Origin of the sequence: Ventosimonas gracilis, from assembly GCF_001580025.1 — a bacterium.
Classification (GTDB): domain Bacteria; phylum Pseudomonadota; class Gammaproteobacteria; order Pseudomonadales; family Pseudomonadaceae; genus Ventosimonas; species Ventosimonas gracilis.
In genome coordinates, this window is the sequence record NZ_LSZO01000166.1 from 1 (window position 1) to 56553 (window position 56553).

56 protein-coding genes and 1 pseudogene (1 of these 57 only partly in view) are annotated in these 56553 nt (G+C 54.4%); 29 read left to right on the top strand and 28 right to left on the bottom strand.

From position 1 onward, the window contains the following. Positions 1-46: 46 nt before the first annotated feature. From AXE65_RS08235 to purM, 8 genes are all read right to left on the bottom strand, one after another. Positions 47-358: a type II toxin-antitoxin system VapC family toxin gene (locus AXE65_RS08235; protein WP_204376541.1), complete on the bottom strand. Its 312-nt coding sequence runs from the start codon at positions 356-358 to the stop codon at positions 47-49. A gap of 121 nt (positions 359-479) precedes the next feature. Then, positions 480-725, bottom strand: a complete 246-nt coding sequence (locus tag AXE65_RS08240; protein WP_068390741.1) for a type II toxin-antitoxin system Phd/YefM family antitoxin — start codon at positions 723-725, stop codon at positions 480-482. Between the two features lie 84 nt (positions 726-809). Beyond that, positions 810-1349, bottom strand: a complete 540-nt coding sequence (locus AXE65_RS08245; RefSeq protein ID WP_068390744.1) for a DUF2058 domain-containing protein — start codon at positions 1347-1349, stop codon at positions 810-812. A gap of 9 nt (positions 1350-1358) precedes the next feature. Then, positions 1359-1745, bottom strand: coding sequence for a MazG nucleotide pyrophosphohydrolase domain-containing protein (locus AXE65_RS08250; protein WP_068390749.1), 387 nt, complete (start codon positions 1743-1745; stop codon positions 1359-1361). Beyond that, positions 1738-3984, bottom strand: coding sequence for a GTP diphosphokinase (gene relA, locus AXE65_RS08255; protein WP_068390751.1), 2247 nt, complete (start codon positions 3982-3984; stop codon positions 1738-1740). Before relA ends, AXE65_RS08250 begins: the two co-directional genes overlap by 8 nt. 153 nt (positions 3985-4137) lie before the next feature. Beyond that, the gene (locus AXE65_RS08260) at positions 4138-4866 is read right to left on the bottom strand and encodes a DUF3108 domain-containing protein (RefSeq protein ID WP_068390954.1); all 729 of its coding nucleotides are present in this window, start codon (positions 4864-4866) and stop codon (positions 4138-4140) included. Positions 4867-4884: 18 nt separating this feature from the next. After that, positions 4885-5523 (bottom strand): phosphoribosylglycinamide formyltransferase, encoded by a 639-nt coding sequence (gene purN, locus AXE65_RS08265; protein ID WP_068390753.1) that lies wholly within the window; start codon positions 5521-5523, stop codon positions 4885-4887. A 2-nt stretch (positions 5524-5525) separates the two neighbouring features. After that, positions 5526-6587, bottom strand: coding sequence for a phosphoribosylformylglycinamidine cyclo-ligase (purM, locus tag AXE65_RS08270; RefSeq protein ID WP_068390956.1), 1062 nt, complete (start codon positions 6585-6587; stop codon positions 5526-5528). Between the two features lie 162 nt (positions 6588-6749). Here purM and AXE65_RS08275 point away from each other — a divergent pair, with 162 nt between their 5' ends. The 10 genes from AXE65_RS08275 (at position 6750) to AXE65_RS08320 (ending at position 17959) form a co-directional block, all read left to right on the top strand. Beyond that, positions 6750-7394: a helix-turn-helix domain-containing protein gene (locus tag AXE65_RS08275; protein WP_068390755.1), complete on the top strand. Its 645-nt coding sequence runs from the start codon at positions 6750-6752 to the stop codon at positions 7392-7394. Between the two features lie 17 nt (positions 7395-7411). Then, entirely contained in the window at positions 7412-8482 is a 1071-nt protein-coding gene (locus tag AXE65_RS08280) for an extracellular solute-binding protein (protein ID WP_068390757.1), read from the top strand. Between the two features lie 20 nt (positions 8483-8502). Then, complete coding sequence (locus AXE65_RS08285; RefSeq protein ID WP_068390759.1) at positions 8503-9573, top strand: extracellular solute-binding protein; 1071 nt, start codon at positions 8503-8505, stop codon at positions 9571-9573. Positions 9574-9586: 13 nt separating this feature from the next. Next, entirely contained in the window at positions 9587-10648 is a 1062-nt protein-coding gene (locus AXE65_RS08290) for an extracellular solute-binding protein (protein ID WP_079214105.1), read from the top strand. 85 nt (positions 10649-10733) lie between these two features. After that, complete coding sequence (locus AXE65_RS08295; protein WP_068390765.1) at positions 10734-12203, top strand: purine-cytosine permease family protein; 1470 nt, start codon at positions 10734-10736, stop codon at positions 12201-12203. 31 nt (positions 12204-12234) lie between these two features. Further along, on the top strand, positions 12235-13752 hold the full coding sequence (locus AXE65_RS08300; RefSeq protein WP_068390958.1) for an aldehyde dehydrogenase family protein: 1518 nt from the start codon (positions 12235-12237) through the stop codon (positions 13750-13752). Between the two features lie 19 nt (positions 13753-13771). Next, the gene (locus AXE65_RS08305) at positions 13772-14659 is read left to right on the top strand and encodes an ABC transporter permease (RefSeq protein WP_153015427.1); all 888 of its coding nucleotides are present in this window, start codon (positions 13772-13774) and stop codon (positions 14657-14659) included. Positions 14660-14661: 2 nt separating this feature from the next. Beyond that, positions 14662-15444, top strand: a complete 783-nt coding sequence (locus AXE65_RS08310) for an ABC transporter permease (protein WP_068390774.1) — start codon at positions 14662-14664, stop codon at positions 15442-15444. Positions 15445-15447: 3 nt separating this feature from the next. After that, positions 15448-16554 (top strand): ABC transporter ATP-binding protein, encoded by a 1107-nt coding sequence (locus AXE65_RS08315; RefSeq protein ID WP_153015428.1) that lies wholly within the window; start codon positions 15448-15450, stop codon positions 16552-16554. A gap of 10 nt (positions 16555-16564) precedes the next feature. After that, complete coding sequence (locus AXE65_RS08320; RefSeq protein WP_068390778.1) at positions 16565-17959, top strand: NAD(P)/FAD-dependent oxidoreductase; 1395 nt, start codon at positions 16565-16567, stop codon at positions 17957-17959. Positions 17960-18079: 120 nt separating this feature from the next. Here the strand turns inward: AXE65_RS08320 and groL are convergent, their stop codons facing one another. The 3 genes from groL to AXE65_RS08335 form a co-directional block, all read right to left on the bottom strand. Continuing rightward, the gene (groL, locus tag AXE65_RS08325; RefSeq protein ID WP_068390780.1) at positions 18080-19723 is read right to left on the bottom strand and encodes a chaperonin GroEL; all 1644 of its coding nucleotides are present in this window, start codon (positions 19721-19723) and stop codon (positions 18080-18082) included. Between the two features lie 31 nt (positions 19724-19754). Continuing rightward, positions 19755-20048: a co-chaperone GroES gene (locus AXE65_RS08330; protein WP_068390782.1), complete on the bottom strand. Its 294-nt coding sequence runs from the start codon at positions 20046-20048 to the stop codon at positions 19755-19757. A 135-nt stretch (positions 20049-20183) separates the two neighbouring features. Beyond that, positions 20184-20612: an FxsA family protein gene (locus AXE65_RS08335; protein ID WP_068390785.1), complete on the bottom strand. Its 429-nt coding sequence runs from the start codon at positions 20610-20612 to the stop codon at positions 20184-20186. A gap of 62 nt (positions 20613-20674) precedes the next feature. On the opposite strand from AXE65_RS08335, the gene AXE65_RS08340 reads away from it, so the two are divergent. From AXE65_RS08340 to AXE65_RS08350, 3 genes are all read left to right on the top strand, one after another. Continuing rightward, positions 20675-20992 (top strand): MGMT family protein, encoded by a 318-nt coding sequence (locus AXE65_RS08340; RefSeq protein WP_239685054.1) that lies wholly within the window; start codon positions 20675-20677, stop codon positions 20990-20992. Positions 20993-21055: 63 nt separating this feature from the next. Then, entirely contained in the window at positions 21056-22576 is a 1521-nt protein-coding gene (locus tag AXE65_RS08345) for an AmpG family muropeptide MFS transporter (protein ID WP_068390788.1), read from the top strand. A 121-nt stretch (positions 22577-22697) separates the two neighbouring features. Continuing rightward, positions 22698-23417 carry a GNAT family N-acetyltransferase gene (locus AXE65_RS08350; protein ID WP_068390793.1) on the top strand — a complete coding sequence of 240 codons (720 nt, stop codon included), beginning with the start codon at positions 22698-22700 and terminating at the stop codon, positions 23415-23417. Between the two features lie 24 nt (positions 23418-23441). Here AXE65_RS08350 and galE read toward each other — a convergent pair whose 3' ends face one another. Continuing rightward, positions 23442-24443, bottom strand: a complete 1002-nt coding sequence (galE, locus tag AXE65_RS08355; RefSeq protein WP_068390796.1) for a UDP-glucose 4-epimerase GalE — start codon at positions 24441-24443, stop codon at positions 23442-23444. Between the two features lie 120 nt (positions 24444-24563). On the opposite strand from galE, the gene AXE65_RS13350 reads away from it, so the two are divergent. From AXE65_RS13350 to AXE65_RS08370, 4 genes are all read left to right on the top strand, one after another. Continuing rightward, positions 24564-24680, top strand: coding sequence for an antitoxin MazE-like protein (locus AXE65_RS13350; RefSeq protein ID WP_153015429.1), 117 nt, complete (start codon positions 24564-24566; stop codon positions 24678-24680). A gap of 159 nt (positions 24681-24839) precedes the next feature. Next, a complete protein-coding gene (locus AXE65_RS08360) occupies positions 24840-25466 on the top strand; it encodes a lysophospholipid acyltransferase family protein (protein ID WP_068390799.1) in 627 nt (208 codons plus the stop codon). Between the two features lies 1 nt (position 25467). Beyond that, positions 25468-26406, top strand: coding sequence for a phosphatidate cytidylyltransferase (locus AXE65_RS08365; RefSeq protein WP_068390801.1), 939 nt, complete (start codon positions 25468-25470; stop codon positions 26404-26406). A gap of 53 nt (positions 26407-26459) precedes the next feature. Continuing rightward, positions 26460-28682 (top strand): DNA internalization-related competence protein ComEC/Rec2, encoded by a 2223-nt coding sequence (locus AXE65_RS08370; protein WP_068390804.1) that lies wholly within the window; start codon positions 26460-26462, stop codon positions 28680-28682. Position 28683: 1 nt separating this feature from the next. Here the strand turns inward: AXE65_RS08370 and AXE65_RS08375 are convergent, their stop codons facing one another. The 8 genes from AXE65_RS08375 to AXE65_RS08410 form a co-directional block, all read right to left on the bottom strand. Then, positions 28684-30186 carry a M81 family metallopeptidase gene (locus tag AXE65_RS08375; protein ID WP_068390807.1) on the bottom strand — a complete coding sequence of 501 codons (1503 nt, stop codon included), beginning with the start codon at positions 30184-30186 and terminating at the stop codon, positions 28684-28686. A gap of 11 nt (positions 30187-30197) precedes the next feature. Beyond that, positions 30198-30815 (bottom strand): ANTAR domain-containing response regulator, encoded by a 618-nt coding sequence (locus AXE65_RS08380; protein WP_068390811.1) that lies wholly within the window; start codon positions 30813-30815, stop codon positions 30198-30200. Positions 30816-30820: 5 nt separating this feature from the next. Further along, positions 30821-31966: a transporter substrate-binding domain-containing protein gene (locus AXE65_RS08385; RefSeq protein WP_068390814.1), complete on the bottom strand. Its 1146-nt coding sequence runs from the start codon at positions 31964-31966 to the stop codon at positions 30821-30823. Between the two features lie 3 nt (positions 31967-31969). Continuing rightward, entirely contained in the window at positions 31970-32677 is a 708-nt protein-coding gene (locus tag AXE65_RS08390) for an ABC transporter ATP-binding protein (RefSeq protein ID WP_068390817.1), read from the bottom strand. After that, positions 32670-34439 carry a branched-chain amino acid ABC transporter ATP-binding protein/permease gene (locus AXE65_RS08395; RefSeq protein WP_068390820.1) on the bottom strand — a complete coding sequence of 590 codons (1770 nt, stop codon included), beginning with the start codon at positions 34437-34439 and terminating at the stop codon, positions 32670-32672. Before AXE65_RS08395 ends, AXE65_RS08390 begins: the two co-directional genes overlap by 8 nt. Then, positions 34436-35263 (bottom strand): branched-chain amino acid ABC transporter permease, encoded by an 828-nt coding sequence (locus tag AXE65_RS08400; protein ID WP_068390823.1) that lies wholly within the window; start codon positions 35261-35263, stop codon positions 34436-34438. The genes AXE65_RS08395 and AXE65_RS08400 overlap by 4 nt, the downstream gene beginning before the upstream one ends. A gap of 85 nt (positions 35264-35348) precedes the next feature. Continuing rightward, the gene (locus AXE65_RS08405) at positions 35349-36521 is read right to left on the bottom strand and encodes a substrate-binding protein (protein ID WP_068390825.1); all 1173 of its coding nucleotides are present in this window, start codon (positions 36519-36521) and stop codon (positions 35349-35351) included. Positions 36522-36570: 49 nt separating this feature from the next. Next, entirely contained in the window at positions 36571-37419 is an 849-nt protein-coding gene (locus tag AXE65_RS08410; protein WP_068390960.1) for a nitrilase family protein, read from the bottom strand. A 360-nt stretch (positions 37420-37779) separates the two neighbouring features. Here AXE65_RS08410 and AXE65_RS08415 point away from each other — a divergent pair, with 360 nt between their 5' ends. Next, positions 37780-38721, top strand: coding sequence for a patatin-like phospholipase family protein (locus AXE65_RS08415; protein ID WP_068390827.1), 942 nt, complete (start codon positions 37780-37782; stop codon positions 38719-38721). Between the two features lie 298 nt (positions 38722-39019). Here the strand turns inward: AXE65_RS08415 and AXE65_RS14310 are convergent, their stop codons facing one another. Further along, positions 39020-39145, bottom strand: a complete 126-nt coding sequence (locus AXE65_RS14310) for a hypothetical protein (protein WP_275574868.1) — start codon at positions 39143-39145, stop codon at positions 39020-39022. Positions 39146-39167: 22 nt separating this feature from the next. Between AXE65_RS14310 and AXE65_RS08420 the strand changes: the two genes are divergently transcribed. Next, a complete protein-coding gene (locus AXE65_RS08420; RefSeq protein ID WP_153015430.1) occupies positions 39168-40433 on the top strand; it encodes an RNA-guided endonuclease InsQ/TnpB family protein in 1266 nt (421 codons plus the stop codon). On the opposite strand, the gene AXE65_RS08425 is transcribed toward AXE65_RS08420, so the two are convergent. Together AXE65_RS08425 and AXE65_RS08430 are read right to left on the bottom strand one after the other, a co-directional pair. Then, complete coding sequence (locus AXE65_RS08425; RefSeq protein ID WP_068390829.1) at positions 40407-41204, bottom strand: TatD family hydrolase; 798 nt, start codon at positions 41202-41204, stop codon at positions 40407-40409. The genes AXE65_RS08420 and AXE65_RS08425 overlap by 27 nt on opposite strands. Before the next feature lie 11 nt (positions 41205-41215). Then, entirely contained in the window at positions 41216-41569 is a 354-nt protein-coding gene (locus AXE65_RS08430; protein WP_068390961.1) for a PilZ domain-containing protein, read from the bottom strand. A 105-nt stretch (positions 41570-41674) separates the two neighbouring features. Between AXE65_RS08430 and tsaD the strand changes: the two genes are divergently transcribed. From tsaD to folK, 3 genes are read left to right on the top strand one after another with little or no spacing between them, the layout of a single operon-like run. Next, positions 41675-42715: a tRNA (adenosine(37)-N6)-threonylcarbamoyltransferase complex transferase subunit TsaD gene (gene tsaD, locus AXE65_RS08435; RefSeq protein ID WP_068390831.1), complete on the top strand. Its 1041-nt coding sequence runs from the start codon at positions 41675-41677 to the stop codon at positions 42713-42715. Next, positions 42708-43064, top strand: coding sequence for a dihydroneopterin aldolase (gene folB, locus AXE65_RS08440; RefSeq protein WP_068390833.1), 357 nt, complete (start codon positions 42708-42710; stop codon positions 43062-43064). The genes tsaD and folB overlap by 8 nt, the downstream gene beginning before the upstream one ends. Further along, the gene (gene folK / locus AXE65_RS08445; protein ID WP_239685055.1) at positions 43057-43575 is read left to right on the top strand and encodes a 2-amino-4-hydroxy-6-hydroxymethyldihydropteridine diphosphokinase; all 519 of its coding nucleotides are present in this window, start codon (positions 43057-43059) and stop codon (positions 43573-43575) included. Before folB ends, folK begins: the two co-directional genes overlap by 8 nt. A gap of 194 nt (positions 43576-43769) precedes the next feature. Here folK and AXE65_RS08450 read toward each other — a convergent pair whose 3' ends face one another. The 3 genes from AXE65_RS08450 to AXE65_RS08460 form a co-directional block, all read right to left on the bottom strand. Further along, positions 43770-44300: an NAD(P)H-dependent oxidoreductase gene (locus AXE65_RS08450; RefSeq protein ID WP_079214113.1), complete on the bottom strand. Its 531-nt coding sequence runs from the start codon at positions 44298-44300 to the stop codon at positions 43770-43772. A gap of 46 nt (positions 44301-44346) precedes the next feature. After that, positions 44347-45684, bottom strand: a complete 1338-nt coding sequence (locus tag AXE65_RS08455) for an NAD(P)/FAD-dependent oxidoreductase (protein WP_204376542.1) — start codon at positions 45682-45684, stop codon at positions 44347-44349. Positions 45685-46192: 508 nt separating this feature from the next. After that, the gene (locus AXE65_RS08460) at positions 46193-46801 is read right to left on the bottom strand and encodes a helix-turn-helix domain-containing protein (protein ID WP_068390840.1); all 609 of its coding nucleotides are present in this window, start codon (positions 46799-46801) and stop codon (positions 46193-46195) included. Between the two features lie 127 nt (positions 46802-46928). Between AXE65_RS08460 and AXE65_RS13580 the strand changes: the two are divergent. Next, positions 46929-47094: pseudogene (locus AXE65_RS13580) on the top strand (IS5/IS1182 family transposase); the annotation flags it as partial. 76 nt (positions 47095-47170) lie between these two features. Beyond that, positions 47171-48613: a PucR family transcriptional regulator gene (locus tag AXE65_RS08465; RefSeq protein ID WP_068390843.1), complete on the top strand. Its 1443-nt coding sequence runs from the start codon at positions 47171-47173 to the stop codon at positions 48611-48613. A gap of 188 nt (positions 48614-48801) precedes the next feature. Here AXE65_RS08465 and AXE65_RS08470 read toward each other — a convergent pair whose 3' ends face one another. Next, positions 48802-49152 carry a cupin domain-containing protein gene (locus tag AXE65_RS08470; protein ID WP_068390844.1) on the bottom strand — a complete coding sequence of 117 codons (351 nt, stop codon included), beginning with the start codon at positions 49150-49152 and terminating at the stop codon, positions 48802-48804. A gap of 15 nt (positions 49153-49167) precedes the next feature. Next, positions 49168-50550, bottom strand: coding sequence for an NAD(P)/FAD-dependent oxidoreductase (locus AXE65_RS08475; protein ID WP_079214107.1), 1383 nt, complete (start codon positions 50548-50550; stop codon positions 49168-49170). Positions 50551-51062: 512 nt separating this feature from the next. Between AXE65_RS08475 and AXE65_RS08480 the strand changes: the two genes are divergently transcribed. From AXE65_RS08480 to AXE65_RS08500, 5 genes are all read left to right on the top strand, one after another. Beyond that, positions 51063-53303, top strand: a complete 2241-nt coding sequence (locus tag AXE65_RS08480; RefSeq protein ID WP_068390848.1) for an Orn/Lys/Arg family decarboxylase — start codon at positions 51063-51065, stop codon at positions 53301-53303. Positions 53304-53476: 173 nt separating this feature from the next. Then, entirely contained in the window at positions 53477-54247 is a 771-nt protein-coding gene (gene fabI / locus AXE65_RS08485; protein WP_153015432.1) for an enoyl-ACP reductase FabI, read from the top strand. A gap of 9 nt (positions 54248-54256) precedes the next feature. Further along, positions 54257-55195 carry a bifunctional enoyl-CoA hydratase/phosphate acetyltransferase gene (locus tag AXE65_RS08490; RefSeq protein ID WP_079214108.1) on the top strand — a complete coding sequence of 313 codons (939 nt, stop codon included), beginning with the start codon at positions 54257-54259 and terminating at the stop codon, positions 55193-55195. 135 nt (positions 55196-55330) lie between these two features. Beyond that, positions 55331-56143, top strand: a complete 813-nt coding sequence (locus tag AXE65_RS08495; protein WP_068390858.1) for a crotonase/enoyl-CoA hydratase family protein — start codon at positions 55331-55333, stop codon at positions 56141-56143. Between the two features lie 41 nt (positions 56144-56184). Beyond that, a protein-coding gene (locus AXE65_RS08500) for a FimL-related protein (protein WP_068390861.1) crosses the window boundary here: on the top strand, positions 56185-56553 show its 5' portion. Its footprint extends 1293 nt past the window's final position; 369 of the gene's 1662 nt are visible here — the first part of the coding sequence; the start codon lies at positions 56185-56187; its stop codon lies off the right edge, out of view.

The window sequence follows — 56553 nt, forward strand, 5'->3', positions numbered from 1 at the left end:
TGATGATCGTGAGCACGACCATCGGATTGCCGTTTACATTTCATGCCTATATTATATATAAAAATGACTTTACTTTGTGAAAACTTAGTACAAGCAGTAGCGGACAAGGATATTTTGCAATCCGTGTATCGGCCGTTATCAAGGTAATACCTTCAGTAACTGCTTGCGCCAAAAGCAATCGGTCAAAAGGGTCTTTATGGATATTTGGCAAGGACTCAATCGATGCAACATGTTCGATAAGAATAGCTATTTCGATATAGCCGTCATCCAATAAACCACGCCAAAATAGTCTCGGTTCAATTTTAAAGTCTTCACGGCCTAAGCCGTTTTTAATAACTATTTGATAACCATTTCCCACAAACTAGCCATGCTAAAAAACAGTCCATTTTCCGCTTCACCCATCAACTGTTTCGCTTTAATAGGCAAAAACCGCGAGCCTTGAGCCGCCCAAAGCAACAAGTGGGTATCCACAAGAAACTTCACTGCGCACCATCAAATAGATGGGTAATAACCTCTTCGCCCATGCGGTCAAAGTCGTCTGGCACACGGATTTTATCTTCCATAAAACCAAAGCGTTTAATTTTTACAGGCTCCGGCGCATCAATGGCGATCACTTTGACCAAGGGTTTGCCTGCTTTGGCAATAATAAAAGGCTCTCCGCCACAGGCTTTATCCACCAATTTTGACAGGTGCGTTTTGGCGGTATGAATGTTGTAACTTTGCATAACGGCTTGCTTGACTAGATTTAACAGACTTGGTCTATTTTGCACCTACAGTCTGCGCAACCGCTTTTCGCCAGATGCGCCGCTTTACCACATTAAATCATCCGGTATTTGATAGGCGGCATAGGGGTCACCTTCTTCAGGGGCGGCTCCAGAAGGCTGGTTTAGTAGTATGACGCGGCCTTTATCGCGCTCGACGATTTTGAGTGCGGCTTCTCTTGGGATGATTTCGTAACTGCCGCCGTTGCGGACGATGGCGAGCTGGCCGCGGCTGAGTTTGTCGCGCACGGCGGGGTTTACTGCAATGCGTTTGACTTTTTTATGGTCAACAAAGTTGTAGTAATCGTCGCCGGTTAATTTGGGCAGGCGGCTGTGTTCTATCAGTTGTTTGATTTGCGCCGCTTGTGCTTTTTGCTGGGCTTTTTCTTGTTGTATACGATTTAACTCCAAATCACGCGCGGCTTTTTCGGCTTGTGCTTGTTTGGCGGCGGCGTTTTTTTCAAAAACCTCTTGCTGGCCTTTTTCGACCAGGTGTTTTTGTTTTTTTTGCTGTTTTTCAGCTTGTTTGGCCTGTTTTTGATTAACCAGACCGGCCTTTAATAATTGCTCACGCAGGGATAATGCCATGTTTTTACCTTAAATTTCAGTAGAGTGTTTTTCTTGGCTCTTGGCCTTAAGCCAGAGCCTTTGCAAAGTATCCAGTGAGTATCTTTTAGCGGGTTCACTGTGGGTTAAGTGTTTTTCAATAAAGCCAAAGCGGCGCTTGAATTTATCATTGGCACTATGCAGTGCACTTTCGCTATTGAGCTGTAAGTGTCTTGCGAGATTGACCAAGGTAAATAACAGATCGCCTAATTCTTCAGCTTGATTGGCGCGGTCGTTTTTATCGATGGCTTCTCGCAGTTCGGCCAGTTCTTCAAAGACTTTATCTAGCACAGCCCCACTATCTGGCCAGTCAAAGCCAAGATTTGCCGCCTGTTGTTGCAGGCGTTCGGCGGTTTTAAAACTATCTACCCTATCCACCGCGCTGCCTTCTCGCTTCGATGATATTGGGAAGCTGGGCAATGCGCGAAAGCAACCTGCCGAGCGCATCAAGACTGGGTACTTCCAGCGTCAACGCCATAGTGGCGGTGCCGTCGCTGCTGCTGGTTTGGGTGTTTAAGCCCAGCACGTTGATTTTTTCATTCAGCAGGATTTGGCTGATGTCGCGTATCAGCCCGGTGCGGTCAAAGGCGCGTATCAGAATATCGACCGGCCAAGTTTTTGCCGGTGCCCGCCCCCAATCCACCGCGATAATGCGCTGCGGCTCGCGTTCGGCCAGTTGCAAAAGCTCCGGGCAGTCTTGGCGGTGGATGCTGACCCCGCGCCCTTGGGTGATATAGCCGATGATGGCGTCGCCAGGCAGTGACTGGCAGCAACCGGCCATTTGCGTCAATAAATTACCAACGCCTTCGATATGGATGTCACTTTCGCGGATGTTTTTGGCGGGCGCGGCTTTCTTGCTGCCGAGCAGTTCCAGCTGCGCCGTGCGGCGCGGTTCCAGCAGTTGCTGGGCAAGAGTTAACAGATGATTAAGGCGCAAATCACCTGCACCTAAGGCTGCAAATAAATCCTCGGCGGTTTTTAGATTGGCTTTACCGGCGAGTTTGTCCCAATCCGGTTTGGGTAGCGCCAGACGCACCAGTTCACGTTCCAACAAGGCTTTACCGGCGGCAACATTTTGTTCGCGTGCTTGTAATTTAAACCAGTGGACGATTTTGGCACGGGCGCGCGCGGTCGCCACATAGCCGAGGTTGGGATTAAGCCAGTCTCGGCTGGGCGTGCCTTGTTTGGTGGTGATGATTTCCACCTGCTCGCCGGTTTGCAGGCAGTAGTTAAGCGGCACGATGCGTCCGCCGACTTTTGCGCCACGACAACGGTGGCCGATTTCGGTATGCACGCGGTAGGCAAAATCGAGCGGCGTTGCCCCTTGTGGCAGGTCGATGGCGTGTCCGTTGGGAGTAAATACATAGACACGGTCTTGCTCAATATCGAGTCGAAGTTGCCCGGCCAGTCCGCCGATGTCACCCAGTTCCTCATGCCATTCAATGACTTGGCGCAGCCAGGCCATTTTTTCTTCGTAATGGCTCAGCGCGGCGCTTTTGACATCGGTGCCTTTGTAGCGCCAGTGGGCGCATACGCCAAGTTCTGCTTCTTCGTGCATGGCGTGGGTGCGCACCTGCACTTCCAGCACTTTACCTTGCGGGCCGATCACTGCTGTGTGCAATGAGCGGTAGCCGTTTTCCTTGGGGCTGGTGATGTAGTCGTCAAACTCGCGCGGAATGTGCCGCCACAGCCCATGCACTATGCCAAGGGCGCTGTAGCAGTCGCTCACCTCTGGCACCAGCACGCGCAGTGCACGCACGTCATAAATCTGGCTGAACGGCAGTCCTTTGCGCTGCATTTTTCGCCAAATCGAATAAATATGCTTGGCGCGTCCGCTGATATGCGCCTTGATGCCGACCGCTTCCAGCGCCGCGCTCAGCTCTGCCATGACCGCCTTGATAAAACCTTCTCGGTCGAGCCGCCTTTCATCCAATAATCTTGCGATTTTTTTGTATTGCAGCGGCTCCAGATAGCGAAACGACAGGTCTTCCAGTTCCCATTTAAGCTGGCCTATCCCTAGCCGATGGGCGAGTGGCGCGTAAATGTCGAACACTTCCCGCGCTACGCGCTGGCAGCGCTCTTCGCTGGCTTCTTTGAGCGAACGGATGGCGACGGTGCGTTCGGCGAGCTTGATCAGCGCCACACGCACGTCATCGACCATCGCCACCAGCATTTTGCGCAGCGTATCGACTTGCGACTCCGCGCCCGGCACGGCAGGGCCTTGCGGATTGATACTGGTGCTAATCGCCGCCATGCGCAGTACGCCTTCAACCAGCTTGGTCACTACCGCGCCAAAGCACTGCTGCACTTCATCCAAACGGGCTTTGCCCTCGCGTACCGCGCGGTAGACCAAGGCCGCCATCAGCGAGTCGTCATCCAGCTTGAGGTCGGCGAGGATTTCGGCAATTTCAAGGCCGGTCTGAAAACACGAGCTGTGCTCGCCCCAGCCGCTTTGAGTTTGACCCTTTCTGCCATCGGCCTGCTGCGCAAAGGCGCAAGCCTTTTCCAGCGCTGCGCGGGAAGCGTTGGGCGCGAGCGTCTGCAACTGCCCCAGCCAGCTTTCCAAGTTAATGCTGCCGTCGGTATTGGCCGGCTGCTGTGCGCGAACCTGAACCATTAAAACCGTCCAACCCCGCTATGGTTTTCCCCTAGCCCGCTGGAAAGAAAGACGAGGGAGCGAGCGCAGATACTGTTTGATGTCATTTTCTTTTTCTCCCTTCCCTCTCCCTCCAGTGGGAGGGGAGTAAAAGTGTGCAAGCTCAATCAGTGACTAAATCTCGCCGCCTTTGACCGCGCGCTCCCCTACCCTGCCTTGCTTAAGCATGATTTGGTAAGCCTTGCCGTCTTTTTCTACCTGCTCCAGGCGCACCAGTAAAAAGTCCCAGTTTTTGGCGAACCACAGGCGCGTTTGTCGGCTGTTTTCGCCTTCCTCGCGCACGCGCTCGACCTTAATCGCGGCAATCGACCCTACTTCGGTTTTTACCTGCTCTTCGCCCAGCACACGAAAACTTAAAGTTTCTATTTCGTCGCCATCGATAATCGGATAACTCATGGTTTTTTTGCCCGCCGCAACGTCTTGTTGCAGCGCGATTTGGTAGGTTGACTTATCCAGCACGCCTTTCACTAAAGACAACGCAACCGACTTGCCACGATGACTGCCGCTGATTTGCTTTTTTGTCCAATCAAAGGACAACCGGGTTTCGCGGGTTTTACCCAAAGCACTGCGGTTAAAGTCGTAATTGAGCGGAACGGGCTGCCCGTTTTGCAGGCGAAATTGGCTGCTTTCGTTGATGGATGCAATCAGCATGGAAGCGGAAAATTCCAGTTGCCACAGGCCGTTTTCATCTTTAACCAATGAACGGCTGGCGCTGCCACCTATTGGCATTTGGCTGGCATCGGCGGTATAGCTCGCCGAAAACGGCTGTAATTCAGCGGCCCAAGCGCCGCCCTGTAATAAAAGTAATAAAAAAGCTAAAACAACCACCATCGAGCGCATCAGCAATCCCTTTCTTAAGCGTTACAGTACACGGCCTTGTGGCGGCAAAACTTCGCCATCGAGCAGCACTTGCTGCCCATCCAACTTAAGACGGCCTTCAGCAAACCAGCGGACGACTTGCGGGTAAATGCGATGTTCTTGCCGCAAAACCCGTGCCGCCAAAACTTCGGCCGTATCACCGGCTTCAACGGGCACTTTAGCCTGTGCAATCAGCGGGCCGCCGTCCAAGGCTTCACTGACAAAATGCACCGAACAGCCGTGTTCACTATCACCCGCCTCCAATACCCGCTGATGGGTATGCAGCCCCTTGTAAGCGGGCAGCAACGATGGATGGATATTGAGCAAACGACCTTGGTAATGACGGACAAAATCCGCCGTCAGCACACGCATAAAACCGGCGAGTACCAACAAATCCGGCGAGTGGTTATCGATACGACCACGCAGAGCGTTTTCAAAGGTTTCGCGCTCAGCAAAGGCGCTGTGGTCTACCCATTCATTGGCAATGCCAGCGACCCTGGCGCGTTCAAGACCGCCTGCATCCCGACGATTAGCCAGCACGGCGACAATTTGCGCCGGACTTTGCGGCTTTTGGCAGTCATCCATCAGCGCCTGTAAATTGCTGCCATTGCCTGAAATCAGCACCACCACACGGCAAGTCATCATTAGCTCCCGAAGCCATCGAGCAACACTTGTTCGCCGCCCTGCGCCTTTTCAATCCTGCCTAAAATCCAAGGCTGCTCGCCGCTTTGACGCAGATGGTCAAGGGCGATTGGTGCCTTATCGGCCGCCACACAAATCACCATACCCAGGCCACAGTTGAGCACGCGGTACATTTCCCGCGCATCAATATTGCCCTGCTCTTGCAGCCAATCGAACAGCGCCGGACGTTGCCAACTGGCCAAATCAATCCGCGCACAAACGCCATCCGGCAGCACGCGCGGCAGGTTATCCAAAATGCCGCCACCGGTAATATGCGCCATTGCCTTGACCGCGCCGCTTTCGCGTATCAGTTTAAGCAGCGGTTTGGCGTAGATGCGTGTGGGTTCGAGCAATAAATCCGCCAGCGACTTGCCGCCAATTTGCGTGTGCTCAAGGTTGCAATTAACACGTTCGAGGATTTTGCGAATCAGCGAATAGCCGTTGGAGTGCGCACCGGACGACGGCAACGCCAGCAGCACATCCCCGGCTGCGACCGTGCTGCCGTCGATAATGTGCTCTTTTTCCACCACGCCCACGCAGAAACCGGCCAAATCGTAATCATCGGCCTGATACATGCCGGGCATTTCGGCGGTTTCCCCGCCCACCAGCGCACAACCGGCCAATTCGCAGCCCTTGCCGATACCGGCAATCACCCGCGCGGCAACCTCTACATCGAGCTTGCCGCTGGCGTAATAATCGAGGAAAAAGAGAGGCTCCGCGCCGCAAACAATCAGGTCATTGATGCACATGGCGACCAAATCCTGACCAATGCCATCGTGCCGATTCAGTTGCAATGCAAGGCGCAGTTTGGTGCCCACGCCATCGGTGCCGGAAACCAGCACCGGCTTTTTATAGCCTGGTGGAATTTCACAAAGCGCCGCAAAACCGCCCAGGCTGCCCAAAACCTCAGCCCTTGCCGTGCGTTTGGCTACGCCCTTAATCCGCTCAACCAGCGCCTCACCCGCGTCAATATCGACACCGGCATCTTTATAACTGATGGAACTATTGGCAGAGGGCGTACTCATGGACCTTCTCAAAGCGGCAAAGAAAGTGCGCAATTTTAGCAGATAGCATCGCGGCGACTTACAAAAAGCGTTACCGATAAAAATCGGCAAAAACGCCCTTGCAAAATCGGCTTTCACTTAATAGGCTGTTAAGTCATACGCACAACAACCTGTAATGCGGGCATGAATAACGATAACAGCAACCAATTGCAGCCAGTTAACGACAACACCAGCGACGCACAGCGCCTGCTCGCCGCCTCCAGCCGGATTAAGCGTTTTCGTGAAGCCAGACGCATGAGCCTGCGCGTACTCGGCGAAAAAAGCGGCACTAGCGCCAGTTTTATCAGTCAACTGGAACGCGGCCTGTGCGGTGCCAACGCCAGCACGCTGATTCGCATAGCCGATGCGCTTTCCATCCGTTTTTCCGACCTGTTCGAGCAAGTCGCACCCAGCTTGCACCGCGTATTAACCCCCGATAAACGCCCGCTACTGCCGACCGCCAGCGGCTGCCGCAAAATGCTGCTATCGCAACGCCCAATTCACGAAATAGAAGTCTATATCGGCGAATTTGAACCGGGCGGCTCTACCGGCGAGCAGCCCTACACCCACGGACAGGCGCATGAAATGCTGCTAGTACTGTCCGGCGAGATTGAACACTGGCTAGGTGATGAGCACTTTTATCTTAAAACCGGCGACTGCATGGAATACTCCACGGCAACCGCCCACAAAACCGCCAACACCAGCCAAGCCCGCGCCGAAGTCCTCTGGATTATCGCCCCGCCGACCAGCGCGGCAGCAGAACTTGACCACTACCGCCCAGCGCTCTAACAACAAGGGAAAAACCCATGAACCTCATCAGCAAAACAATAATCACCACACTCAGCACAATAGCGCTGACAAGCACCGCCTTGGCACAGGACAAACCCATTGCAGGGGAAGTCGCCCAAGGCTCATTAACAGGCAAAACGCTAACCTTCGCCGGTTACGGCGGCCTGCAACAAGACGCACAACAAGCCGCACTCCAAGGCTTTGCTGAAACATCCGGCGCTCGGCTGTTATTTGACGGACCGGTTGAAATTGCCAAAATCCAGGCACAGGTTAACTCCGGCAATATCCATTGGGATGTGGTCAGCACCGCCGATTTAATGCCGTGGGTTTATTGCGGCAAACTGTTCCAAAAACTTGATTACAGCAAAATTGATACTTCAAAGCATAGCGGCGAAGTCTATCCCTGTGGCGTGCCCGGTAATAACTATGCTTCGCTACTGATGTATAAAAATTCAAGCTACCCCAATAATCCGCCGAAAAATTGGCAGGATTTTTTTGATACCGAAAACTTCCCCGGCATTCGCGCCATTGACGGTACCGGCGAGCCTTCCGGCATGTTAATTGAACAAGCCATTATTGCCGCCGGTGGTTCGGTTCAAAACATGACCATTGCCGATATTGATTTGGGTATCAATAAAATCCGTGAACTTGGCGCAGATACCATCTTCTGGAAAACCGGCAACGAAGCCCAGCAACTGGTCGAAGCCGGTGAAGTCGATATGCTGATGATATGGGGTGGCCGCGCCATGAGTGCAACACGCAATGGCGCGGATTACACCCCGGTTTGGCAAGACTGGTTTATGGGTATGGATCAACTGGTTATTCCTATCGGTGCCAAAGACCCGGACGCATCCCATGCACTGATTAACTATTGGCTGGGTAAACAACCCAATGAAATCTATACGCAAATTATGGGACATACGCCTGTCAATAAAGACGCACAGCCCAAAGTGGATGAAATTACCGCCGCCTTTATGATGACCAGTGAACAACGCCAGCGCCAGCGTTATCATTGGAATACGGCCTTTTGGGTAGAACACTTTGAAGTATCCGCTGAAAAATGGGCAGAGCTTTTAGTGGGATATTAAACAATAAAAGGACTATCGACATGTTAAATAAAATAATAACTGGCTGTTTGTTTACCACGGCATTGCTGAGCGCACACTGTATTCAAGCTTCCCCGGTTGCCGGTGAAACTGCCGCGGGTTCACTTAAAGACAAAACCCTGACCTTTGCCTCCTACGGCGGTATTTATCAATCCGGTCAAATGAACGCACTAAAAGCCTTTGCTGAACAATCCGGCGTGCGCCTGATAGGTGATGGGCCGGTAGAACTTGCCAAGATTGCCGCGCAAGTAAAATCCGGCAATATCACTTGGGATGTCGTGATTACCCCGGACTTTCCAGCCTATGTGCATTGCGGCACACTGTTTGAAAAACTCGATTTCAATAAAATCGACATCAGCCATTTGCCCTCACCGGAACAAGTCGGCCCGTGCAGTGTGCCGGGCAATAATTACGGCAATATCCTGATGTACAAAACCAGCCGCTACAAAGATAACCCACCGAAAAACTGGCAGGACTTTTTTGACACTAAAAACTTCCCCGGCATTCGTGCTTTGGACGGCAACGGCGATCCGGTCGGTGGCATTATTGAACAAGCCATACTGGCCGCCGGAGGCTCGGTTAAAAACATGACCGCCGCCGATATTAAGTTGGGATTAAATAAAATCCGCAGTTTAGGGACAGATACCATCTTTTGGAAAACCGGAGCTGAATCCCAGCAACTGGCCGAATCCGGTGAAGTGGATATGCTGATGATGTGGACCGGGCGCACCATGACCGCCATTAAAAATGGCGCGGACTTCACCCCAGTCTGGCAAGACTGGCTAATTGCCATGGATCAGCTTGCCATTCCGCTTGGCGTTAAAGACAGCGAAGCCGCACACGCATTGATTAACGCCTATCTTGGCAAAAACGCACAGGAAGTTTTTAGTGAAGAAACGTCCTACACGCCTTTACATGATGAGGCCAAACCCAAGGTCGATAGCTTGACCGCCTCTTTTATGACGCATAATCCCGAACGACTCAAACAAGGCTATCAACAAAATATCGCCTTTTGGGTTAAGCATTTTGACAATGCAGCCCAGCAATGGGCAGAACTGTTAAGTGGCTACTAAATAAGGAAAGAAAATGAACAAAACAATCACAGCAACGCTTATGAGCACTTTGCTGATGACATCAGCACTTGCGCAGCAACCCGTCGCCGGAACAGTAGCCCCAGGCTCACTTAAAGGCAAAACCCTAACCTTTACGTCTTACGGCGGTATTTTCCAGGACGGACAGCTTGCCGCACTCAAAGGCTTTGTCGAACAATCCGGCGTACGCTTGTTATCCGACGGCCCTACAGAACTGGCCAAGCTACAAGCGCAAATCAACTCCAAAAATGTCACTTGGGATGTGGTTGATACCGGCGACCTTGCCCCTTATGTACACTGCGGCACACTGTTTCAAAAACTGGATTTATCCAAACTCGATACCTCCCATATTCCAGCCGGACAAGTTGGGCCGTGCAGTGTACCGGCCATGAACTACGCACTGATGTTTCTTTATAAAAATAACACCTACAAAAACAATCCACCCAAAGATTGGCGGGATTTTTTCGATACCAAAAAATTTCCCGGCGTTCGTGGTATTGAAAACAGCGGCGAGCCGGTCGGCTCTTTAATAGAACAAGCCATACTGGCCGCCGGTGGTTCGGCGCAAAATTTAACCCCTGCCGATATTGCCGTAGGCATTAATAAAATTCGTAGCTTAGGGCCAGATACCATCTTCTGGAAAACCGGTGCCGAGTCGCAGCAACTGGCCGAATCCGGCGAAGCCGACATGATCATGATGTGGAGTGGCCGCGCGATGGCCGCCGTTAAAAACGGCGCAGACTATACCCCGGTATGGCAAGACTGGCTGGTTGTAATGGACCAAATGACTATCCCGGTCGGCGTAAAAGACCCCGACGCGGCTTATGCGCTGCTTAATTACTATCTCGGCAAAGAAGCTCAAGAAATCATGGCCGAACAAACCTCCTACAGCCCCATTCATACCGATGCCAAACCCAAGGTCGATGAAATAACCGCCGCTTTTATGACCAATACCCCAGAGCGTATCGCACAAAGCTATCAATGGAATGTTCAGTTCTGGGCAGACAATTACCCATTGGCCGCTGAACAATGGACGGAATTGGTTTCCGGGCATTAACCGTAAATAACATAAGTTTTGGGGGAAAATAACAGCAGTACATAATCCAAATTATTGTGCACGTTTTCGTAGGGAGAAAATAACAATGGCAGCAAGTAGCGAAAAAAGCACGGGGCATAAAACAACAAAGCACAGTGACCGTGCGCTTGTTATCGAAGCGCGCTCCATTGATTATGTACCGCTGTCCGAACGTCATGGCAGGCTGCTTGACCAAGTAACCATTTGGTTTCCCGGTGGTGCGCAATTGCTAAGCCTTGCTACCGGTGCCATTGGCATCGGTTTGGGGCTTAACCTTGCGTGGACTTTAATCGGCCTTTTAATAGGCACCATTCTTGGCACATTGCCCTGCGCCGCCCATGCCACTCAAGGGCCTACCCTTGGTTTGCCACAAATGGTGCAAAGCAGGCCGCAATTTGGCCGTCTTGGTGCACTGTTTATCTGGCTGATGGCGATAATGGTTTATTGGGGCTATATCGTCTTGGGCGTTAATTTATTGGGTGCTACTGCCGAACATTTACAATTGGCGAGTTTTACCCCATCAGGCATTATTGTCGGTTTTCTTTGCATAGTGCTCGCGGCTTTTGGTTATCGCTGGCTGCACGCCGCGCAGCGTTATACCGCGATAATCATGTTGGTCATCCTCGCCATTTTTGCATTGGGCATTGTTTTTATCAGTGGACTTCCCGCAGAACAAATCCAGCTTTCAGGCACCTTTATTTTTACCCCGTTTTTGATGGTGGTCGTTGCTTCCTTGGCCTATCAACTGACTTGGGCATTTTTTGTATCCGACTATTCCAGATATATGCCAGCGGATACCAGCAGCAAATCCATTATATTTTGCACAGCCTCTGGTTTAGGCGTTGGCGTATTTTCCTATATGGCGGTAGGCGCAGTAGGTGCGGCGCTTTTCCCGCAGCAAGATATTTTAACGGCGCTACACAACTCCGGTGATTTAATTATTTCAGGCTTTGGTGCATTTCTATTGATAGGCGGTGCTATTGGGCTTTTAACATTAAGCGCCATGTGTGTTTATGGCGGCGCTTTAACCCTGATAACCGCGGCAGACAGCATTACCACTTTGTCATTGACACGCGCCCTGCGCATCAAAGCCGTGCTTGCCATTGGCATTAGCGCGACCATTGCCGGAGTGCTGCTGCCCAATGATTTTATCGAAACCACCTTTTATACCGTACTTACCGTGCTCGCCTACTTAATGGGACCTTGGACATCGGTCAACCTGGTTGATTATTTTATTGTACGCAAAGGCCGTTATTCAGTGATGGAAATCTTTAATCCAAACGGCATGTATGGCAATTGGAATTGGCGCGGCATAATGGCTTATCTGATTGCCTTTATCTCGATGCTGCCATTTATGTATTTACCTTTCTGGCAAGGACCCGTCGCGCAGTATCTTGACGGCATCGATTTTGCTTTCTTTGTTGGCATTCCAGTCGGTGCAATCGCTTACTGGATTTTCTGCCGCAGCCTTGATTTAAAAGCCGAGCTGGCATTGATTGCAAGCGCAGACAAAAATTTGGAAAGCAGTACCCAATAAACTAAAAAGCAAACAACAAGAGGAAAATACCATGTCACTTTCAGCGGAACTGTCCAAACTATCTGGCATGCTTTATTTAGGCGGACAGTATTTAAAATCAGAGGCCACAGTACATCTTGATGTCATTGATCCAGCCACCGAAGACAGGATTGGCGAAATTGCCGATACGCCAGAGACGGAAATCGAGCAAGTCATTACGCTTGCCAATTTAGCGCAAAAAACATGGCATGCCAAAGATTCGCGCAGCCGCGCAACTCTGCTACATGAAATTGCCGCACGTATCCGACGGGACAAAACCCTTTATGCTTGGTTTATTACCCGTGAAGAAGGTAAACCTTTTAAAGAATCGGTCGATGAAGTTTCCTGGTGCGCAACTGCACTGGATTACTATGCTGAAATTGCACGTCATGAAGCGGGGAAAATAGCAGGCAGCACAGTGCCCGGACAATTTCATTTTATGGTCAAAGAACCCTTGGGCACTGTGGTGATTATTCTGCCGTTTAATTTCCCGCTGGTACTACTCTGTTGGGAATTAGCCGCAGCAATAGCCGCAGGTAATTCGGTTATTGTCAAACCGCATGAACAAACCAGCATCACTACGCTTAAATTTATGGAAGTATTGGCCGATCTTCCGGATGGATTAGTGCAGGTTGTTACCGGCGGACCGCGAGTAGCTCAGCATTTGGTTAAAAGTAAAGATACCCACTGCGTGGCTTATACCGGCTCAATACCCATTGCCCAGGAGATTATGAAATCCTGCGCCGAGCGTTTAAAACCTGCACTTATCGAAGCATCCGGCAACGACCCTTTTATTATTATGCCTTCAGCTCCGCTGGATATTGCTGTGCGTGGAGCCGCTTTTGCGGCTTACCTTAACTGCGGTCAAGTATGCACCGCCGCCGAACGATTTTATGTGCATGAAAGCATTCATGATGAATTTGTCAATCGCTTACTGCTAGAAACTGAAAAATTGCGCATAGGCAACGGACTGCACAATGTGGATATTGGCCCAATGGCAACCAACAGGCAGCGCGAACGTTTTGAGGCATTGCTTGCCCGCGCCAAAGCACAAGGCGCTACTTTTATTTGCGGTGGCAAGCGCCCAACCGAACCCAAACAAGGCTGGTTTGTACAGCCGACGATATTAACGGATGTTGCCGCGGACAGCGAAATTATTACCCATGAAGCCTTCGGTCCGGTTGCGCCTATCTGCCGCGTTAAAAATTTTGATGAAGCGCTGGAACTTGCCAATAACAGTGAGTTTGGCCTTGGTGCCAATCTATATTCCTGTGATATGCAAGAAACCATGCAAGCCGTTTCCGCCATCCAATCCGGTATTCTGTGGATTAACGCGCCACTGCTTGATAATGATGCCCTGCCCTTTGGCGGTCGCAAACTTTCCGGCATTGGCAGGCAATTGGGCGCAGAAGGATTGGCGCAATTTCAAACTGCAAAATTTGTTATGCTCGACCCTGGTGCATCATCACAGGATTTTTGGTGGTTCCCTTATAGCCAAACAGAAAGCTATGACCCAACAAAAATCAAGTAGCTTTTATTGTTCAGATAAAATGAATAAATTACCTATGCCCGCTATTGAAAAACCACAATCCCCGTTATCCGCCTGGCTGCGTATTATTTATAGCTCGCCTTGGCTTGCAGTATTGCCCGCACTGTTGCTTTTGGCCGCTGTGCTTGGCTGGCCTTTATTAACCTTGCTGATACGCAGTTTTGCCGAGCCGCACTGGGGATTGCAAAATTATCAGTGGTTTTTTAATGCCAAGGTCAATCTTGCTGTGCTTTCACGCACTTTTAGTATTTCCGCCTGGGTTGCGTTAATTTGTGTACTCGCCGCTTATCCTTATGCCTGGATGATGACGGCAGTCAGCTCGCGCATGCGGCTTGTATTGATTCTTTGTGTGCTTATTCCCTTTTGGGTAAGCGGTGTGGTACGCACTTTAGCTTGGGTGATTTTATTGCAGGATTCGGGGGTTATCAACTCGCTATTACGCGCCAGCGGGTTTGCTTCAATAAAGCTTATCCGCACACAACTGGGTGTTGTGATTGGCATGGCGCAAATATTATTGCCCTTTATGATTTTGCCGCTGTATTCGGTAATGCGCGGCATTGATTTGCGTTTGGTGCAAGCCGCGCGCAGTTTGGGTGCGCCGCCGTGGAAGGCTTTTTTACAAGTGTATTTACCGCTGTCACTGCCCGGGGTTTATGCCGGGGTTATTTTGGTTTTCATTCTCTCGCTGGGTTTTTATATTACTCCGGCATTATTGGGCGGGCCGCGCAGTACCATGTTATCGACCTTGATACAAACCCAAGTGCTGTCACTGCTTAATTGGGGGCGTGGCGGTGCAATGGGTGCGGTATTGTTGGTCGCTACCTTTATTTTGCTCGCACTGGTTGCGCCTTTAATGCGCCAGCGACACAAGCAAGTGGCGAGGGATTAAACATGTCGCGCAGCACACGGGTTTTTCTTGGTCTATTTTGTTTACTGCTGATTATTTGGCTGCTCGCGCCCACTTTGGTGGTGTTGCCGATGTCTTTTAATGAGAAAAAATCCCTGGCCTTTCCGCCATCCGGTTTTTCTTGGCAGTGGTATATCAACTTTTTTTCCAATCCACAGTGGCTGGACAGCTTTTTTAATTCGCTGAAAGTGGCGCTGCTGACGGCAATCACCGCGACCCTTATGGGTACATTGGCGGCATTTGCCATTGACCGTATGCGCGGCAAAACGGGCGGGATTTTACGCGCTATTTTATTAACACCAATGATAGTGCCAGGCGTGGTATTGGCAATTGGTATTTATGCGGTTTATCTCGACCGGCAATTGGTAGGTACTTTACCAGGGTTTGTTCTGGCACACAGCATGCTCGCCATTCCTTTTGTATTGATTGCCGTATCTGCCAGCCTTGAAGTATTCGACAAACGTTTGCTGACAGCGGCGCAAAGTCTTGGTGCGAGTCGTTTGCGTGCTTTTTTTACCATTACATTGCCGCTGATTTTACCTGGCTTGTTGTCTGCTCTGTTATTTGCTTTTGTGACTTCATTCGATGAAATTATCGTTGCTCTGTTTATTACCAGCCCTTATCTAAAAACGCTGCCGGTGCAGATATTTACCAGTCTCTCGCGTGATGCTGACCCTACGGTTGCGGCAGTAGGCTCCATGCTATTTATTTTGACGACGTTATTAATTAGCGCCGGTCTGTTACTGGGCATAAAGAGGAAACGATAATTGATGACTGAAACCCATCGCGGCGCGGCTATTGCCATTAGCCAAACCAGTAAACGTTACGCCGATTTTGTTGCATTGGATGCTATCGACCTTGATATTAAAGCGGGCGAATTTATGACGCTGCTCGGCCCGTCCGGTTCGGGCAAAACCACCACTTTAAATCTCATTGCCGGTTTTACCGAACCGGATGGCGGCAGATTAACCATTGGCGGGCAAAATGTATTGGGACTACCCGCCCATAAACGGGGTATTGGCGTGGTGTTTCAACACTATGCGCTGTTTCCGCATATGACAGTCGCTCGCAATGTCGCCTATCCATTAAAACTGCGCAGCATGCGCAAAAGCGAGCGTGAAAGCCGTGTGGCGCGGGCGCTTGCGATGGTCAAAATGACTGACTTTGCCCATCGCTACCCCAGCGAATTATCCGGCGGCCAACAACAGCGTGTGGCACTCGCCCGCGCCTTGGTCTTTGACCCGCCATTGCTGCTCATGGATGAGCCGCTCGGTGCACTGGATAAAAAACTGCGCGAGTGGCTGCAACTGGAGATTAAACGTATCCACCGCGAACTGGGTACGACCTTTGTTTATGTCACTCACGACCAAGAAGAAGCGCTGGTATTGTCTGACCGTATTGCGGTGTTTAATCAAGGCCGTATTGAACAGATTGGCACGGGTCGTGAACTCTATGAGACACCAAAAACCTTGTTTGTCGGGCGTTTTATGGGTGAATCCAGCGTACTGCGCGGCGCTTTTAGCGTAGCCAATGGTAAAACCACGCTAAGCATTGGCGAGCAGCAAGTTACTGTTCCCGGCGTGCTGGCAGGCAAGCAAAAGCCGGTATTACTGCTCAGACCGGAAAAACTGCGCCTTTTACATCGGCATGAAACCGCACCGGCAAACTGCAATGTGCTCGATGGACAGATTGTCGAATGCATCTATTTAGGCTCCGGCGCTAAATATGAAGTACGGCTAAAAGACGACAGCATCGCCATTGTGCGCAGCAGCGAAGAAGGCGACTTTGCACGTGGTGACAAGGTACAAATCGCCTTTGCCGCCGAAGACGCGCGGCTGCTCGCTGATGACGAACGTGCCGAAATGACCTTGACCTGAGGAATACCCTATGCCCATAGCCGCTAAAACCAATGGTGATGTTTCGTTCTGGTACGCCGACTATGGTGGTTTGCCTGCTTATCGCGCTCCTTTGGCTAAAGATGAGACAGCGGATGTGTGTATTGTTGGCGCGGGATTTACCGGGCTGTGGACAGCTTATTACCTGAAAAAAGCCAATCCGCAATTGCGCATTGTGGTACTGGAAAAAGAATTTGCCGGATTTGGCGCATCCGGTCGCAATGGCGGCTGGCTGTCCGGCGGCTTTGAATGGTCGCGCGAGCGTTATCTGAAAAATGCCTCGCGCGACAAGGTCATTGCCTTGCAGCAAGCCATGGCGGTGACGGTCGATGAAGTGATTGCCGTATGCGAAGCCGAGGGCATTGATGCCGATATTTTGCGCGTGGATAACCTGATGCTTGCCACCAACCCCGCGCAGCTTAGCCGCGCCAAGAGCGAATACGACAAGCTGCTGGCTTGGGATACGCCGCCCGAGCAGCTCTGTTGGCTTGATGCCGAGCAAATGCGTGAACGTATCGCCATTGACAAGGTGCAAGGTGGTTTTGCCCGCCAAGGCAAGGCACGGGTGCAGCCGGCCAAGCTGGTACGCGGCTTGGCCGAAGCGGTCCTGCGCCTTGGCGTATTCATTTACGAACAAACGCCAGTCATCGCTATCGATAAAGGCCGCGTCAGCACGACGCGCGGCACAGTGCAGGCCGAGGCCATTATCCGCGCGACCGAAGGCTTTACTGCGGGTCTTCGCGGGCATAAACGTCTGTGGTTGCCGATGAACAGCGCCATTATCGTCACCGAACCCTTGCCGGATGCGCTCTGGCAGGAGATTGGCTGGCAAGGCTGCGAGCTGCTCGGTGATATGGCGCACGCCTACTGCTACGCGCAGCGCACCCGCGAAGGGCGGATTGCGATGGGCGGGCGCGGCGTGCCTTACCGTTTTGGCTCGCGTACTGATGATGGCGGAAAGACGCAACAGGCGACCATCGACCAATTGCACGCCATTTTGACCAAGCTGCTGCCGCAGACGAATCGGCTCAAAATTGACCATGCCTGGTGCGGCGTGTTGGGCGTGCCGCGTGACTGGTGCACCTCGGTCGGTTTTGACCGGCAAAGCGGTATCGGCTGGGCGGGCGGCTATGTAGGCTTGGGTGTTTCTACCTCTAACCTTGCCGGACGCACGCTCTGCGATTTAGTGTTGCGCCGTGATACCGAGCTTGCGCGTATGCCTTGGGTGGATCGCCAAGTGCGCAAGTGGGAGCCGGAACCGCTGCGCTGGCTGGGCGTGCATTCGATGTATCAGCTTTACCGCTGGGCCGATCAACGCGAACAGGCGCAAGTGATTCAGCAAACCTCTAAACTCGCGGCTTTGGCCAATCGATTGACCGGGCGCTAGGGCAGCTTTTCGATACCCTCCCCTCTCCCACAAGTGTGAGTGGAGAGAAGTGACCAGTATTGTTTTTCTCCAATAAAAAGCCCCGCACTAAGCGGGGCTTTTTTACAGCAGGGGCGTGGATTACATCATACCGCCCATGCCGCCCATTCCACCCATGTCGGGCATGGCAGGCGCGGCGGCTTTGTCTTCCGGTGCGTCGGCAATCATGGCTTCGGTAGTAATCATCAGACCACCGATGGAAGCTGCCGCTTGCAGCGCGGAGCGGGTGACTTTGGCCGGATCCAAAATACCCATGGCAATCATGTCGCCGTATTCGCCGGTTGCCGCGTTAAAGCCAAAGTTGCCGGAGCCTTGTTTGACTTTATCGACCACGACCGAAGGCTCGTCGCCTGCGTTGGCCACAATCTGGCGCAGCGGCGCTTCAACAGCGCGGCGCAGCAGGGTGATGCCTACGTTTTGCTCGGCGTTGTCACCTTTGAGGTCAGCAATGGCTTGCAGCGCACGAATCAGCGCCACACCGCCGCCAGGCACTACGCCTTCTTCTACCGCAGCACGGGTGGCGTGCAGGGCATCTTCAACGCGGGCTTTTTTCTCTTTCATCTCGACTTCGGTCGCCGCACCGACTTTGATAACGGCAACACCGCCGGCGAGTTTCGCCAGACGCTCTTGCAGTTTTTCGCGGTCGTAGTCGGAGGTGGTTTCCTCAATCTGCGCACGGATTTGCTTAACACGCGCTTCGATGTCTTCCTGCTTGCCAGCACCGTCGATGATGGTGGAGTTTTCTTTGCTCAGCACCACGCGCTTGGCGTTACCCAAGTGCTCAAGGGTTGCACCTTCGAGCGACAGGCCCACTTCTTCAGAAATCACCGTACCGCCGGTTAAGGTTGCGATGTCTTGCAGCATGGCTTTACGACGGTCGCCAAAGCCCGGGGCTTTGACCGCAGCGATTTTGACGATACCGCGCATGTTGTTGACCACCAAGGTTGCCAGCGCTTCGCCTTCTACGTCTTCAGCAATCAAGAGCAGCGGGCGACCGGCTTTAGCAACGGCTTCCAGCACGGGCAGCAGTTCGCGGATGTTGGAGACTTTTTTGTCTACCAGCAAGATGGCCGGATTGTCCAGCTCAGCCACCATGGTGTCCGGCTTGTTGATGAAGTAGGGGGAGAGATAACCGCGGTCGAACTGCATGCCTTCTACTACGGACAGTTCGTTGTCGAGGCCGGAACCTTCTTCAACGGTAATCACGCCTTCTTTGCCGACTTTTTCCATCGCCTCGGCAATGATTTGGCCGATGGAATCATCCGAGTTGGCGGAAATGGTGCCGACCTGGGTGATGGCTTTGCTGTCCGCGCAAGGACGGGACAGTTCTTTAAGCTGGGCAACGATGGCAACGGTCGCTTTATCGATACCGCGTTTCAAGTCCATCGGGTTCATGCCAGCGGCCACGGCTTTCAAGCCTTCGCCGACAATGGCTTGCGCCAGCACGGTTGCGGTGGTGGTGCCGTCACCGGCAGCATCGTTGGCTTTGGAGGCCACATCTTTAACGAGCTGTGCGCCCATGTTTTCGAACTTGTCTTTAAGTTCGATTTCTTTGGCGACGGTCACGCCGTCTTTGGTGATGTTCGGTGCGCCGAAGGATTTATCCAGCACCACATTGCGGCCTTTCGGGCCCAGGGTCGCTTTAACGGCATCGGCCAGTACGTTGACACCAACCAGCATTTTGCGGCGAGCGGAATCGCCAAATTTGACTTCTTTAGCAGCCATGTCTTATTTCCTTAAAAAGGGGTGGAAAAAATCAGCCTTCGATAACGGCGAGCAGTTCGCTCTCGCCCATTACCAGCAGTTCTTCATCGTCAACTTTGATGGTGTTGCTGCCCGAGTAAGGGCCAAACACGACCTTGTCACCGACCTTGACGGCCAGCGGGCGCACTTCGCCGTTGTCCAGCACTTTACCGGTGCCGACAGCAACGACTTCGCCACGGTTTGGTTTTTCGGCAGCGCTGCCCGGCAGCACAATGCCACCGGCGGTTTTGGTTTCTTCTTCGCTGCGACGAATGACGACGCGGTCATGCAGAGGACGAAGCTTCATTGTCGATCTCTCCTGATTTTTTAAGTGGTGAGTTGCCGAGCTGAGTCGGCGGATGAAAAAATTTTCTGCCCAAACGGGAACAGACCCTAAGGTAGAGGCTAGATAGGGCTGGCTTTGGCTATTTCAAGGGCGACTTTAAAAAATCTTTTCGTCAGGCGCCGCAAGCGGCAGCTTGTCGGAGGCGACCTCTTCAAATTCGCCTTCAATAATCTGGCTCGCCGCGGGTTGCCGCGCAAAGCGAGCCAGCAGCAGGCGACGCACCGCAGGCAGCAGGCAGGCAAGCCCCAGGCAATCGCTGATAAAACCGGGCAGCATCAATAAAATGCTGCCTGCACCCATCAATAAACCATCGCTCATCAACGCAAGCGGCGATTGCCCGCGTGACAGCAGCCCGCGCATCTGCTCAATTACCGCGCGTCCCAAGCGGCGCAGCAACAGGCTAGCCAGCAGCGCTTTAGCCAGCAGAAAAAACAAACAAAACCAAACGCCAAGCCAGGCGGCAAAACGTATTAACAGGAAGAGTTCCAGCAGGGAAAACAGCAGAAACGGCAAAAAAATACGCATAATGGCAACCCGCTTAAATCAAACCGCCAGCATAGCGCGTTGCCTTGTTAAGGGATAAGCCTTTGAGCGAAAGCCAATTAAACGAACGCCATTTGCGCCTGTACGCAGCGCTTGCGCAAATTCCGCCAGGCTGCGTGATGAGCTACGGGGAACTCGCTCAGCAAGCCGGTCTTGGCCGCGCCGCGCGGTGGGTCGGGCGGGTTTTGGCACAGTTGCCGGATGACAGCCGCCTGCCTTGGCACCGCATATTGCGTGCAGACGGCAGGCTCGGTTTGCCAGCCGACAGCCCGTCTGCCCGCAAGCAATGTGAACGGCTGCGCAGTGAAGGCGTACTGGTCGAAAACGGCCGGGTAAAAGGGTTTAAACAAGACGCCCCCTAGGCCAGATGATAAAGTGCGCCGCCAAACCGACTTGTCCTTTAAACAAAAGGATTGCCTGTCCTGATGATTCAACAAAGCTGGCGAGAAGCCTTCGCCGTTTATACCCGTCCGGCGGCGCTTGCCCTGTTGTTGTTGGGTTTTGCCGCTGGCTTGCCCTATATGCTGGTATTTTCCACGCTTTCCGTTTGGCTGCGTGAAGCCGGGGTTGCGCTGGATACCATCGGCTATGCCAGCCTGATTGGCCTTTCTTACGCCTTTAAATGGACTTGGGCACCCATTCTCGACCAATGGCGCTTGCCGCTGCTGGGAAGACTGGGGCGCAGACGCTCTTGGCTGTTTCTCTCGCAACTGCTGTTGGTGATAGGGCTTATCGGCATGGCGCTGTTCAATCCCCAGCAACATTTGGCGCTATTGATTGCTTTTGCCGTGCTGGTGGCTTTTGCTTCGGCCACCCAGGATATTGCCGTTGATGCCTATCGGCTGGAAATTGCAGATAGCAGCCAGCAGGCCGCCTTGGCCGCCACTTATCAAACCGGTTATCGCCTTGCCACATTGCTGGCCTCGGCGGGCGCGTTGTATTTTGCTGGATGGTTCGGCGGCGACCCACACATCTACAGTTTTGCCGGTTGGAGCAGCACTTATCTGCTGTTTGCGTTATTGATGCTGGCGACCTTGGCCGGCAGCCTGTGGCTGCGCGAGCCGCCGCTGCCTGCGCGAGCGCTGCAAACGGCGGATTTTGGCTTGGGCGAGCAGTTGGTTTCGGTGCTGATTTTGATTGTGCTGTTGATTTCCGTACCGGCGCTGCTGACCCAGTTGTATCACACCCAGTGGACGCTTTTATTGTTTGAAGGCGGTAGCTTGCTTGATTTACTGCAAGATGACCGCGCCTTTCTGCGCGCCCTGCTCTATTTGCTGTTGATCGGTCTGTGCCTGTCTAGCTACGGACGCGGCGCTCTTGTCCCGGTGCTAAGACCGGTTAATGACTTTGTCACCCGCTACCGCTGGCAGGCGCTGCTGCTGCTGGGGCTGATTGCGACTTATCGCCTGTCCGATGTGGTGTTGGGAACGATGGCCAATGTCTTTTATATCGACCAAGGCTTTAGCAAAGAGCAGATTGCCAGTGTCGGCAAAGTCTTTGGCTTGCTGATGACCTTACTTGGCGCGGGGATGGGCGGCTTGCTGGTAGCGCGTTTTGGTATTTTGCCGATTTTATTGATTGGCGGCGTCACTTCGGCGGCGACCAATCTGATGTTCCTCTGGCTGCTTGGAGCCGGTGTGCATATGCCGATGCTAATGCTTACCATCAGTTGCGATAACTTAAGCGCAGGTCTTGCTTCAGCCGCCTTTATCGCCTACCTGTCGAGCCTGACCAACCTTAAATTTTCCGCCAGCCAATACGCGCTGCTCAGCTCCATCATGCTGCTGCTGCCGAAACTGATAGGCGGCTACTCCGGCGCGATGGTAAAAAATTTAGGCTATGCGCCGTTCTTCCTGATCACCGCCGCACTGGGCATACCCACGCTGCTGTTAATCCTCTGGCAATGGCGCTGGCCGGTCAAAGCACCTGCCGAAGTTAACGCTTAAGATCTTGCCGCAGTTGCCGCAATGGCACCGTCGGCGTTTGCATAAATCATAAATCGCGCGAAGCGGCGCTGATTACCTTTCTCGCAGCGCCAATCCACCCACCACAAGGAATTGCAAGCCGATGTCTGACGATCACCTTCCCATAGGCAAAGCATTGCCAAACTGGCAGCCTCGCCTTGCGCCAAGCCCCATCGTGCTAAGCGGGCATTTCTGCCGTTTGGAGCCGCTGCATAGCCATCATGCCAATGCGCTGTTTGCCGCCTTTAACGAGGCCGAAGATGGGCGCGACTGGCTGTACCTTCCTGCCGGGCCGTTTGCCGATGCGGCCGCTTATCGTGACTATGTGCAACGCATTGCCGGAAAAAACGACCCGCTGCATTTTGCGGTGATTGACCTTGCCAGCCAGCAGCCGGTTGGCACTTTATCGCTGATGCGGCAAACGCCGGAGCATGGTGTGGTGGAAGTCGGCTTTGTGACCTTTTCGCCTAAGTTGCAACGCTCACCGCTGGCAACCGAGGCGCAATTTTTGCTGATGCGTTATGTGTTTGACGCGCTTGATTATCGGCGCTACGAATGGAAGTGCGACAGCCTCAATCAGCGCTCGATTAACGCGGCGCAGCGGCTGGGATTTATCCATGAAGGCTGCTTTCGCCAAGCGATGGTCTACAAAGGCAGAAACCGCGATACCGCTTGGTTTTCCATTATCGATGCCGACTGGCCGCTGATAAAAGCCGCTTTTGTGCAGTGGCTAAGTCCGCAGAACTTTGATCAAAACGGCCAGCAAATCCAGCGCTTGCAAGCCATCCGAGAACGTCTTTTAAAAGACGGCTCGTTGCCTTAATGGATTGGCCGGCTTGGGATTCTGTCAAGCGGTTTGATTTTGTTGCCAACGCCAAGCGTCGCGGCACATGGCCTCTATATCCAATTCGGTTTGCCAGCCTAGCCGTTGTTTTGCCAGGCGCGAATCGGCATAAACTTCAGCCACATCCCCGGCGCGGCGTGCGGTGATTTGATAAGGCACTGGCCGCCCAGTTACCCGCTCAAAGGTTTGCACCAGTTGCAATACACTAATGCCCGTGCCGGTGCCCAGATTAACGGTAAAGCCGGTTTTATTGCGCGTTAAGGCATCCAACGCATCGGCATGCGCCCGTGCCAAATCCATGACATGAATAAAATCGCGCACGCCGCTGCCGTCTACCGTCGGCCAATCACCACCAAATACCGAAAGTTTTTCGCGCACGCCCGCCGCTACTTGGCAGATATAAGGCATTAAATTATTGGGAATACCACTCGGCGCTTCACCCAATAAACCCGATGGATGTGCCCCGACTGGATTGAAATAACGCAAAATCGCCGGTTTTAATCCACTGCCGCTTACGGCAATATCACCCAGCATCTGTTCAATCACTAATTTGCTGCGACCATAAGGATTACTGACCGAAAGCGGCGCATCTTCTTTAACCGGCACTTTCTCAGGATGACCATAAACCGTTGCCGATGAACTAAAGACCAAGTGCTTTACCGCCGCCTTTTGCATCGCCTGCAATAGGTTCAAGCTGCCGCCAATATTGTTATCGAAATAATCCAGCGGTTGCTCGCAGGACTCGCCCACGGCTTTTAATCCAGCGAAATGAATCACCGCATCAAAGGTTTTCGTTTTAAATAACGCAAAAACCGCTTCACGCTCGCGTAAATCCACCTGACAAAAATCAAAATGCTGTCCGCTGATTTGATAAAGACGCTCAAGTACAGCAGGCGAACTATTACTGTAATTATCCAAAAGCACTAAATCATGCCCACGTTCAGCCAACACCAGCGCCGTATGACTGCCGATATAACCCGTCCCACCACAAACCAAAACGCGCATGGCACTGCTCTCAACGCCTAACAAAAGGGGCGTTATTATCCACTAAAAATCGTTCAACCGTCGTTGCATGTGGCAAAAATAAAGATTAGGCTGCGCTAAATTCCTGCAATGGAAGCGGCCATGAACCCAGTCAATTCCCCGCTACAAAAACACCCTGACGCCCTTCGCCGCGCGGGTTTGCGTCCGCTGCAAATCCGCGTGCCGGACAGCAGGCAGCAGGGAAAAGTCAAACACTGATACCCGCACGCGAACCTGATGCAATGGATTGGTTTTAGGAAAACCCTGACTGCAAAGAATATATTGACCCTATCAAACCGTTCCAGCAAATTGGCAAAGCGCGCAAGCAAGATGGGTATATTCCTGCTTCTTGATGCCACTTAAATTGAGACTCTAATAATGCTCAGCAAACTGACCGCTTTTTTAATTACTTCCGTTGCCCGTTTATTAACCGGGGCGCGGGCGCTTTGGCTGGGTTGCAGCGCCGTACCGGTACAGCGCATTTATTATGCCAATCACAGCAGCCACGGTGACTTTGTATTGCTTTGGGCTTGTTTGCCACAGCCTTTACAACAACGTACAAGACCGGTCGCTGGCAAAGATTACTGGCATCAATCCAAACTGCGCCGTTTTTTAATTGACCGGGTATTTAATGGTGTATTGGTAGAACGCAGCTCGCCCAGTGAGGATAAAAGCAATAAGCTACAACCCTTGTTGGATGCGCTTAATAATGGCGATTCATTGATTATCTTCCCGGAAGGCACGCGCAATTTAACGGAAGAGCCTTTATTGCCCTTTAAAAGCGGCATTTACCATCTGAGCGAAGCCTGTCCGCAGATTGAATTGGTGCCGGTATGGATTGCCAATCTAAGCCGCGTGATGCCCAAAGGGCGCGTGCTGCCGCTGCCTTTGCTCTGTACCTTAACCTTTGGCGAACCACTTGTACGTATTGAGGGCGAGGAAAAGCCCGCCTTTTTGCAACGGGCACGAAACGCATTGTTGGCACTTTCCGAGCAGGAGGCATAAGATGAATTTAACCACGCACACATTATGGTTATTTGCCGGTATCGGTATTGTTTTGTTGATTGCCAGCACGGTAGGTTTTATTTTAAAAAAGCGCATTAAAGAGCAACCCAATGCCGTTATCGATAACTTAAATGCGCGCATTAACGCCTGGTGGGTAATGGCGCTGTTAATTGGTCTGGCATTTTGCTTTGGCAATTTGGGCGTTATTTTGTTGTTTTACTGCGTGTCTTTTTACGCGCTGCGTGAATTTATTACCTTGACGCCCACCCGGCGCAGTGATTATCCGGCGTTGGTTGCTGCTTTTTATTTTGCCTTGCCGATGCAATACCTGTTGATTGCCATCGATTGGTACGGCCTGTTTGCCATTTTTATTCCGGTTTATGTGTTTTTGCTGCTACCCATCCTGGCTTCATTGGGCGGCGATACTACGCGCTATCTGGAGCGCGCCGCCAAAGTGCAATGGGGTTTAATGATTGCGGTTTATTGTATTTCCTCGGTACCGGCATTATTGACTTTAAAAATTAAAGGTTTTGCAGGGCAAAATCTGCAATTAATTGCTTGGCTTTTAGTCGTGGTGCAATTATCCGATGTCGCACAATATGTCTGCGGCAAACTGCTCGGCAAACGCAAAATTGCGCCCAAGTTATCTCCTTCCAAAACCTTGGAAGGTTTTATTGGTGGCGTATTACTCGCCAGCACTGTGGGCGCACTGCTGTTTTGGATAACGCCCTTTAGTTTCTGGCAGGCCGCGTTGCTCGCGTTAATCGTTAATCTGCTCGGCTTTGCCGGTGGCTTGGTGATGTCCGCCATTAAGCGCGACCGCGGCGTTAAGGATTGGGGGCAGATGATTGAAGGTCACGGCGGCATGCTCGACCGGCTGGATTCCGTGTGTTTTGCCGCGCCGATTTTCTTTCATATTGTGCGCTATTGGTGGGGATAGACTAATCGGCAATAGAAAGGGCAATCCATAAACAAGGTTAAGGATGGCAACCCATGCGCAACGCCCTGCTGATGCTGGCCGCCGGTTTGCTCAGTGTGCGTTTTCTGCCCGCCCTGCCACCGCTTGGGTTATTGCTCGCACTCGCCCTGATTGGGCTGATGTGCCTGCCTTGGCGCACTTATCTATTGAGTTTTTTCTTGTTTGGTCTGTGCCTCGCTTGCCTGTCCGCACAGCGGGCATTGGATGACCGCTTAAATCCGGCGCTGGATGGGCGTACCGTCTGGTTACAAGGGCAGGTGGTGGGACTGCCACAGCAACAACAAGGCACCATGCGTTTTGTGCTGGAAAATCCGACATCAAGGCGCGGCAAACTGCCCGCTCGTCTGCGGCTGAGTTGGCATCAGGGACAACCCGTTCAAGCCGGAGAAGTCTGGCGACTGGCGGTTACACTCAAACGCCCGCACGGCACGGTCAATCCAGCCTCTTTTGATTACGAGGCCTGGCTGCTCGCGCAACGTATCGGCGGAAGCGGCACGGTCAAACAGGGCGAGCGCATCAGCGCCGCGCAAGGTTTTGCCGCTTTTCGTGATGACATCCGCCAAAACCTGCTGAATACGCCCGCTTATGGTCGCGGCGGTGGACTGGCGGCGTTGGTGGTGGGTGATGGCTCGGGGCTTTCCCGCGCCGACTGGCAACTGCTGCAAGATACCGGCACGCTGCATCTGATGGTGATTTCCGGCGGTCATGTCGCGCTGCTGGCGCTTGCCGTCTACGCACTTATTGCGGGTATCGCCCGTCTGGGTCTATGGCCTGCCCGCTTTTCTTGGCTGCCGGTTGCCTCTGTGCTCGCCTTTGCCGCCGCGCTGGCTTATGGTCTTGTCGCCGGATTTGAAGTGCCGGTACGCCGTGCTTGCCTGATGATGCTGGTCGTGTTGGTTTGGCGCTTGCGTTTTCGTCACCTGGGATGGTTCTGGCCTTGGCTGCTGGCGCTCAATGCGGTACTGCTGATTGAGCCGCTCGCCAGTCTACAAGCGGGATTTTGGTTGTCCTTTATCGCCGCTGGATTACTGCTTTGGCTGTTTTGCGCCCGTCTTGGCCGCCTGCCTTGGTGGCATGGCTGGATAAAAGCACAGTGGGGTATGGCGATCGGCCTGTTGCCCGCACTGCTCGCATTGGGACTGCCGATAAGCCTAAGCGCCCCGTTTGCCAATCTGCTCGCGGTGCCCTGGATTGGCTTTATCAGCGTCCCGTTGGCGCTGCTGGGTACTTTGTTATCCCCACTGCCCTATCTGGGCGAAGGATTACTTTGGCTGGCCGCTGCGTCACTGCACTGGCTGTTTTACCTGCTGGGGCTGATAGCCGCCTTGCTGCCCGCACAAACCTTGCCCGCTGCGCCGCTTTGGGCATGGTTGCTGGGCGCTCTCGGCGCGGGCGTATTGCTGCTGCCTTCTGGCATACCCTTGCGTTTTTTCGGCGCTTTGCTGCTCGCGCCGCTGTTGCTGGTGCCCATCCACAAACCACCGATGGGACAAGCCGAAGTTTGGCTGCTGGATGTTGGTCAGGGGCTTGCCGTACTGCTGCGTACCCGCGATCACGCCATGCTCTACGACAGCGGCCCGAGCTACGGCGACTTTGACAGCGGCGAGCGCATCGTGTTGCCCTCGCTGCGCCGTTTGGGCGTAAAGCAGCTGGATTTAATGCTGATCAGCCATGCCGATAACGACCACGCGGGCGGCGCTGAAGCGATTATGCGCGCCATGCCTGTTGCGGCAGTGCAAAGCGGCGAACCGGCCAGACTGCCGCAAAGCCTAAACGCCACGCCCTGTATCGATGGACAAAGTTGGCAATGGGATAAGGTGACTTTTACCACCATGCACAAAGCCGATGCAAAAAGCAGTAATGGCAAAAGCTGTCTGCTGAAAATTACCGCTAATGGTGAACGCCTGCTGCTGACCGGCGATATTGATTATGAAACCGAACGCGCCTTGATTGCCGCCGGATTTGATCTAAAAAGTGACTGGCTGCTCGCCCCGCACCACGGCAGCAAAAGCTCCTCCAGCATGGCGCTGCTTAAAGCGGTTTCGCCGCACAGCGTGTTAATTTCCCGTGGTGCATACAACAGCTACAACCACCCGCATCCGCAAGTTTTGACGCGTTATCAAAAACTGGGCATTCATATCTTTGACAGCAGCCAAACCGGTGCACAGCGTATTGAACTGGGGCATTACCAAAAACTGCACCCTTTGCGGGAAGAGCAACAGCGGTTTTGGCGGTAATTCAGCCTCTCTCCCACCCCTCTCCCACCGCCTCAAAGGGATAGAGCGGATCACGGCGGTTTTGATAAGTGAATAATGAAAAATCCGCGCTGGTGACACCGGGGCTGTCACATTCAATCAGGGCGGCGCACAGTGGGCTAAATACCGGGCGGCAGTACATGCGCGATTTAAGCAGGATAAAACGCGCCTCAGCGGGGTTAAGGCCAAGGCTGGTAAAGGTGCCTAAATCCCAAGGTTCATGGGGTTTGCTGGTGATAACCAGTTTTGCTGCGCCAATATCGAAAACCGCGCTTTTCCCCATGCTGGCGGTTTGGCCGGTGTAGGTGGGGCCGGTTATCACATATTCGCCATGGGTTACAGCACGGACGATGCCACGCAGCCGGATGGGGTTAGCCGCACGGCCAATGCTGGGGATGGCGCATTGATTACCGATGGCGAGCATAAGGCTTGCACCTACGCCCGCTTGTGCCATTTGTGCTACGGCGGCAGGATCGCAGATTAGACCGGCCATGATTCCAGTAAGGCCCGCTTCCAGCGCAGCCATTAATACGTCCATCGTGTCGCAAGTACCGCCGGACATGCAGTTATCGCCGTGGTCGAGCAGCAGAATGGGTTTATCGACGTTTTGGGCTAATTCAAGTGCGCGGGCTAAGGATTGGGATAAGGGTTCGGCTTGGTAAACAAAGCCTTCCCGCGCCGCCCAGATTTGTTCGGCCAGTTGCTTAACCACTTGCTGCGCCTGCCGGTAGCCTGCTTCACCGCTGCCGACGGCGACCACGCTGATACAGGGATAAGGAATATCCGCCAGCGCAAATCCCGCCAATACCGATACGCCCGGCACGCCGTTTGCTTCAAACCTGCGGGCGGCCTGGATGGCCTCTCGCATGGCACCGCTTTCGCTGGTGCTGCGCAGCGTGTGAGTGACCAGCAGCAGTCGTTGCCAAGCAAGACGGGGTTTGGGCGCACCGCGCAGCAGCCAATCAAATAACAAACGACCGGCATGCTCGCCCGCTTCATACATATCGACATGCGGATAGGTTTTAAAGCTGATGATGACATCGGCGTTATCGACCATTTTTTGCGTGACATTACCGTGTAAATCCAGCGAGGCGGCAATAGGCACATTGGGATAACGTTGCCGCAGCCGTTCGAGCAAATCGCCTTCGCCATCATCGGTGTTTTCACAGGCCATTGCACCGTGCAAATCCAGCAGCAGCGCATCACAACCCGCCGCAGCTTCAACGATGCCATCACAAATCCTTTGATAAGCATCAGCCGCCACCCGCCCGCTGGGATTGGCAAAGGCCGAAACCGGCGTGACCAAGATGGCGCCTGCGGCCTCACTCAAATCGATAAAAGCGCTCATCGCAGTACGGCCGCCTTTGTTTTCGGCATAAGCCGCCGCGCCATAAGTCGGGCCGTTTTTGCCAAAGGCGGCAAGTGGCGTGGGTACGGGCGAGAAGGTATTGGTTTCGTGGTTCATTCGGGCAATCAGTACTTGCATGGTTTTATCCTTTATCGGCGGTTGTTTTCAGCCAGACCCAGTTTGGCCAAGGTATCGCTGGCTTCGACCAGCATGGCGGCGACTTCGGCGACTGATACACGAAGGCGCGTCGCTTGGCTGCGTAGATGGGCATAAGCCGCAGGTTCGTCCAATTGTTCGCGCTCCATTAACAGGCGGGTGGCGCGTTCAATCAGCCTGCGGCTTTTAATGGTTTCTTCGAGTTTTTCGATTTTGTGCTGCTGGCGGTCTTGGTATTGCTTGGCCGAACGCGCAAGCACCAGCGTGCTTAAAATCCCTGCCGAACGAAAAGGCTTGATCAGCACGCCGTGTGCTTGGCTTTTTAGCAGTTGTTTTAAGCTGGTCGGCGTTTCGTATTCGCTTAATGCAATCAAGGTCGCGCTGACTTCGCTGGCCGACCACAGGGCGCTTTCGTACTGCCCTTGCGCCAGCGCGAAAAACACCAGATCGGCCTTGGGCACACTCGCTGGAAACGGCCAGTAAAGCTGCGCAGCGCAGCCGATACGCCGCAGTTGCGCGGCGAGTAGTTCGCGGTCTTCACCCGGCGGATAGATCAGCGCCACGCGGATGCTGCGTAAATCCTCAAATAGACGACGGATAGCATGATCCACCGGCTTTAAGCCTCCTGCCCGGCCAGTGCATCGAAGCAGGGTGCGACCAGATACGGGTCTGGCCTGACCGGTTGCTCGCTTTGCCAGAGCACATCAAATTGCCCGTCCAAGCGACAACGACCAATGTAGGGCGTAAGCAGGCAATGATGATTGTCTTGCAGGATTTGCAGCCGCCCGCTGGGGGATTGCAGTTCCAGGCCATACAGCGCGGCGCGCAATTTGTCGCTATCAAGGCTTGCCGTTTGCGCCAGAGCACGGGCGAACAGGTGCATCTGGCTGTAGGCGGTTTGTGCGTAGGTACTGACCGGCAAATCGGCAAAACGCTGTTTCCAACGCTGCAAAAAATCTGTATTGGCAGGGCTTTGCAAACTGGCAAACCAGGTCGCCGCCGTTAAATGTCCGGCGCAGCAATCGGCACCGACTTTGGCAACCTCGGCCTCGCTCATGGTTAAGCTCGCAATCGGCGTTTGCTGCGCACGCAATCCTGCTTGCCAAGACAGTCGGTAGAAGAGTTCGGCATCGGTGCCGACAAAGGTGGAAAACACCGCATCGGGAGCGCTTTGCAGCAGTCTTTGCACCAAGGCCTTCATCGCGGCTTTATCGCTACCCAGTGGCAGATAGCATTCCAGCGCGATTTCCCCGCCGTATTGCTCGACCGTATCACGCATGATGCGGTTGGTTTCGTGCGGGTAGACGTAGTCCGAACCCACCAGCGCAAAGCGTGTGCCGCAATGCCCCATCAGCCAGGCGGCCAGTTGCATGCAGCCCTGATTGGGCGCCGCGCCGCTGTAAATCACATTGGGCGAATATTCAAAACCTTCGTAGACCGAGGCGTACCAGAGCAGCGCGTTGTGCCGTTCAATCAGTGGCAGCATGGCTTTGCGGCAATGCGAGGTGCAGCCGCCGAAGATCACATTGATGTCATCATCCAGCAAAAGCCGCGCGGCTTGACGGCGGTAATGCTCCGGCGAGCTGCGCGGGTCGTAGACCACTGGAATCAGCGGCTTGCCCAGCACGCCACCGCCTTGGTTAATTTCCTCTAGGGCGAGGCTGCTGCCAAAAAAATGCTGCGATTCGGTGGTCGCGGTTACGCCACTGCGTGAATACAACACGCCAATGCGCCAGCCCTGCTCGGTCGATGGATTAGGCATGCTTTAAACCGTCAAGTGGTGAAGGATTTGCTGCGCCGCGCCAGTATCCGTGCTCTTTCCAGCGGCGACTGATTGCCCGCGCGACAGTATCTGCCAGCGCTCGCAAACGGACAGGGCAAAACCGACGTTTTGTTCGACGACTAATAGCGTTGTGCCGCGCTGCTGGCGTTCAAAGGCAAGCGCGGCGGCCAGTTGCTCAATCACCGAAGGTTGCAAGCCCTCGCTGATTTCATCAAGCAGCAACAGGCGCGGGCGCTGCATCAAGGCACGCGCCAGTAGCAGCATTTTTTGTTCGCCGCCGGAGAGCGTGCCGGCTTTTTGTTTAAGTCGCTCGTCAAAACGCGGGAACAGGGTGCAAATTTCGGCGAAACGCTCGGCAAAATCCCGTTCATCAGCAAGCGCCAGGCGCAGATTGTCACGGATGGACATTTCCGCAAACAGCGCCCGCTCTTGCGCCGCGTAAGCCACCCCTGCACGCGCCATTTGCTCTGGTTTTAAGCGGCTTGCGGGCCTTCCAAAAAGCTGCATTTGCCCACCCACTTTGGGCAGATAACCCATGATGGTTTTTAGCAAAGTGGTTTTTCCCATGCCGTTTTTGCCAAGCAGCGCCAGTGCCGCGCCTTGCTCAATGGATAGCGATAAATCGCGCAGCACCAGCGCCGACTGATAGCCGCTGGCAATGCCGGACAATTGCAAGGCTGGATTAGTCATCCGCGTGACCCTCCTGCTGCATTCCGGCATAAATACGCTTAACCAACTCCGACGAGGCGACTTCGGCAAAACTGCCATCCATCACTATGCGCCCTTGGTGCAGCACCACAATGCGTGTGGCGATCTCGGCGACAAAGTCCAAATCATGCTCGACCAGCAGGCAACATAGGCCGTAGTCATGCGCTAACTGCGCCAGTACCTTGCCAATCTGACTGCGTTCGGCTTTGGAAAGCCCCGCCGTCGGCTCGTCCAGCAGAACAATGCGCGGAGCGAGTGCCAGCACCATACAGAGTTCCAGCGCCTGCTGCTGGCCGTGCGACAAGTCGGAGGCGATAGCCGTTAATTGCTGGTCAAGGCCGGTTTGCTTTAATACGGCCAGTGCGTAATCCGGCAGATCAAGCTGCCTTGCACGCCCCCACCAACGAGGGCGTTGATGACGCAAGCGCGAAAGTTGCAGTGATTCGGCAACGCTTAAGCTGGGAAACACGTTGGCATTTTGAAATTTTCGCCCCAACCCCAAACGCACGCAGTCATTGGGGGCACGTCGCCCGATACTTTGTCCACAGAGCAGCACTTGCCCCGCCGAACGCTCTGCACCATCGGCCAGACAGCGCATCAAGGTGGTTTTACCCGCGCCGTTAGGGCCAATCAAACCGACTAACTCACCACCTTTGGCAGCAAAGTCAATGCCTTCAAGCACTTTTAAGCTGCCAAATTGCTTGGTTACGCCAGATAACTGCACGCTGGCCGGATGCGCTTCTGTAGTCTGTACGGCAGGCGTTAATTGCACGACAGGCGCGGTGCCCTGCCAAAAGCGCTGAAACGGTCGCAGTAACAGCGGCAACAAACCGCCGGGCAGCCAAAGGATCACTAAAATAAAGGCAAGTCCAAGCAGCAGTTGCCAAATAAAGGGCAGCGAACTGCTCAAATAGGACGACACCCAATTGATGACGAGCGCACCAATCACCGCGCCCCAAACGCTAGCGCGACCGCCCAGGGCGACCCAGATAATCAGTTCGGTGCCAAAGACAAAGCCGCACAGTTCCGGCGCGACCACGCCGCTGAATGCGCCGTAGCCAAAACCGGCCAGCGCCGCCAGCGTGCCGCAAACCATCAGCAAGCCGATGCGAAAGTAAGCGGTATTTATCCCCAAATAAGCGCAGCGCTCTTCGTTATCGCGCAGCGCCAGCAGCACGCGCCCGCCGTCGCTTTGCATCATCCACCAAGCGAGCAAAGCCAGTAGCGATAATCCGCCCGCCGCCAGCACATACCAAGCTTCTAGCGATAAATCAAAGCTGTCAAAGCCGGATAATCCGGAAGAAGAGCCGGTGACAGTGCCACCGGAGAGCATCGCTTGTGCGGCCACTATCGGTAGCACCAAGGAAATCACCGTGGCAAAAAACGGCGAAGCGCCGCGATAAAAGGAAAGCCAGCCCACCAATAACGCCAGCAAAGCCGCGCCAAAGAGCGCAGCGGCAAAGCTAAGTAAGGCGCTTAGCGGCGAAAAACCAAAATGGCTAAAACCCAGCGCCGCCGCATAAGCGCCCAAGCCAAAGAATGCCGATTGTCCAAAGGTCAAGTAGCCGCTGTAGCCCCAAAGTAAATCCACGGTAATCGCGGCCATTGCAAAAAAGCAGCCTTTAATCAGTACGTTAAGCAAGTAAGTATCAAATAGATAGGGGCCACTTAGGGTCAGCAGCAGGCAAATGGCCGCGAGCAACAGCAGGTTGTGTGCGTGGCTCTTAGGTTTTGTTTTAGTCATGGATAAACCCTTGGCAGCAGGCGCAGCGTTAAGGCAGCGAGCAAAGCAATGCTGACCGCGCCCAAAATCGGGCTTAAGTAAAAACTGACCAGCACCTGTACAGCGCCAAACAGCAGGCAGGTTAAAAGCAGTGCGCCCATTTTGTTACCGGCGACCATCACCAACATAAAGGCCGAAACCAGCCAAGGCAGCCCCAAATTCGGCTCCAGCGAAAACAACGGGGTAATCAGCGCACCGGCCAGTGCGCCCAAGCCTGCGCCTAAGCCAAAGGTCAAAAGGCGGATGCGTTCGGTAGCAATACCCAAGCCGCGCGCCAGTTCTTCATTAAAGATAACCGCGCGGGTGCGCACGCCAAAGCGGCTGAAATCGAGCAGTGCGGTCAAGACACCGTATAACAGCAGCGCGGCGACTATCAGCAGCAAGCGCCACAGTGAATAATCCGTTCCCCATAGATTGACCGCTCCTTGCACGGGCGAGTCAACAAACTGCACGCCACGGCCAAACAGCAAAATAATCACTTGCCCCAGCACCAAACCCAGTCCCCAGGTCGCCAAAATCGCATCCAGCGGACGACGATAGAGCCTTCGCAGCATCAACCGCTCCACCAATATGCCAAACGCCATACCTAAGACAAACGCCAGCGGCAGCGCCGCCCAAGGATTAAAACCCAGCCGCGCCGCTACCAGCGCCGCATAGCCGCCTAAAGTGATGGTGGCGGCGTGGGCGAAGTTGACGATTTTCATCACGCCAAATACCAGCATCAGCCCGCTTCCGACCACAAACAGCATGGCGGCGGTGCTTAACATATCCAGCAATAAACCCATGCAGCGCTCCGTTTTTAGATTGTTGTTAAAGCCTTCCCTCTCCCTCAAGCGGGCGAGGGCTGGGGGAGAGGGCGCAATAGAGCCGTTAGAGCTTGGGACACTGCTCGCCGGGGTCGAGGTTCTCAAAGGTTTTAATGGTGGAAAGCGTACCATCTGCCTGTACTTGAGCCAGGCGCATGGTCAGTGCGGCATGGCGCTGGCGGTCCATTTTGACCGTGCCGCGCGGGCCGTCAAAAGAGACCTCGCTAAGCGCCGCGACCACTTTGGCCGGATCAAAGCTGCCCGCTTTTTCCACCGCCGCTTTGTACAGGTAAATGGCTTCGTACTGCGGTTCGGATAGATCACTTTGCGTTTGATAATCCACACCAAATTTTTCTTTTAACGCCGCCAAAAAGCGCTGATTTTGCGGATTATCGATGCTGGTCAAATAAGAAGCGGACAGGTAAATGCCGTTCGCCGTATCGCCCATACTCTTGGCCGTGCCTTCATCGAGCGACAGGCTGCCGTAGTGCAAATCAAGCCCGGCGGCGCGCACTTGTTTGGCAAGGCCGACATTGGCGCTGCCACCCGCCGTTGCGGTAAGCAGTGCATCCGGCGCGGCGGCGCGGACTTTAGCGACTATCGCGGTCCAGTCCGTGCCATCCAGTGGCAGGTATTCTTCACCGACCACTGCGCCGCCTTTTTGCTGGATGTAAGCCCTTGTGTAATCAAACATACTGCGGCCAAAGTTGTAGTCATTTCCGACTAAAAAGAAGGTTTTGCCGTTCAGCTCATCGGTAAAGTAATCGACAATGGTCGCCACCTGCTGCTCTGGCACCCAGCCGTTAATGTGCATCCAGCGGTTGCAGGCGTGCCCTTCATAGAACGAGGTATAGATATAAGGCACGCGGCCACGGTTAATGATGGGTAGTCCAGCATTACGTGCGGCGCTGATTTCCATCGTGATGATGGCATCGACTTTTTTCTGGAAGACCAGCGCGTCATAGGCTTTTTGTGCGCCGATAACGGAAGTGGCATCGTCGGCGACTTCCAGCACCACTTGCCTGCCTAAAATACCGCCTGCTGCGTTGATTTGCGCAGCGGCCAGCTCCGAAGACTGCAAAATCGCCGGAGCAATCACGCTATTGGAGCCGGACAGCCCCAGCGGAATGCCAATGCGCACCGGCTCTGCCGCCTGGCTTAGCGCGCCAAACAGTCCAAGGCTAGCGGCGGCCAGTAAGCTAAACAAACCCGGCCGTGACGGATAACGACGGTTCATTGTATTTCTCCTTTTTTGTGTCTTTTATTGCGTGATGGGTAGCGGTTTATTAGACATAGATGTTGTACAAATCCGTGCGCCGGTCGCGCTGTATATGGTTAAAGGCATTGAACTGGCGCTTTCTTCGCATGGCGGCAATATCCACTTCGGCCATGATGATCTCTTCGTTTTCACTACTGCCCGCCGCGCTTAGCGCAAAGCCTTCACTACCAGCAATCAGGCTGCGCCCGACAAAATGCATGCCGCGCTCAATGCCAATCCGCGCAGCCGACGCAATCACCAAGCCATTACTGTGCGCTCCGGCAAGACAGAGTGAATGATGCACGGTGGGGCTTTCCGGCGTTTGCCCGGGCATAAACACCCAATTGGTCGGCACGGCAATCACATCCGCGCCTTGCAGCGCGAGCAGCCGATAAACTTCAGGAAACCAGCCGTCGTAACAAATGGCAACACCCAGCACGCCCCAATCGGTATGAAAAACCGGCAAGCCGCTATCGCCCGGTTCAAAGAATTGGTTTTCCTCGCCCCATAGATGCAACTTGCGATAACTGCCGATATAACCGCGCGGCCCGGCGACCAAGGCTGAGTTGTACAATCGGTCGCCAGCGTGTTCGGCAATACCGGCCACCAGCCAGATGCCCAGCTCTTCTGCCTGTTTGATTAAAGCCTGCGCCGTCTCGCCATCCGGTAACGGCTCGGCCAAGGCAAACGCCTCTTGCCTGCTGGCAAACATATAACCGCTATTGGCGAGTTCCGGCAGCACCACCAATTGCGCACCCTGCTCTGCCGCCTTGCGGATAAGGCTCAGCGAGCGGGTGCGATTTTGCTTGAGTTCGCCGACCACCGGCTGCATCTGTATGCAGGCAATCTGTACGGTCGTTTTGTCTGGTTTGTCCATCAGTGCCTCTTTTGTATTTTTCGTGCAAACAAAAAGCCCCTGACCGCACAGTGCCTTTGCTCTGCGCAACATCAGGGGCTTTCATAGCCAATGGTTAGTAGAAGCAGCGCTCATGGCTGCGGGTATTGCAAAATTCAAACCGGTCGCCTTTGACCGGCCTGGCAAGGTTAGATGGCCTTTAAAAAGATTGTCAAGGCCAGGCGTTGGTTCCAACTAAACAGCAACTACAGCCTTTGGCATGCGATTTGTGGGCATCCTGGTCGTAATGGCGTGAATGGGTAGTGGCCGGATACAGTCGATTGACCTGACCGCCGCCACTCGCTGAAATACCGCACTCCATCCCATAGACAAGGAAACAGCATGAGCGGCAAGCGGGTGGCGTTGGTTTTGGGGTCGGGCGGGGCGCGCGGTTATACGCATATCGGCGTGATCGATGAGTTGCTGGCTCGCGGTTATCAGATTGACTGCATCGCCGGTTGCTCAATGGGCGCACTGATAGGTGGCATTTACGCCGCAGGTAAACTGGATGACTACCGGCAGTGGGTAGAAGGCCTGGATTATCTGGACGTGCTGCGCTTGCTCGACCTTGGCTCGCGTCTGGGTGCCATTCGCGGTGAAAAGGTCTTTGGCCGCATCCGTGAGATGCTAGGCGAGGTCAATATCGAGGATTTGCCGATTGCCTATACCGCGGTCGCCACAGACCTGACCAATCAGCAGGAAATTTGGTTTCAAGAGGGCTGTCTGCATCAGGCCATGCGGGCGTCGGCGGCCATTCCCAGCCTGTTTACCCCGGCACAACAAGGCAGCCGCATGCTGGTTGATGGTGGGCTGCTTAATCCGCTACCGATAGTGCCGGTGGTTTCCAGTCACTGTGACTTGATTATCGCGGTCAATCTCAATGCAGGCCACAACCCCGGCTACCATCTGCCCGCCGTGGAGCGCCCGCCGCAGTTAAAAGAGCGCGCCGCGCAATTGCGCCATTCGCTGAGCACTCGTCTGCCGTTTCGTGACAGGGAAGAAAAAACGCCGCCCACCCTGCCGGATAAGGCCGATAAGGTTGTAAACGGTAACGGCAACTTTGCCCCCAGCACACTGCTCGAATTGGTTGGGCAGAGCTTTGAAGTGATGCAAAATTCCTTGGCACACTACAAAGTCGCGGGTTATCCGCCGGATGTGCTGATTAACGTGCCGCGCACCCTTTGCCGGTTTTTTGAGTTTCACAAAGCGCCGGAAATTATCAAACTGGGTCGGCAAATCGCCCGTGACAGCTTAAGCCGCTTTGAGTGCGGCATTAGCCCGTAAACTTGATATGCCAAATTGGTTTAAAGATGCAGGCTTTGTCGGTGGAAAGCCTTGGAATTTCGCCAATAATGGGGATTACTGGCACAGGATGCATCCCCCAGCATCCCGCCAGTCGGTTACGTTGATTAACGTGACTGTCCCGCCTTTAAATTTATCCGGGTTCATCTCTCCCCCACGGAACCCGGTTTTTTTATCAGGGTTGCGCGCAAGACCTCGCTCTTCAGAGGGTGTCGCAAAAGGCTCCGCTAGCGGATTTCTGCTACGGATTGATTTTATTTATATCAATAAAATCATGTGGTTAAAAATTTAATTCCAGAATAAATGAGTTCTCTGCCCCTTTCGCGACAGCCTCTTCAGGGCGAGGATGGATAGCGCGGACGGCGCAGCCGTCCTTCTTGCGCAGCTCATCAGTGTTGTTTTTCATAGATCGACCTATACTGTCAGGCATGCAACGTCTGCAAGCCTACCAATACGAACTGATACCGGATGGGCAGCAAAAGCGCGATATGAGCCGCTTTGCTGGTTCGTGCCGGTTTGTCTATAACAAAGCGCTGGCGTTGCAGAAGGAGCGCGACGAGGCCGATAAGCAAACGCAGTTCAGCTATACGATGCTGGCAAATCGGCTACCTGCGTGGAAGCGCGAGCTTGCCTGGTTGAAGTTCTCGCCTGCGCAGACTTTGCAGCAATCGCTCAAAGACCTTGAGCGGGCGTATGCCAATTTTTTTGCCAAACGGGCGGAATTTCCACGGTTCAAAAGGAAGGGCGTGCGCGACAGCTTCCGCTATCCGCAGCCGCAACAAATCAAACTGGACGAAGCGAACGGGCGGATATTTTTGCCTAAGCTGGGCTGGCTGCGCTATCGCAACAGCAGAAATATTCAGGGCCAAGTGCGCAATGCCACGGTATCGCTGCGGGCGGGACGGTGGTTTGTGTCGATACAGACCGAGCGGGAAGTGAATAAGCCATTGCCCGAAGCCACCAGCGCCATTGGCATTGATGTTGGCATTGCCCGTTTTGCCACGCTCTCGGACAGCAGCTACCTTGCGCCGCTCAACAGTTTCAAGCGGCATGAAACGGCGCTGAAGAAGGCGCAGCAGTCAATGAGCCGAAAGGAGAAATTCAGCAGTAATTGGAGGAAAGCCAAACGCAAGGTTCAGCGCCTGCACGCCCGCATCGGCCACGCCCGCCATGACTACCTGCACAAAGCCACAACCACGATCAGCCAAAACCACGCGATAGTGTGTATTGAGGATTTGCAGGTACGCAATATGTCGAAATCGGCGGCGGGAACAAGCGAAGAACCGGGGCGCAACGTCAAAGCCAAATCAGGGCTGAATAAAGCGATTCTGGATCAGGGTTGGTTCGAGTTTCGGCGGCAGTTGCAATACAAGCTGGACTGGAACGGCGGCATACTGATAGCCGTGCCACTGCAAAATACCAGCCGAACCTGTCCCGTATGCGGGCATATCTCAAAGGACAACCGCCAGACGCAAGCGGAATTTGTATGTGTCGAATGCGATTATGAAAACAATGCCGATGTCGTCGGCGCGATCAACATATTAAGGGCAGGACATGCCCGGTTCGCCTGTGAAGTGAATCCTGAAGTAAGGGATCAGCAGCAGGAACCCGCCGAGGTGATTCAGCTGGGCAAATGCCTCGCTGGACGCGGTAGGAATCCCCTTGTTTTAACAAGGGGAGGATGTCAAAGATGAAGATTTGAATAACTGCTGAAAATTAGCCGTGGTTTGCGAGGCCAGTTCTTGCCAACCAATACCGCGAAGTTCGGCGATAAATTCGGCGACTTCGCGCACATACTGCGGCAGATTCGGCTTGCCGCGATAAGGCACAGGCGCAAGATAAGGCGCGTCGGTTTCTATCAGCAAACGTTCCAGCGGCACTTTTTGCGCGACTTCGCGCAGTGCACCTGCATTGCGAAAGGTGACAATGCCAGACAGCGAGATATAAAAACCCATATCGAGCGCGGCTTTTGCCATCGGCCAGTCTTCGGTAAAACAGTGCATGACACCGGCTTGCGGCAGAGCGGCTTCACGCAATAAATCCAAAGTATCCTGCCGCGCGGCGCGGGTATGCACCACAACCGGCAAGCCACTGATACGCGCGGCTTGCAAATGCAAGCGAAACGCCTGTTGCTGCATAGCGGCGTTGTCTACTGCGTGGTGATAATCCAGACCGGTCTCGCCAATAGCCACCACCTTGGGATGATTAACCTCAGCAAGCAGCCAATCCAGCGTAAGTGCGCCTTCGCCGTCTTCAATATCGAGCGGATGCACGCCAACCGAGCAATCTACCTCTGCGTATTGCTGCGCCAAGGTTTTAACCGTTGCCGCGTTATCACGGCTCACGCCGATGCAGAGAAAATGCGAAACGCCACGTGCACGCGCCGCCTTCAACGCCGCATCCAACGAGCCGTCGTGCGCGTCAAGATTTAAGCGGTCAAGGTGACAATGCGAATCCACCAGCATGTTTAAAACCTTTACATCGTGTAATTGGGGTGATCTGAGTTCAGCACGCGGATCAACAGGGTTTCAATCTTGATGCGCGTAGCTTGATCTTTTGCGCTCAGTTGTACGCCGATACCGGGTTTTCTGTGACCTTGGCTGCCTTGCGGAGTGATCCAAACCACTTTGCCAGTCAGCGGGATTTGCTCCGGTTCATTGATAAGGCTCAGTAAAACAAATACCTCATCACCCAAACGGTACGGCTTTAAGGTGGGGATAAACAACCCGCCGTTTTTAACAAAAGGCATCCAGCAGGCATAGAGCGTGGCGTTGTCTCTAATGGCAAAGGGCAAAATACCGCCGCGTCCCATCATGGAAGGTGAACTCATCGAAGGCTCCGTTATTACTTGGAAGGCTAAAAACACAATACTACCGTCTGGCACAATCTCTTGCAGCAGGCTTATCATGCGCCGCTTTTAGGGAAGTCGTAACTGATGCGGGTATTGGGGCTGGAAACCTCCTGTGATGAAACCGGCGTGGCTCTTTATGACAGCGAGCAGGGACTGCTCGCCGATGCGCTGTTCAGTCAGATTGACCTGCACCGCGGGTACGGTGGTGTGGTGCCGGAACTCGCCTCGCGCGACCATCTTAAGCGGCTGCTGCCGCTGATTCGCCAAGTCCTGGATAAGGCCAAAACCTCGCCCGCTGACTTGCACGGTATCGCCTATACGGCAGGGCCCGGTCTAGTCGGCGCACTGCTGGTCGGCGCTTCATGTGGCAAGGCGCTGGCGATGGCTTGGGGCATTCCGGCGCTCGGCGTGCATCATATGGAAGGCCACTTGCTCGCGCCGATGCTGGAAGCCGCGCCGCCGTCCTTTCCCTGTATCGCGCTGCTGGTTTCCGGCGGACATACCCAACTGGTACGTATTGATGCCATTGGCCGCTACCAACTGCTCGGCGAATCGCTGGACGATGCCGCCGGTGAAGCCTTCGACAAAACCGCCAAACTGCTGGGGCTTAACTACCCCGGCGGGCCAGAAATTGCCCGCCTTGCCTTGCGCGGAAACCTTGGCCGCTTTGTCTTCCCAAGACCCATGACCGACCGCCCCGGCCTTGACATGAGTTTTAGCGGATTAAAAACCTTCACCCTAAACACTTGGCAAAACTGCGTATCTGCTGGCGATAACAGCGAGCAAACGCGCTGCGACATTGCCTTGGCTTTTCAGCAGGCAGTGGTGGAAACGCTCGCCATCAAATGCCAGCGAGCGTTGCAACAAAGCGGTCTTAAACATCTTTTGATAGCCGGTGGAGTCAGCGCCAATGCTGCGCTGCGCGAGCGCCTTGCGGCCATGCTGCAAAAAACCGGTGGGCAAGTGTTCTACGCCCGCCCCGAATTTTGTACCGACAATGGCGCGATGATTGCCTATGCGGGCTGCCAGCGCCTGCTCGCAGGTCAGCGCGAAGACTTAAAGATTAACGTCCGCGCCCGCTGGCCGCTGGCCGAACTGCCTGCGCTGGAGGCTGAGCATGGATAAAGTCTTTATTGAAGGATTGGAAGTTGCGGTAAAGATCGGCGCTTACGAGTTTGAACGCGCCATTATTCAGTGCCTGCACCTTGATTTAACCTGCGCCTTTGACATCCGCCCCGCCGCAGCTACCGACGACTTAAGTAAAGCGCTGGACTACGCCGCACTTGCCGAAAGTATCCAGCAGTTTGCGCAAAGCGTGCAATTTGAATTGCTGGAAACCTTTGCCGAACGCTTAGCCCAACATTTGCTGGGCGAATTTAATTTGCCCTGGCTGCGCTTAAAACTGGTTAAACCCGGCGTCAACCCGCTCGCCCAGCGTGTTGGGCTTGAAATTGAGCGACCTTGCAGTGACTGAGATTTTTTTGGGATTGGGCAGCAATCACCAACGCGAGCAGCACCTGTGCGCGGCACTGGATGCACTGGCCGATTTTTTAACCGGCCTTTGCTGCTCGCCGGTCTTTGAAAGCGAGCCGGTAGGCTTTAAAGGGGGAAACTTCTACAACCTCGTCGCCCGTGCGCAAACCGATTGGCCGCTCGCTGAGCTTTCTAAGCGGCTAAAAACCATCGAAGCCGACAATGGCCGCTACGCGCCGAATCGCCAAGGTTTACCGCTGGATATCGATGTGCTGCTCTACGGCGATAGCGTCGGCACAGCACAAGGTATTGTGCTGCCGCGTGCGGAAATCCTGAAAAACGCCTTTGTTCTCTGGCCGCTTGCTCTGCTCGCACCCTGCCACTTGCACCCCGGGCAAAACAAAACCTTTGCGCAGCTTTGGCAACAAATGCCCAAAACGCAGCGCCTGTGGCCGGTTGCCTTTAACTGGCGCAATCAGCCATTAACGCCCAAGGCTTTGCTCGACCGCTAATACGACCTTTTTGTGCACTATCCGGCGAACGCTAGATACTGCACGATATGCGCCGCACGGGAGCCCAGCTTGCGCAGTAACTCCCGCAAAAATGTCCGCCAAAGGGTGGGCAAGCAGAAAACCGAGCACAAACCCGCATCAAGCGGCAGGAGACAGGTAAAAATGCCTGAAAATACCCGCATCCAACCTGCCGCCTAATAACCAGGGGTATTACCGATGTACTGGCGGTAACGCTCTGCATTCTCTATTAATTGCACATCGGTCAGGCGCTCAAGGCCACTGAGGAAAAAGCCCGGCAGATAGCGCATGTCGACCCGAAAGGCCAACACTTCAAAAGGACTGGTCAGCTCTTCAAGGGTGCGTCCATATCGGCCACCCTTTTGGTAGTCGGAGGCTTTGGAGAACGTCGAAACCGCGATGCTCAGGGTTTTCCCCGCTACGGCCCGCCCTCCGCCATAGGCCCATCCGTCTGCAAAGACATCGTCAATCCACTGTTTGAGAAGTGCTGTGCAGTTGTACCACTGCATTGGAAACTGCAGCACAATCCGATCGTGCGCCTCAATTAATCGTTGCTCTTCTGCGATGTCAATCTTGCCGTCAGGATAGCGGCTGTACAGATCGATAACCGTCACACCAGGCAAGCCGGTTATGGCTTTGAACCAAGTGGCATTGACACGCGAGTTCGACAGGCCCGGGTGCGCTACAACGACTAATGTCTTGGTCAACTCAACCTCCTCGTGCACCGAGCACTCTGGTGCAACTTCTCCTGCTTTAGATTTCTTGACCCGCTTCTTTGAAACGACGCCCGGTGACGTACTTCACACCCAGCGATGTAATAATTTCTGGATAAGCGCGACCAGGGGCTTTGCGGCGCTTGAGAATCTCGATAGTGGTGGAGTTCATGCCGCAGGCGAGCTCTGCCAGTGCTTTACCAAAGGCGGCGCCGCGGGATACGCCGGTACCGTTGCAGATGCCGGTGCCATAGACGTTTTCAGCCAACTCACCCCAGATCATTCCGCCATTCTGGGAAAGGGTCAGCAGCCCGCCCCAGCTTGCCTCAAAGCCCATTGAGGCAAGCTCCGGATAACGCCGATCGAAGGAAACCTGCTGTTGCACACGCGCTTGCTGTACATCGTCCACAGTGGTCTTGTACTGCTTGGCGTAGGAATAGACATTGCGAAAGAACAGGCGGTTATCGTTGGTACGCCGCACTGTTGTGCCGAAGCTGTTCGCCGGAATCAGCCCGAATGGACCTGCGCCACACTGGGTCAGCTCCTTGTCGGTCAGCACGCGCGTCATGCTGGCGAAGGTGTAGACCGGAATGACCGAGTTTTTGTGAAAGCCAAAGCGGGTCAGATAGCCGGACGCACAGATGATCACTTTCTTGGCTCTGATTACGGCATTTTGCGTTTCAAACAGGTGCTGCGGCTTGCCGAACTGCGCGGAGCGAATCACCGTGTTTTCGTGAATCCTGACGTTCTGCGGCAGAGCGCGAGCGGCGTTGATCAGGTACTTTGCCGGCTGGATCAGCACGGTGCCGGGGTGATGCAGACCCTTGATGTAGTGCTTGCTGCCGGTCAATTCACGCATACCGTCCGCTTCGACCCAGCTATATTTTTGCCCCATCGCATCAAGCGCTTTGGCGAAGTGCCGCAAGTCCGCTACGCCATGATCGGTGGCGGCACTGTGGTACTTGCCTTGTGGATCCCAATCGCAGTCCACGCCTGCCTCGACCGCACTTTTCATGTAGGCGGTGCCTTCCAGATTGACGTGAAGCTCTTCCTGGTTGCCTTTCAAGTTCTCCACAAAATCTCGTTTACGCGGGTTATGAGCCAGGTCAATCGCAAAGCCCATGCAGCGCCCGGAGGCGTTATTGCCAATACGTCCAGCATCGACCAGCAGAACCTGCGCATCCGGATTGAGCTGCGCATAGCGGCGGGCGGCGTGCAGACCCATCCAGCCGGCACCGATCACCAAACATTCGCAAGTGACATTTCCTGCCAGAGGATTGAGCGGCAGCTCAATACCGCTGGCGAGATACCACCCTGAATCGGTTGGCTCAACCCGTGGAGGGGCAATGTCAATACGCTTTTGAGATGTAGAGGCCAAGGTTGTATCCCCTGAAATAAATATCGTTGTATGGACTTCTGCTTGATCGAACGTGCTATTCGATCCGAGTAGGTATTTTTAAGACGCCACTCTTCAGAGACTGGTCAATCACTTCATTTGCCATGAAACCCTCGCCTTTTTGCTCATCGAAAAAAATAGATGAATAATTTTTCTAAGATAATTATGCATACCAAAAAAATTTGCACTAATTTTTTAAGCAGATTCAGATCAAGCCGATAGAGTCGCTCAATGAGCTAACGAAGCGAGCACCCAGATCACTTCAACGCCCGTGTCTCCAGCGTTCGCGCAGAATCTAAAGAACAGTGCCCGGATGCGCCCTTTCTGAAGGTTTCCTGGACGGCAATTAGCGGGTTTGTCCCTTGCACTTCGCTAACCACGGGCACAGCGCACGGGGCACCATCAGGCGACCTTCACGCCAAGACATAGCATTACGAGGGGGAATGGGCTGTTTACTTCTGGCTTCCCTGATAGGGCAGCAGTGCAAAAGTCAGAAAGCGGGAGGCGCAATCACCCAAATCACTACGGTGTCGATTTCACCTGGGTTTTCCCAGCGGTAGGGTTCGTTGACGATGCGAAAGCTATCGCCCTCATGCAGTTCAAACAGCTGCTCATCAATCCACAAATTCAGCTGTCCTGAAATGATAAAACCTTCTTCTTCAGTGCCCCGAGTGCGCTTGGCAGTGAAGGTGGCGCCCGGCCGGATGGTGCTGCGGAACATCTCGAACTCGCCACCGATGGAGGGCGACAAACTCTCCTCAGTCAGGCCACCTGCCACAGAGCCCAAGCGTCGGCGGGCATTCGCCCTGACCACTCTGCCAACCTCGGCTGCGGGTTGTTCGTTGGTCATAAAGAACCAGTCGATGGGCACACCCAAGGTCAGAGCAATGCGCTTGAGGTCGGAAATGGGCACCTCCGCACGACCGCGCTCCAGTTGACTGATAAAGCTAATCGAGCGTCCGGTAGCAAGAGCGATTTCCGACAAGGTTTTGCAGCGCGCTTTGCGTAGTTTGCGGATCTCTTCTCCCAGCGCCACTCGATCCCGAGAAACATCACTTTCCAGCCCTTGATCGAGCAGGTCGGTGTTATCTATGCGCATTTACTACTCCTATCAAAGGACAAGTCTATGAAAAAATAAACTTATTATTGTCTTTAATAAAGAAAAATCACCATCGATTTTTTCTTTTGCCGTTCGATAACGCGTGATCATCACTCCCCTCGACAGGACCAAAATTCAAATGTTCTGCGACGCAGGCGGGATACCGTTGCGCTTCCTTCTCTCTGCCGGTCAAGCCAGTAACATCAGCGATGCCCAGCCTTTGCTGGACTAAGTCAGCAATCCCTCAAGCCAACCTGGTCGCCCGCAAGCGCTGTAAATGGTTGCTTGCCGACTCTGCGCTTAGCATGGTTAGCTACTGATGCCCACATCTCGCCCTATGGCTTAGTTTGACCTGAGAACCCTTTTTTCATGCTCACCGTCCACGATCTCATCGCTATAGCCCCATTGAAGCTCAAGGCCGCCGCTGGCCTGGCGGGTACGGCTCGCGTGATCACCTGGGCGCACACCGTAGACCTTCCGGATCCTTGGCGATGGGTTTCGCCTGGAGACCTCGTCATGACGACGGGTATTGGTCTTCCTGCAGAAGAACAAGCCCAAGTGGCGTGGCTGGAGCAACTGGTACAGAGCCACTCAAGCGCCCTCGTCGTTGCTGCACGGCCTGAGGCTCCTCCATTGTCACAGGCGCTACTTGATGCGGCCGACCGGCTGCTGTTTCCGGTCTTGCAAGCCAGCTTTGAACTGGAGTTCGTCAAACTCTCGCACTATGTGATCGAGAGCGTCCTGCAGGCGCAGCGCGAGCGCTTGAATGCGAGTGAGCGCCTATTCCAAACCTATGCCGACGCGCTACGAAAAGCAGCGGATATGACCGGTCGTTTGGGGATTTTAGCCCGCACGCTCGGGTTGGAGTTGGCGATAGAAGACAGTGAAACCGGCATAACCATAGTGCCTTGCATAAGCGGCTCAGCAAGCGGGCAGGTCGAGCGAATCCCCATCGGGGGACGCTCCCGCGCCAATCTGCTGATGACTCGTCCGAGCCAGCGCTCACTGGGTGACACCATCCTCGTACGATCTCTGGTTGGCCTACTGGGTGTTGAAATGGAGCGGTTGATGATCCAGCGTGACCAATTACGAGAAGAAGGGGCGGCACTCTTGCGCAGCTTGCTGGCCAGCGAAACCGAGTTCAGCCTCGCTAAACCCTTGCTGGATAGGCGCGGACTTAGCGGAAGCTTGGTAAGCCTGGCTATTCAGCCGGGTGTCGATGGAAGTCGAGATGCCGACGAGGTGCACCATGCTCCCGCCTTGCAGACAGTCTGCCCGTTGCTGCTGACAGACAACCGGATACTGCTGGCAATAAGCCGCGACGACCCAACGACTTTCGAGGCGCTGCGCAGCAACCTCGGGCGCGGCACCTTGATTGGCGTCAGCGGCCCGATCGCCACCGCTACCGGCTTTCGTGAAAGCGTGCGTCAGGCCCGATTGGCGCTTGCCCAAGCCGCCGAGTTAGACAGCACGGTCTTGCGCTACGGTGAGGCCGAGACGGGAATGATCATGGCACCGAAATCGCTCGCTGAAGCCAGGGCTCTGGTTGGACGGTATCTGGGACCATTGATCGAGCATGATCGTGCTCAGGGCGCAGCGCTTCTGACTACCTTGATGACCTTCCTCGACAACGACGGAAACTGGAAAGGAGCTGCCATTGACCTGAACATTCACCGACAAACGTTGGTATACCGACTGAAGCTTGTGGAACAACTCACTGGCATCAGGCCGACCACTACGCAAGGCATCGCACGTTTTTGGATAGCCATTCAGGCCGGTAGAAATACCGAGCTGCTTCAGCGCACGCACTGACCAATGCAGCATATGGCGAACGATCGTCTTTATAAAACAGACAACTCCGCTGCGTGGGCGGGGTTGGCAGTTGTTGGCCGCCGATGGTCTCAGCCTAAGCGCCAAAGATCCAGTTTATGATGCTATTGGCCATCGTTACTTTCACATCAAGAGGGGACGGCAACGCCCCCGAATACAAAAGAAGGTGTTCAATAGATCGCGTAAACCTTGCGTACGGTTTCCAGCACATCCCAGCGGCCGCTCCAACCTGGCGGCAGGATCACCAAGTCGCCGCCAGTGACCTCAACAACCTCTCCACTGCTGCTGTCGGTGAGCAGCGCCTTGCCGGAAATGATGTAGGTAAACTCGGTATCAGGACGATCGACCACAGGCCAGCCGCCAGGCTGGCATTCCCAGACGCCGAGGTTGCCGACTGCAGACGGCGCTTGCTGGCTGATGGCGATCTGCGGATCACCTTTGTCAGCACCGGCACGTTGGCCAGCCGGAGTCAGTGGCAAGGCCTTGATGTCGGCGTGCTTGAGGATGGTGAACGAAGTCATGTGAATTTCTCCTTATCAATGAGCGCCAGTCAGCTTTTCCAGCAGCATGGCGGTACGTGAAGGTTTGTGGGTATAGCGCTCCTCGATGTCACTCAAGGAAGCTGCGGCCAGGCCGCTGTTGATACCGAACCAGCGCAGCGGTTCAGGCTCCCAGGCAGGCGAATGGTGATTGACCAGGGGCAATCTGTTGATGTCCTCATCCTGCTCAAGGATAAGGTTGCGCAAGATGCGCCCGGCCAGGTTGCTGGTAGCTACACCGTCGCCGACGTAGTTGCCAGCCCACGCTATACGGCTGCTGCGATCGATGCTTACGGTCGGGCACCAGTCGCGGGACACACCTAGAGCGCCGCCCCACCGATGAGTGACACGGACGTCGCGCAGAGCTGGGAAGAACTCGATCATCGTGTCGTAAATCTTGCCGTGGATGCTGTCCACCATATCAGCTTGGTCGGGCATACTTGAACCCCATTTGTACGGTGCCCCACGACCGCCAAACACCAACCGCCCTTCAGCGGTGACTTGTCCATAGACGCGCAGATGGCGCATGTCGTTAAAGGCCATGCGGTGGTTCAGCCGCAACTTGGCCAGCAGGTCTGGCGGCAGCGGTTGGGTGGCCAGCACCAACGAGTAGAGCGGAATGACGAAGCGCGACTTACCCGGCTGTTGAGAGGTAAAAGCTTCGGTAGCACGAACAATCATCTCGGCTCGCACTGACCCCTGCTCTGTGTGCACCACACCAGGCGCCATCTGCAAGACCGCAGATTGCTCGTAAATCTTGGCACCCATGCTTTCGACCAATTGAGCCAGTCCGCGCACCAACTTGCCGGGATGAATCAGCGCGCAATGCTCGGTGTACAGACCGCCCAGCGTACCTTCAGCGCCAATGCTGGACCGAGCCTCAGTGCCTTCCAGCACTCGCCACTGATCCGGCAGGCCAAAACGTGCCGATGATTCGACTGCAGCACGCGCCCGCGCCATCTGTGGTGCGCTGCGAGCCAGGGAGAGAAAACCCTGCTTGGCGTAGTCGGCCTCGACGCCTTCCAAGGCAAGGACTCGACCGATCTCATCGACTGTCTCATTCATCGCCGACTGCAGATGCAGCGCAGCGTGATGGGAATACAGTTGCTCCACACGATGCAGAGAAATCGGGAAAATGGCCGAGGCCCAGCCCCCATTTCTTCCGGATGCGCCGAAACCCACCTCGCATTTCTCCAGCAACACCACACGCAGAGAGGGATTGCTTTTAAGCAAGTAATAGGCGGTCCACAGGCCTGTGTAGCCAGCACCGACGATCACGATATCCGCCTGAATGGCTCCATCCAGTCGTTCGCGCGATGGGGAAGGCGCATACCACAGCGGTTTATTGGGTAATTGGCACAGCTCAATTTTCGCAGACATGTTGATGTTGTCCCTAGACCGCCCGTTCTCGGGCTTGCCTGATGTAGCTTGAAAATGTTCATCCTACTTCTGACCCAGGCACAGCCGTTTTGGATAAACCAGCACAGGCGCGTCTCTGTGAGAGAAATCACTTAAGCCATATCGGCAGGATAAGCGGGGTGCGCGGCAGCAAACATGGCTGAAATCCAAGTTCTGAAGCTTGGATTTAGACAAATGTACAAAAAGCGCCGAGTCTAAAGGTTAATGCTGTAGTAGCGTATCAATACTGCAAACACTACAGCTTAAGCCACCTATCGCCAGCCTAAAAGCCCTCTTGCCCTTGGCTGGCTAATGCACATAGAGCCGCGCTACTATCCACCAGTAAACACACAAAGCAGGGGTAGCAAGGCTTTTGCTTACTCTAGCGTTTACCTTTTTCCACGCAAATAATCGACACGGAAACTCACCAAAGTATAACTATATGATTTTTAATAAAATCATTACTTCATATACAGCAATAAAAAGGATACTCGATGTATAAAGACCTAAAATTTCCCATTCTGATGGTTCACCACGACATCAAAGCCGACAGCGTCGCCGGGCAACGTCTGCGCGAGATAGCGCAGGCGTTAGAGCAAGATGGTTTTGTGATTTTGCCTACCGCCAGCGTGAAAGAAGGCCGCATTGTCGCCTCCACCCATCATGGCCTTGCCTGTATTTTGGTCGCGGCAGAAGGCGCTGGCGATAACCGCCGCTTGCTGGCCGATGTGATTGAACTTATCCGCGTGGCGCGCGTGCGTGCGCCTGGGTTGCCGATTTTTGCGCTGGGTGAACAAGTCACCATTGAAAACGCACCCGCCGAAGCCATGGCCGACCTTAACCAATTGCGCGGCATTTTGTATCTGTATGAAGACACCGTTTCCTTCCTCGCCCGTCAAGTGGCGCGTGCCGCTCGCGGTTATTTGCAGGAACTCTTGCCGCCGTTTTTCCGCGCTTTGGTCACCCATACTGCGCAGTCCAATTATTCCTGGCACACGCCCGGCCACGGCGGCGGCGTGGCGCTGCGCAAAAGTCCGGTCGGGCAAGCCTTTCACCAGTTCTTTGGGGAGAACACGCTGCGTTCGGATTTATCGGTTTCCGTGCCGGAACTCGGCTCGCTGCTCGACCACAGCGGCCCGCTCGCCGAGGCAGAAAGCCGCGCCGCGCGTAACTTCGGTGCCGACCACACGTTTTTTGTGATTAACGGCACCTCAACCGCCAACAAGATTGTCTGGCATGGCGTGGTAGGCCGTGATGACTTGGTATTGGTTGATCGCAACTGCCACAAATCCATTTTGCATTCCATCATCATGACGGGCGCGATACCGCTTTATCTCAATCCAGCGCGTAATGAACTGGGGATTATCGGGCCCATTGCGCTGTCCGAATTTTCCCCCGAGTCGATTGCCGCCAAAATCGAGCAAAGCCCGCTGGCGCGTGGGCGAGAAGCCAAAATCAAGCTTGCCGTGCTGACCAACTCCACCTACGACGGCCTTTGCTACAACGCAGCCAAGGTGCGCGAGGCGCTCAAAGACAGCGTCGAGGTGCTGCACTTTGACGAGGCCTGGTACGCCTACGCCGCGTTCCACCCGTTTTACGCCGGGCGCTACGGCATGGGCACACCGCCGCAGGAAGACTCGCCGCTGGTCTTCACCACCCACTCCACCCATAAACTGCTGGCCGCATTCAGTCAGGCATCGATGATTCACGTGCAAAACGGCGGCAAGCGCACGCTCGATACGCACCGCTTTAACGAGGCGTTTATGATGCACATCTCCACCTCGCCGCAGTACAGCATCCTCGCCTCATTGGATGTCGCCTCGGCGATGATGGAAGGACAAAGCGGGCGCTCCTTGGTACAGGAAACCTTTGACGAAGCGCTGGCCTTTCGCCGTGCGCTGGAAGGCTTGCGGCAGAACCTGCCCGAGGGCGACTGGTGGTTCGACATCTGGCAGCCGCCCGCCGTCAAAAAGACCGATCACGTGCAAACCGAGGACTGGCTGCTGCACTCCGGTGCCCATTGGCATGGCTTTGGCGAGCTGGCGGATGACTATGTGCTGCTTGACCCGATCAAAGTCACCTTGGTCATGCCCGGCTTAAGCACAGGTGGCTCGCCGCAAGCAAACGGCATTCCGGCCAATGTGGTCAGCAAATTTCTCTGGGAACGCGGGCTGGTGGTGGAAAAAACCGGCCTGTATTCCTTCTTGGTGCTGTTCTCGATGGGCATTACCAAGGGCAAATGGAGCACTTTGCTAACAGAACTGCTCAGCTTTAAAAACCTCTACGATCGTAACGCCCCGCTTAGCGAGAGCGTGCCCTCGTTGCTTAAAGAAGACGCTCGCTATGCCGGAATGGGGCTGCGCGATTTATGCCAGGCGCTGCACCAGTGCTATAGCGAAAACGCCACCGCCAAAGCCATGCGGCAGATGTACACCGCTCTACCAGAAGCCGTACTCAAACCCGCCGAGGCTTACGACCTGCTGGTACGCGGTGAGGTCGAAGCCGTCCCCGCCGAGCAACTCGAAGGGCGCATTGCCGCCGTAATGCTGGTGCCCTACCCGCCCGGCATTCCGCTGATTATGCCGGGCGAGCGCTTTACCGCCACCAGCCGCCCGATTATCGACTACCTGCGCTTTGCCCAAGACTTTGAGCAGCGCTTCCCCGGCTTTGGCGCCGATGTACACGGCCTGCAACAGGGGGAAAACGGCTATACCGCGCTGTGCTTAAAGCGTTAACCGGTTTTCCTCTCCCCAGCCCTTCTCCCACCAGTGGGAGAAGGGCGTCACTCAACCGGTGATAAGCCATCATTCATAGAGCCATTCTATAAAAGCTTCTAATCCCTATTGCCTGCATGGTCTTTTGCAGTGCAAAATACGTGTTTCTGTTAATGGAAGTACAGGAGGCTTGCTTGAATACTTTGGATTTAACCGGCAAAAAAGGCTTGATTGTCGGCATTGCCAACAGCAACAGCATCGCATGGGGCTGTGCCAACGCTTTTGCCAAGGCAGGCGCGGAACTTGCGGTGACCTGGTTTAACGACAAAGCACGCAAGCACGTAGAACCCTTGGCGCAAGAAGTCAAAGCCAGCATCACCGCCGCTTTGGATGTCGAGCAGCCAGAGCAAATGCAAGCGCTGTTTAAAACCATCGAACAGCAATGGGGCAGGCTTGACTTTATCCTGCATTCGATTGCCTTTGCGCCCAAAGAAGACCTGCACGGGCGCGTAGTGGATAGTTCCAGCGGCGGCTTTGCCCGTGCAATGGCGATCTCCTGTCATTCCTTTGCGCAGATGGCGCATCTGGCTGAGCCTTTAATGAAACAGGGCGGCAGTCTGCTGACCATGAGCTACGTCGGTGCCGAAGAAGTCATCCCCGACTACGGCATTATGGGGCCGGTCAAAGCCGCGCTGGAAGCCACCACCCGCTATTTGGCCAGCGAACTCGGGCCGAAAAATATCCGCGTCAATGCGGTCTCGCCCGGCCCACTTGCGACCCGCGCCGCTTCCGGCATTCCCAACTTTGATGCGCTGATGACGCAAGCCGTATCCCGTGCTCCGCTGCGCCGTTTGGTGGATATCGCCGATGTCGGCGAACTCTGCGCATTTTTGGTCAGCGATGCGGCGCGCAACATTACCGGCTCGACGCTCTATGTCGATGCCGGTTATCACATCCTGGGTTAAGGAGCGCGCATGAATACTGTTGATAGCGACTGCATCTGCCGCACCTTAAGCCGCCAGGCCAAAGCGCTTGGCAGCGTTCGCGTGGCCGTAGTGCATCCGTGCGACAGCGCTTCATTAGGCGGTGCATTGGATGCCCATCAGGCCGGATTGATTGAGCCGCTACTGGTCGGTCCCAAATCCAAACTGCAATCGCTGGCCGAGGAAAACGACTTTAACCTGGTAGGCATTGAAATCATTGACGCACCGCACAGCCACGCTGGCGCCGACTACGCCGTAACCTTGGCGGCCAAAGGCGAGGTGCAAGCGCTGATGAAAGGCAGTTTGCATACCGATGAGCTGATCAGCGCGGTACTGAAAAGCCAAAGCGGTGCACTGCGTACTAAACGGCGGCTATCACACTGCTTTGTACTGCAAACCCCGGCCTATCCGCGCCCGTTTATCGTCACTGACGCGGCAATTAACCTTGCACCCGATTTGGAGCAAAAGGCCGATATTGTCCGCAACGCCATTACCTTGGCGCACGCCATCGGCATTGCTTGCCCGAAAGTGGCGATTTTGGCGGCGGTGGAAACCATCAACCCGGCCATGCCCGCGACCTTGGATGCCGCCGCGCTGTGCAAAATGGCCGAACGCGGGCAGATTGAAGGCGCACAGCTCGACGGCCCACTGGCCTTTGACAACGCGGTATCCCTTGCCGCCGCACAGAGCAAAGGCATTAGCTCGCAAGTGGCAGGTCAGGCCGACATTCTGCTCGCACCGGATTTGGAAAGCGCCAATATGCTCGCCAAGCAACTGATGTTTATGGGAAATGCGAGCGGCGCGGGCATGGTGCTGGGCGCAAAAGTGCCGATTATGCTGACCAGCCGTGCCGATTCGAGAAAGTCCCGCATGGCTTCTTGCGCATTAGCGCTGCTGCTCGCCCAACATTTTCGCAACACCCCGCCCTAGGGCTGTTCCCCGCCCGCTTGTGGGAAAGGGGGCGAGGGAATGAAAATACGCTGCCTTATCAAGTGACAAGCAAGCAGCGGCATTATCTCTTGTTATATAGTGCCGCCTCTTATTATCTTTGCTTGAATAATCCGCATGCCCGAATTTAAAGCCTTCTTGGTTGAAGTCACGGACAAAATCGCCCGTGTGGTGATTAACCGCGCACAAAAACGCAATGCCATGAACCAAGACTTTTGGCGCGAACTGCCGGAAGTTTTTGCTTTTATCAACGACTGCAAAGCGATCCGTGTGGTCATCTTAAGCGGGCAAGGTGAGCATTTTTCCGCCGGGATGGATTTATCCCTACTCATGCAAATGGCCAGCGAATTTGGCCAGGATGCCTTGCAAAACGCCGAGCAGTTGCGGCAGAAAATTATTGACCTGCAAAGCGCCGTAGCCGCCATCGATCACTGCAAAAAGCCCGTATTGGCGGTGATTTCGGGTTATTGCTTGGGCGCGGCGCTCGATTTGGTCTGTGCTTGCGACATGCGCTACGCAAGCGACGAAGCGCAATTTGCCATCCGCGAAATTGACTTGGCACTGGTGGCCGACCTTGGCAGCCTGCAACGCCTGCCGCGCTTGATTGGCGATGGTATGACCCGTGAGCTTGCCTATAGCGGCAGGCTGTTCGGCGCAGATGAAGCGCAGCAGATCGGCTTACTTCAGCGCACCTGGGAGAGTCCCGCCGCCCTGCAAGCAGGCGTACTGGAAATCGCGAGGCAGATTGCGCAAAAATCCCCGCTCGCCATTCGCGCCAGCAAACAAGTGTTAAACCATGCACGGGAACACCGCATTGCCAGCGGCCTTGACCATGTCGCAACGCTCAATGCGGGTCTTTTGCAAGGCAAAGACCCGGCGCTTGCAGTACGCGCTTTGATGAGCAAACAAACGGCCACTTTTGCCGATTGAAACCAATCAATCTATGGATTAACCGGAAGAAGGATTTAACTATGACAGTAGCAGCAAACTCTCTGGGGTTAGTGCAAAGTGAGCTGTTCGTCGCATTGGAAACCATAGAAACCGCTTTGGGGCAATTTATCGCCGAAAAAAATCCAGAGCTGCTCGAACAAGTCCGCGAAAACCTGCAGCAAGTGCGCGGCACCTTGCGCTTGATTGAATTCTCCAGCGCGGATTTTTTACTGCAAGAAATCGACCGGCTGCTAACAACCTGCGTGCAATCTCCAGACAACCGCCTGCCCGCATTGCTTTCGTCCCTGCATGCGCTGCGCCGCCATCTGGAATGCAACGAGGGTGCCTGCCGGCAATACAGCGAGTTTTTATTGCCGGTGATTAACGCCCTGCGCAAAGCGCACGACGAG

What these genes read in the sequence shown, in the direction of transcription:
- AXE65_RS08240 (WP_068390741.1), bottom strand. Translation starts at nt 725, where the DNA reads ATGCAAAGTTACAACATTCATACCGCCAAAACGCACCTGTCAAAATTG.
- AXE65_RS08245 (WP_068390744.1), bottom strand. Translation starts at nt 1,349, where the DNA reads ATGGCATTATCCCTGCGTGAGCAATTATTAAAGGCCGGTCTGGTTAAT.
- relA (WP_068390751.1), bottom strand. Translation starts at nt 3,984, where the DNA reads ATGGTTCAGGTTCGCGCACAGCAGCCGGCCAATACCGACGGCAGCATT.
- purN (WP_068390753.1), bottom strand. Translation starts at nt 5,523, where the DNA reads ATGACTTGCCGTGTGGTGGTGCTGATTTCAGGCAATGGCAGCAATTTA.
- purM (WP_068390956.1), bottom strand. Translation starts at nt 6,587, where the DNA reads ATGAGTACGCCCTCTGCCAATAGTTCCATCAGTTATAAAGATGCCGGT.
- AXE65_RS08275 (WP_068390755.1), top strand. Translation starts at nt 6,750, where the DNA reads ATGAATAACGATAACAGCAACCAATTGCAGCCAGTTAACGACAACACC.
- AXE65_RS08280 (WP_068390757.1), top strand. Translation starts at nt 7,412, where the DNA reads ATGAACCTCATCAGCAAAACAATAATCACCACACTCAGCACAATAGCG.
- AXE65_RS08285 (WP_068390759.1), top strand. Translation starts at nt 8,503, where the DNA reads ATGTTAAATAAAATAATAACTGGCTGTTTGTTTACCACGGCATTGCTG.
- AXE65_RS08290 (WP_079214105.1), top strand. Translation starts at nt 9,587, where the DNA reads ATGAACAAAACAATCACAGCAACGCTTATGAGCACTTTGCTGATGACA.
- AXE65_RS08295 (WP_068390765.1), top strand. Translation starts at nt 10,734, where the DNA reads ATGGCAGCAAGTAGCGAAAAAAGCACGGGGCATAAAACAACAAAGCAC.
- AXE65_RS08300 (WP_068390958.1), top strand. Translation starts at nt 12,235, where the DNA reads ATGTCACTTTCAGCGGAACTGTCCAAACTATCTGGCATGCTTTATTTA.
- AXE65_RS08305 (WP_153015427.1), top strand. Translation starts at nt 13,772, where the DNA reads ATGAATAAATTACCTATGCCCGCTATTGAAAAACCACAATCCCCGTTA.
- AXE65_RS08310 (WP_068390774.1), top strand. Translation starts at nt 14,662, where the DNA reads ATGTCGCGCAGCACACGGGTTTTTCTTGGTCTATTTTGTTTACTGCTG.
- AXE65_RS08315 (WP_153015428.1), top strand. Translation starts at nt 15,448, where the DNA reads ATGACTGAAACCCATCGCGGCGCGGCTATTGCCATTAGCCAAACCAGT.
- AXE65_RS08320 (WP_068390778.1), top strand. Translation starts at nt 16,565, where the DNA reads ATGCCCATAGCCGCTAAAACCAATGGTGATGTTTCGTTCTGGTACGCC.
- groL (WP_068390780.1), bottom strand. Translation starts at nt 19,723, where the DNA reads ATGGCTGCTAAAGAAGTCAAATTTGGCGATTCCGCTCGCCGCAAAATG.
- AXE65_RS08330 (WP_068390782.1), bottom strand. Translation starts at nt 20,048, where the DNA reads ATGAAGCTTCGTCCTCTGCATGACCGCGTCGTCATTCGTCGCAGCGAA.
- AXE65_RS08335 (WP_068390785.1), bottom strand. Translation starts at nt 20,612, where the DNA reads ATGCGTATTTTTTTGCCGTTTCTGCTGTTTTCCCTGCTGGAACTCTTC.
- AXE65_RS08345 (WP_068390788.1), top strand. Translation starts at nt 21,056, where the DNA reads ATGATTCAACAAAGCTGGCGAGAAGCCTTCGCCGTTTATACCCGTCCG.
- AXE65_RS08350 (WP_068390793.1), top strand. Translation starts at nt 22,698, where the DNA reads ATGTCTGACGATCACCTTCCCATAGGCAAAGCATTGCCAAACTGGCAG.
- galE (WP_068390796.1), bottom strand. Translation starts at nt 24,443, where the DNA reads ATGCGCGTTTTGGTTTGTGGTGGGACGGGTTATATCGGCAGTCATACG.
- AXE65_RS13350 (WP_153015429.1), top strand. Translation starts at nt 24,564, where the DNA reads ATGAACCCAGTCAATTCCCCGCTACAAAAACACCCTGACGCCCTTCGC.
- AXE65_RS08360 (WP_068390799.1), top strand. Translation starts at nt 24,840, where the DNA reads ATGCTCAGCAAACTGACCGCTTTTTTAATTACTTCCGTTGCCCGTTTA.
- AXE65_RS08365 (WP_068390801.1), top strand. Translation starts at nt 25,468, where the DNA reads ATGAATTTAACCACGCACACATTATGGTTATTTGCCGGTATCGGTATT.
- AXE65_RS08370 (WP_068390804.1), top strand. Translation starts at nt 26,460, where the DNA reads ATGCGCAACGCCCTGCTGATGCTGGCCGCCGGTTTGCTCAGTGTGCGT.
- AXE65_RS08375 (WP_068390807.1), bottom strand. Translation starts at nt 30,186, where the DNA reads ATGCAAGTACTGATTGCCCGAATGAACCACGAAACCAATACCTTCTCG.
- AXE65_RS08385 (WP_068390814.1), bottom strand. Translation starts at nt 31,966, where the DNA reads ATGCCTAATCCATCGACCGAGCAGGGCTGGCGCATTGGCGTGTTGTAT.
- AXE65_RS08390 (WP_068390817.1), bottom strand. Translation starts at nt 32,677, where the DNA reads ATGACTAATCCAGCCTTGCAATTGTCCGGCATTGCCAGCGGCTATCAG.
- AXE65_RS08395 (WP_068390820.1), bottom strand. Translation starts at nt 34,439, where the DNA reads ATGACTAAAACAAAACCTAAGAGCCACGCACACAACCTGCTGTTGCTC.
- AXE65_RS08400 (WP_068390823.1), bottom strand. Translation starts at nt 35,263, where the DNA reads ATGGGTTTATTGCTGGATATGTTAAGCACCGCCGCCATGCTGTTTGTG.
- AXE65_RS08405 (WP_068390825.1), bottom strand. Translation starts at nt 36,521, where the DNA reads ATGAACCGTCGTTATCCGTCACGGCCGGGTTTGTTTAGCTTACTGGCC.
- AXE65_RS08410 (WP_068390960.1), bottom strand. Translation starts at nt 37,419, where the DNA reads ATGGACAAACCAGACAAAACGACCGTACAGATTGCCTGCATACAGATG.
- AXE65_RS08415 (WP_068390827.1), top strand. Translation starts at nt 37,780, where the DNA reads ATGAGCGGCAAGCGGGTGGCGTTGGTTTTGGGGTCGGGCGGGGCGCGC.
- AXE65_RS14310 (WP_275574868.1), bottom strand. Translation starts at nt 39,145, where the DNA reads ATGAAAAACAACACTGATGAGCTGCGCAAGAAGGACGGCTGCGCCGTC.
- AXE65_RS08420 (WP_153015430.1), top strand. Translation starts at nt 39,168, where the DNA reads ATGCAACGTCTGCAAGCCTACCAATACGAACTGATACCGGATGGGCAG.
- AXE65_RS08425 (WP_068390829.1), bottom strand. Translation starts at nt 41,204, where the DNA reads ATGCTGGTGGATTCGCATTGTCACCTTGACCGCTTAAATCTTGACGCG.
- AXE65_RS08430 (WP_068390961.1), bottom strand. Translation starts at nt 41,569, where the DNA reads ATGAGTTCACCTTCCATGATGGGACGCGGCGGTATTTTGCCCTTTGCC.
- tsaD (WP_068390831.1), top strand. Translation starts at nt 41,675, where the DNA reads ATGCGGGTATTGGGGCTGGAAACCTCCTGTGATGAAACCGGCGTGGCT.
- folB (WP_068390833.1), top strand. Translation starts at nt 42,708, where the DNA reads ATGGATAAAGTCTTTATTGAAGGATTGGAAGTTGCGGTAAAGATCGGC.
- AXE65_RS08460 (WP_068390840.1), bottom strand. Translation starts at nt 46,801, where the DNA reads ATGCGCATAGATAACACCGACCTGCTCGATCAAGGGCTGGAAAGTGAT.
- AXE65_RS08465 (WP_068390843.1), top strand. Translation starts at nt 47,171, where the DNA reads ATGCTCACCGTCCACGATCTCATCGCTATAGCCCCATTGAAGCTCAAG.
- AXE65_RS08470 (WP_068390844.1), bottom strand. Translation starts at nt 49,152, where the DNA reads ATGACTTCGTTCACCATCCTCAAGCACGCCGACATCAAGGCCTTGCCA.
- AXE65_RS08475 (WP_079214107.1), bottom strand. Translation starts at nt 50,550, where the DNA reads ATGTCTGCGAAAATTGAGCTGTGCCAATTACCCAATAAACCGCTGTGG.
- AXE65_RS08480 (WP_068390848.1), top strand. Translation starts at nt 51,063, where the DNA reads ATGTATAAAGACCTAAAATTTCCCATTCTGATGGTTCACCACGACATC.
- AXE65_RS08490 (WP_079214108.1), top strand. Translation starts at nt 54,257, where the DNA reads ATGAATACTGTTGATAGCGACTGCATCTGCCGCACCTTAAGCCGCCAG.
- AXE65_RS08495 (WP_068390858.1), top strand. Translation starts at nt 55,331, where the DNA reads ATGCCCGAATTTAAAGCCTTCTTGGTTGAAGTCACGGACAAAATCGCC.